Genomic DNA, 57,671 nt, shown 5'->3' on the forward strand with positions numbered 1-57,671 from the left:
ATTTCGAAAAGCAACACAATTTGTAGCTTAGATATTAATTTTGAAACATCAAAAAAGGAGTGGATTTCTCCACTCCTTAAAAGTCTAACTTTTAGGGGTCACTACATAATGGGCTTATACCACGGTCTTTTATTTATCTATTTTTTGATGATAAAACGTGAATGTGTTCCTTGACCTACGATGTCATCGTTATGCATAGCTTTAACAGCAAAAGTAATTTTTTTACGATCAATTTCAATGACTTTAGCTGTAATGATAGCTAAATCACCGATAACAATCCCTTTTTCATGACTTACATTCACATGAGTTCCAACAGAAGTTAAATCCTCAGAAATGTTATTTTTGATTAGATGATAACTAGCAGATTCCATCTCAGCAATCATATCAGGTGTTGAAAACACATCAGGTAAGTCAGCTTCAAATTTTGACGCTACATTGTCCTTTGTGACGTATACTTCTTTTGTAAAAGTTTGACCAATTTTAATTTCCAAGTTAATCTCTCCTTATAAATAAAAATGATAACGCTTTTATCATACCGTAAGAAATAAAGACAGACAACAAAATAGCTCTTAGGTTAATTGACAAATTCAATGTTGAGTCATTTCTTTTAGACGTGTATGATAGAACATAAAGAATCTAGTGAAGGGTGTGTCCGAAGTGTTAGATAATACAAAATTAATTCATGGTTATCCTGTTGTGGATCCACACACAGGAGCAGCTTCTATCCCAAAATATCAAACATCAACCTTTAATCAACAAGCTATATTTGAAAGTCAAGAATACAGTTATACCAGGTTTGGTAACCCAACAGTTGCAGCTCTTGAAGAAGGTATTGCAGCCTTAGAAGGTGCTAAGCATGGGTTTGCTTTTTCTTCTGGAATGGCAGCTATCTCAACTGTCTTAATGCTACTTGAGTCAGGTAACCATTTAGTTGTGCCTAAAGAAGTCTATGGCGGTACGTGTCAGTTTGTCAAAGACATTTTACCCAACTATCAAATTACATCTTCTTTTGTGGATTACAGTGACTTGGAAGAAGTGGAAAAGGCGATTACAAAAGATACGAGAGTGTTATACATTGAAACGCCTTCTAATCCCTTATTAAAAGTGGCAGACATTAAGTCTTTAGTGCAACTAGCTAAAAAATATGACGTGTTAACGGTTATGGATAATACCTTTATGACACCTCTGTATCAAAAGCCGCTTGCTCTAGGTGTGGATATTGTCATTGAAAGTGCAACTAAATTTTTAAACGGTCATAGCGATGTGGTGGCTGGTTTAGTAGCATTAAATGATGATCAGTTAGAAAAATCTTTGCGTTTACATCAAAAAGCTTTTGGGGCAATTTTAGGTGTAGAAGACGCTTGGTTAGTCTTAAGAGGTATGAAGACTATGGGAATTCGGATGGAAAAAAGTTGTCAAAATGCACAAATCATTGCGAAATTTTTAGCTGGCCATCCTAAAATACAAAATGTTTATTACCCAGGATTAACAAGTCATCCTTCTTATGAGGTTCATCGAGAACAAGCGACCTCAGGGGGAGCAGTCTTGTCTTTTGATTTGGGAAATGAAGAAAATGTAGCCACTATGACTGAACACTTACAATTACCTATTATTGCCGTTAGTCTAGGTGGTGTGGAATCAATTGTTTCTTACCCAAGAACTATGTCTCATGCCTGTTTAAGTGAAGAGGATCGTTTGGAACAAGGTGTCACTCCAGGTTTATTAAGACTGTCTTGTGGGATTGAAGATAGTGAGGATTTACTAAAAGACATTGAACAAGCCTTATCATTTATCTAATAAGATAAAGCGTATTCTTTTTTATTCTCTTATTCTACGGTTTCAGTGTATAATAGATTAAGGTAATTGGATAGATATGGGGTGAGTCGCAATGGAAAAGGACATTTTAAATTTATTAGATAGTCAAAATCAAATCATGCTAAATATGTTAGACTTGATTGCTGACAGTAATAGATGGTATTCCATCAATGAAATTAGTACAGAATTACTTGTTGTGGAGAGAACCGTACAACGTTACGTTCATCGTTTACAAGAATTAGTAGATAGCTATAATGAAGATCGAAATCACTTAATCACCATTAATTATGAGAAATACAAAGGGATTCAACTAGAAATAGATAGTGGCAGTAACTACATGGAGTTAAAAAGTTATATTTTAGAAAACGATGAAACTATGAAAATTTTTAAACTTATTATTTTTGAAGAGTTTCATTCTATTTCAAAATACGCAGCAGATAACTATGTGAGTGAGAGTTCTATCAGAAAATCCCTTAAAAAGATTAAGCAGTTTTTAAATAATTATCAACTAACTTTATCTCGAAGCCCTTTTAGTATCGAAGGTGAAGAAAAGCAGATTCGTTTGATTATTTATATAACGGCCTGGGTTATTTTTAAAGGAGTTACTTGGCCTTTTGATATCATTAGTGAAGACAAAGTTTATTTGTCAGTAGACCGCTTTTCCGAGGAACTTGATTTAGGGTTTTCAGTGATTCATCGGAAACAAATGGCTTACATGTTGGCAGTGAATATTTTAAGATTAAGAAAAAAACACATTATTTCCATGGAAGAAGAGTGGAAAAAATATGTGAATTTACCCAAATTAATTGAAAAAATTCCAATGTTGAATGCATTTATTTCAGATTACAATATTTATATTGAGTCTGAGCTTTATTTTTACGTGATTTTATTACAACTAAAAACCAAGTTTTATGAGACTGATAATTACCGAGAAAGTGTTTTAGCCTATCATAAAAAAATGTCTTCTAATATTTATCAGAGCACAGAATTATTTTTAGCTAAATTCAACGAAAGAATTAGTCCTATTCCTGATGAGTTATATGGACGTTTCTTTGTTACTAGTTTCTGTGTGCATTTGTTTAGTCAACTATTTACTAATATTCAAGTGGATATTGATGGACATATGATTTTTAGAAGTTTAGAGGATGATTACCCTAACTTAGCTCAAGAATTAAGAGAATTGATTCATGAGCTACACGAAGTAAGTGGTGAATCTTTATTTACAAAGGAAAGTTTCTTGCTCCAAAAATACATGACTTTGTTTTCATCAGTATTACCTTTGACCCATTATGAGGTGGAAATAAAACTATTTTTGGATTCAGATTTACCTTTTTATGTTAAGAATAATGTCAAAAACCAAATTGTGGATCGTTTCAAATATGATTTCAACGTGGGATTTGTTGAAGCTGACAATATGGAAGAGGCAGACTTAGTGCTAACGAACATTCCGAATTTACTGGAAGAAGAGTTGCGTTTTTCTAAGCAAGTCCATCTATTTGATTTTCCATTCACTCACCGAGACTTTATTGAAATTGAGAAAAAAATGAAAGCAATCACACGTGGTTTAACCGTTTAAGAAAAGCGTTAGGAGAGGATCTACCCTTTTCCTAACGCTTTTTTTAGTGATGTCCTCTTTGTTGTCTTTGATGAGAAGCCTGGGATTGATGTTGATTGTGACGTTTTTTCATTTGTTGATGTTGTGGCGTATGTTGTTCCTTGTTAGGAAAAGCTGCTCTTCTCTCAGCTCGAGTTGTGGCATTTTCCTCATAATAAGGACATGACTGGTAATGTTTTGTTCCTTGATTGTTACAAGGAGTAGCAACAAGGGTGTTGTTCGAAGGATTAAAACGACAACCGCTGTAAGTATTACTAGTTGTGTCAGACGAACTTCCTTGAGTAATCGCAAACGCAATAGAGCTTGAGCCAAAGGTCAGTAATAATAAACTTAAAAGACTTGTGATGAACATTTTCTTTTTCATATGAAACCCTCCATATATATTTGTTATAGTAAGTATAAGGGACAATTGTGGCAGAATTATGTCATAACTGATGAGGAGGTAAAAACATGAAGTTATTGCTAATTGAAGATAACAAAGAGTTAAGAGAAACAATGACTCGCTTTCTTAAAAATGAAGGATATAGTGTCTTAGAGAGTGAATCAGGTGAAGAAGGTCTAGCAACTTTTCAAGTGACTCCAGTTGATTTAGTCTTACTTGATATTATGTTGCCAGGAATAGACGGCTTTCAAGTGTGCCAGAGGATTAGAGAACAGTCTATGGTACCACTTATTATGATTACAGCTAAAAGTGAGGATCACGACAAAATATTGGGTTTAGATGTTGGGGCAGATGATTATTTGGTAAAACCTTTTTCTAATAAAGAACTAGCTGCACGAATTCGTGCCATTACAAGACGTTTAGCCATCGAGACAGAATATGAGTACCACGTTGAAGGCTTGTCTTTAGACAGTCGTAGGTATGAGGTGAAGCTAAAAGAGGAGCCGGTTCACTTAACTAAAAAAGAATTTGATTTACTGCATCATTTTATGGAACACCCAAATCAAATTTTTACTCGTGACCATTTATTAGATGTGGTATGGGGCATTGATTATTATGGAGACTTTCGAACAGTTGATAGCCATATTAAGCGCTTAAGAGAAAAACTTCAGACAGAAGAAGCACTTAATTGGCAAATCAAAACGGTTTGGGGGAAGGGCTATCTTTTTGAGGTGAACAACAAATGAAAAAACAAAAAATAGTGACTCGTTTGATACTTACCTATACGTTGATTCTAATTATTTTTGCAGGTGTTTTATTGAGTTTGTTTTTTGTGTTGTTTAAAAATCAAGCCTTAGGTATTCATAAAGAACAAATGAAAGATCAAGGCGATATGATTGCTGAAACACTGATGCTAGAAGGAATCTCTCAACAGGAAGAGGAAACAACTAGAGGCAGTGGTCATGGACGAATGATGGGCAATGGAAATCATGGCTCTAGGGATAATCATTATCTTCAGTTAATCAGTCGTTTGTCCTCAGATGATATTTATGTAGTTAAACCAAGCGGTGAGGCATTTATTTCAAGTCATAAAAATCAGGCAAAGCAATTGCCTAAAGAAGGAGAAGTGATCCTTCAAGAAGTACTTACACAAAAGGACTCGCTTTTTTTAGAAAGGGGTCTAAGAGGCGAGACCTATCATTTAGCTTATGGGGTTCCTCTATACGATGAGAAAAAAAGCATTATTGGTAGTGTTGTTGTTCTTTCAAAGAAAAATACCTTGAGTTTTGTTAAAGAAACCTCGTTTTTGATTTGGAGTACCCTAGTGGCTTTATTAATAACCATTATTGTATCTGTCATTATTGCCAAACGATTTGTTAAACCGATTCATGAGATGGTGACTTTTACAGAGAGGTTGATTCGAGAAGATTACGGTATAGAGTTAAATATACAAACAAAAGATGAATTAGCTAGATTAGGAGATACTCTATCGGTCCTAAGTCAAAGATTAGAAAAGGCAAAAAAAGCCCAACATAATAAAGAAAGTAGTCAAAAACTATTTTTATCTCAAATTTCTCATGAGTTGCGAACGCCAATTATGGTAATAACTAATTCGTTAGAGTCTCTTCAAGATGACTTTTTAAATGAAGAAGAAAAGCAACAATATATCACTCAGTTGCTACTAGAAACCAAACAATTGCAATTACTAGTGAATGATTTACTTGAGTTGAGTCGTCTTCAATCTACTGAGTTCTCTATATCAAAAGAAGAAGTGACTCTGGATTATGTCGTTGAAGATGCTATTAGAAGTTTTCGTTTGCCTCTTTTAGAAAAAGAACAACAGATTATCTTCCAAAGTGACTTTAAAGAAGATGATGTATTCTTAGGGGATTATCAGAGATTAGTTCAACTGGTTAAGGTTTTACTAGATAATGCTATTAAGTATAGCCCCAAAAAAAGTGATATTCATCTTAGTCTACTAAACCAACCAACACATTACCTGCTAGAAATAAGTAATCCTTCTTCAGTACCACTCACAAAAAGAGATGCTGTTCATTTATTTGATGCCTTTGAACGACAAAAAGGGACAACAGAAAAAGGTCATGGATTAGGATTAACGATTGCTAAACAAATTGTGAAAAGACATGAAGGAGAAACTGAGATAAGGGTAACAGAGAAAGGAAATGTCGTTGTACGTTGTTTCTTTAAAAAATAAAATGTCTTTTTAGATTATAAAAAAATCTTAATAAGTAGAAAAGAATGGTTCAAAGTCTTTAATTTGTTGGACTTTTAAAGTATACTTGTAAATTGATACGTTATATGTTTATAGAGCTGATAATAGCTTTTAATTTAAAGACAAGATGGAGGATTTTTAGAATGTGTGGATTTGTAGGATATATTAATCACCCAACTACTGCTGAAGAAACATTAAAAAAAATGACTGATAGAATTGTTCATAGAGGACCAGATGATGAAGGGTTCTACCAAGATGATAATATCGCTATGGGCTTTAGAAGATTATCAATTATCGACTTAAACCATGGTGCACAACCAATGAATAACCAAGATGATACAAAAGTATTAACGTTTAATGGTGAAATTTATAATTACTTAGAATTACGTGAAGAATTAATTGCTTTAGGTTACCACTTTAGAACAGATGTGGATTCTGAAGTCTTAATTCATGGATATGATGCTTGGGGAGAAGGGTTATTAGACCGTATCCGTGGTATGTATGCCTTTGTTATTTATGACAAAACAAATAATGAAGTCTTTGGTGCTCGTGACCATTTCGGGATTAAGCCATTATACTATTACAAAGATGATGAAAACTTTATGTGGGGATCAGAAATTAAATCATTTTTAGATCACCCAGGTTTTGTAAAAGAATTAAATGAAGAGTTACTACCTATTCATTTAAGTTTTGAGTACATTCCAAGTGCTGAAACAATGTTTAAAAATGTTTACAAAGTAAATCCAGGTAACTTCTTCCGTTTTAAAGATGGAAAATTATCTATTAAAGAATATTATCATTTTGAATTCAAAGAAGATAAATCTGTTGATATGGAAACAGCTAAAAAACAAATTGTTGAAACTGTTCAAGAATCTGTTGCGAAACATATGATTGCTGACGTTGAAGTTGGTAGTTTCTTATCAAGTGGGATTGACTCAAGCTACATTTTAAATGAAGCATCTAAAGAACGTGATATCACATCATTCTCTTTAGGATTTGATGATGAAAAAATTAGTGAATTACCATGGGCAGAACAATTTGCGGAAGAAATCAACCAAAAGAATATTCCAATCATGATTGATGATGAAGATTTCTTTAATATTATTCCAAAAGCAATGTATCACATGGATGAGCCTTTATCTAACCCGTCAGCATTACAACTCTACTTCCTTTCAAAAGAAACAAGTAAACACGTTAAAGTAGCATTATCAGGTGAAGGAGCAGATGAGTTCTTTGGTGGTTATAACACTTATTTAGAAGCTGGTTCATTTGAAAAGTACGAGAGATTTACAACAAAACCAATGAGAAAATTATTTGCTCAAACAGCTAAACGCCTACCTCATTTCCACGGACGTCGTTTCTTAATTCGTGGTGCTCAAGATATTAGCGAAAGATATTACCGTGTTAACTATGTCTTTAACCAATCTGAAAGAGATGAGTTATTAAGAGACAACCGTTACAACGGACCATCTTCTGCTTATGTAAAAGATATGTTCAACGAAGCAAAAGGCAAAGATTCGATTACACAAATGCAACATTTTGACATTCATGGTTGGTTAGCTTATGACATTTTACATAAAGCAGACCGTATGAGTATGGCGAACTCTTTAGAAGTTCGTACACCATTAGTAGATAAAGAAGTAGCAGCTATTGCTCAAAAAATGCCTTCAAACACACGTGTGAAAGATGGCGTGACAAAAGTTGCTTGGCGTCAGGCTTCTGAAAGCCAATTACCAGAAAGAATCGTAAACCGTGAAAAATTAGGTTTCCCTTCACCACTTGCAACTTGGTTAAAAGAAGATAAATATCAAGCAATGATTAAAGAATCATTTAATTCAGATATTGCTAAGAAATTCTTTAATACAGACTATTTAAATCGATTATTAGAAGAACAAAAACAAGGAATTGCAAATATGCAAAAAATATTTACAATTTATACCTTCATTGCGTGGTACAAGGTGTTCTTTATTGAGAACTAATTAGAAGAAGGAGAATATGTAATGACAACAACGAAAAAGGACTTTATTCCAGTATTATTAGGTGGCGATTTGAATCTGTATGGAATGGCTCGGTCTTTTTATGAGTTAACTGGAAAACCTGTGAGAACAATAGCGAGTGCAGAGATTGCACCAACTAAGTATTCTAAGATTTTAGACATTGAGTACATTAAAGATTTTGATACTGATCCTATCTTTATTAACAAAATGCGTGAGGTTATCAAAGAATATGAATCTAGTGATGTACCTTTGATTTTAATGGGAATGGGCGATTGGTATACTGAATTAATTTCTCGACATATTGAAGAATTATCAGCTCACTTTATCTGTCCGTACATTGATAAAGAGCTAGAAAAAGAATTGGAAAACAAAGAAAGTTTCTATGCTATTTGTGAGAAATACGATTTGCCTTATCCAAAAACTAAAGTAATCACACGAGCTATGGTTGAAGCTCAAGAAGAGTTACAACCCTTCGATTTTCCAGTTGCTTTAAAAGCTGTTAATAGTGTGACGTGGAATGATTTCACCTCACCTATTAAAGAAAAAGTGTATATCATTGATAACATCACTGAATTCAATCGTGTGATTCATGGTATTTACAAAGATGGCTATGAAGATAGCATGATTCTTCAAGAATTTGTTGTGGGAAATGACAGCCCGATGCGTGTGTTAAATGCTTATGTGGATAAAAATCATGAAGTTAAAATGATGTGTTTAGGAAATGCTGTTTTAGAAGATCCAACGCCTTTAGGGATTGGTAACTATTTAGGGATTATTCCAGATTACAATGAGGAAATCTTTAAACAAGTCAAATTCTTCTTAGAAGACATTAAATACACTGGTTTTGCTAACTTTGACTTGAAATATGATATCAAAGATAATACGTTTAAATACTTTGAAATTAACTTAAGACAAGGAAGAAGTAGTTTCTTCCTAACATTAAATGGTATTAATTTAGCTGAGTGGGTTGTCCGTGATTATGTCTACGATGATTTAAAAGATAAAGAGTTATTTATCGCTGATATTCCTGAGGATAAAGGAAAATTATGGTTGAATGCTCCTGTAGATGTATTTGAAAAATACACACCAGAGTCCCCTGCTAAAGAAGTTGCTAGAAAAATGATTACAGACAAACGTTTTGGTTACACGTTTTATTATGAAGGTGACAAGAGCATGAAACGTTGGGTACTACTTCAACGCATGTTCCGTTACTACCGTAAAGCATTTAAACAATATGGACATCGAGTAGGGAGGTAAGTCATGATGGATAATTTCTTTACCATTATTGGTGGAATGGGAACCATAGCAACAGAGTTATACATAAAACAAATTAATCAAAAAACACCCACAAAAAATGATCAAGATTACTTAGATTATTGTTTGGTTAATTATTCAACGATACCTGATAGAAGTTCTTATTTGATGAATAAGGAAGAGAATGAAAATCCATTACCTTATCTATTGAAAATCATTGAGTCATATGGTGCTTTAGAACCAAAATTCTTTGTTTTAACGTGTAATACAGCTCATTATTTCTTTAATGAACTAGAAAAAGCAAGTCCTGTCCCAATTTTACACATGCCCCGTTTAGCTGTTGAAGAAGCAACAAAACAGTATGAAAAAGGCACAAGAGTGGGTATCATTGGAACAGAAGGAACCATTAAAAATAAAATTTATGACGGCTTTATCTTAGAAGCTGGTTTTGAGTTAATTCATCCCACATTAGAAATTCAACAAATGGTGAGTACACTTATTTTTAATAAAATTAAACAAAATAATGAATTAGATGAAGTTCTATACAATCAAATATTAGCTAAAATGTTTGAAGAACTAAATTGTGAAGTCGTTATTTTAGGATGTACTGAGCTTTCATTAATGGAAGATTTGGCGAATTATCAAAATGAACATGTGATTGATCCACAAAATGTTTTAGCTGAAAAATCAGTTGAACTAGCACTGCGTTACCGTCAAGAGAAGTAGGAAATTTCCTACTTCTTTTTTTGTATCTTCATGTTAATAAGAGTATACTAAAGGGTATAAAAGTGAACAGGAGTGAGGACTATGTGTACAAGTATTGTGTATGAAAATGCAGTTCATGATTTTTTTCTAGCTAGAACAATGGACTTTTCGATTCCTTTAGAAGGCCAACCTATTTATATACCATCAGGCTATTCTTTTTATAAGAAAGAAGAGAGTAAAGGTTTTGAGAGTAGCTATTCGTTTGTAGGTGCAGGCCGTTTGTTTCAAGAGTATACATTTGCTGATGGTATTAATGAAGCAGGGTTAGGTATCGCCTCACTGTATTTTGCTGATGATGCTTACTATGAAGAAAACAGGGCAATAGAAGGATTATCTTTAGCTCCACATGATGTTGTGGCATTTGTTTTAGGAACTTGCCAATCAGTTGAGGACGTTAAGGAAAAGATACGAGGGATTAATATTGTCCCTGAAGATCACTCAGTCATAAATGGGGTACTACCGCTACACTGGATTGTGGCAGATAAAAGTGGCAGTTCAATTGTCATAGAACCAGTGAAAGAGGGGCTAAAAATTTATGATAACCCAGTTGGTGTGATGGCTAATAGTCCAAGATTTCCTTGGCATTTAACCAATTTAAATCAATATGCACACTTATCAAATACGAGTAAACAGACAGGTGTTTACCAAAAGTTTATTGCTAAAGGAAATGGAGCAGGAAGTGGGGCATTAGGCTTACCTGGTGATTACACATCGATTTCTCGTTTTGTTCATCTAGCTTTCATGAATCAATACACAGAAAAAGTCCAATCAACTGAAGCAAGTATTCAGACGATTTCGAGAATGTTGTCAGCTGTTTATATTCCTAAAGGAGTAAAAATTAAAGCAAATGGCGCAATTGATTATACGCAGTTTACAAGTTTTATGGATTTAAGTGGGGCTACTTATTACATCAATTTTTATGAGACCAATCGTTTTAACCAACTAAGTTTGAAAGATTTAGCTAAAAACAAAGAGCCTAAAGTATTTGAAGTGAATCAATCTATGGTTGTTACTAGCCTTGTTTAGAAGATAATCCCTTTTTCCTTTTCTTTTTACCAATACTTAGATACAATGATTAATAACAAAAAAATGAGGTGAAAAAATGGGAAAAATAACAATAGAGTCTTTGTTTGATTTAAAGAGTCTAGCTCAACCGGTACGTGTAGGTGATTTAGTTTTTTATATTGAAAACACAATCAATCAAGAAAAAAATAGATACGAATCAGAAATTGTGTCGTATCATTTAGTGACGAAAGAAAGAACAAGTTGGGGAAATCAGGGATATGCTGTGAACCAATTAGAACTTTCTCCTAACAAAAAATATCTTAGCTTCTTAACTACTAATGAAGATAAGAAACAACAAGTCATGTTAATGCCTGTGACAGGTGGACGCGCCTTTTACTTAACAAATGAAACAAATAGTGTGAGTCACTATAAGTGGGCGGCTAATAGTGCCACAATTTATTTTCAAACAACAGATATTCCAGAATCAGAAAATAAGAGTGATTGGCCGCAACCTCATTCATGGACAAAGCTCGTATATAAAGAAGATGGCTCAGGATTAATCGATGAAGCGACTAAGTATCAATTAAAAAAACAGAGTGTCTACTTAGAAGAAGCGAGCCAACTTATTTTGGAAGAAACAAATGCTTTTGGGTTAAATTATGTTGCACAAGATGAGTCATTTTTATTGTTATCAGAGGATTTAGATAAAGCAGATGAGTGGGTGTATGGCTCAACAGTTTATCATTATGACATTAAAACAAAAGAGAGATACTCCTTAACAAGAGAGATACCTAATGGTAGTTTTTCGTTTGCAGCTATGTATCAAGATAAACGATGTTTATTAGTGGGAAATAATGCTGAACATGGTTTTGTGACTCAAGAGAAGTTGTATGTTTATGACTTTACCGAAGAGACTCTGACTTGTCTAACTCAAGATGAGGATTTAGAAGTAGGGGATGCATTAATCAGCGATTTTCAACAAAAAAATCTAGGTGTGTCTATTCAGTGGCTAGATGACTCTACTTATCTTTTCCCTGTGACGCATCACGGCAAAATTGTTTTATATAAAGGTGATTTATCTGGCAAACTAGTTGAAGTATTTAATCAAGCCTTGCATTTAACAGATGGACAGTTAAGTGGGGCAGATGAGATGATTGTTGTGTATTCAACACCAACACAACCAAGTATCTTGGGAACTCTTCATCTTGATACAGGAAAATTAGAGCCAATATATAATCCAAATCAAGCGGTTTTAGCGAATCTTCAATTAAGTGAGCCTGATATGTTTTGGTTCAAAGGTGTGGATGATTGGCGTATTCAAGGTTGGTATTTACCTCCAGTCGAAGCTAAAAAGAACCACAAAGCTATTTTGTATATTCATGGAGGTCCTCAAGTAGCATACGGAGAAACTTTTTTCCACGAAATGCAAGTACATGCGGCAAATGGTTATGGTGTCATCATGCTGAATCCTCGCGGAGGTCAAGGCTATGGTCAAGATTTTGTGAAAGCAATATTAGGTGATTATGGTAACGAAGATTATCAAGATTTAATGCTAGGACTTGATGATGTCTTAACAGAATACACTGACATTGATAAAAATCAAGTCTATGTAGCAGGAGGTAGTTATGGTGGCTTTATGACTAACTGGATTGTTGGTCACACCAATCGTTTTAAAGCAGCTGTCACTCAACGTTCCATTTCAAATTGGATTAGTTTTTATGGAACTAGTGATGTAGGAGCCTTCTTTGTTAAGTATCAATTACAAAAAGACTTAACAGATGTTAAAGACCTTTGGGACATGTCACCGTTAGCTTATGCAGGACAAGCAACAACGCCATTACTTGTGCTTCATGGTGATGAAGATTTACGTTGTCCAAAAGAACAAGGTGAGCAAATGTTTACAGCCATGAAGAAAAACAAGATTCCAACTAAAATGGTGACTTTCCCAAGTTCGAGCCATGGATTATCCCGAACTGGTTTACCAAACTTACGAGTGGAAAGAATCAAAGAAATTGTTGAGTGGTTTGAAACTTACTAACTATCTAAAAACCGACCATCAAGGAGAAATTATTCTTGATGGTCGGTTTTTTATTTATTCTTATTAAAACGTTAGTTGTTTTTATTGTCATTTTTGCGTATGCTTTTATTTGTATGAATACCTAAGGAGGAGTTTCATGAGATTATTATTATTTTTATTCATTGGAGGAGTTGTAACTGGTTTAGACAGATTGTTATTTAAACCTCAAACAACTAAAGAAACGATTAAACATTTTTTAGTGTACACATTAGGAGTGAACACCTTATCTTTATTTATTATGAGATTTATGTTGAATAAACCATATGTTTTAAGTTTAGCCAATTATAAGACGATGTTTGTTGCAAAATATCTTTTGTTTGCATTATTAATAGGAGTCATTGTTTTATTTTTAAAAGGATTGGTTACTCAAAGTATCACGATTCAAAAGAACACAGAGCCATTAACGTTAACTAAAAAAATAATCATTGGTGTATCTGTTTGTTTAGGTATAATTGGTGCTTTTTTATGGATTGGTACCGTGTGGTTTATTGATTATTTTGGTAAACTAACGCCGGAACAATTTATTTTCAATTTTAAATCACCGATTACAGGAACAGCATCTGGTGTAACTGATGCAGTGATTAATGGTCCAGTCTTGTTGTTAGTAACAGTAAGTTTCTTTTTTGTATTAGGAATGGTCGTTAAATTTACATTTTCTTGGAAGAAACAAGTCAAGTTCACTGATAAAGCAATCAAAAGAACAGGTGTTGTATTAGGGATTGGTATGTTTCTTTTTGGTGTAACTTATAGCATTAAAGAACTGCAATTAAAAGCTGTTTATCATGCTTATTTTGATGATTCAAGTTACATCAAGGATAATTATCATTCGCCAACTGACACCAAATTAACTTTCCCGAAAGAAAAAAGAAATCTGGTTCATATCTATTTAGAATCTTATGAAAATTCTTATTTTGATACAACAAATGGTGGCTACATGGAGAAAAACCTAATGCCTGATCTTCAGAAATTATATGATGAAGGCATTTCTTTTTCTGACAACGATAAAATGGGTGGACCAGAGCAAACTTATGGATCTAGTTGGTCCGTAGCATCTATGGTTAATATGAGTATGGGCTTACCTCTAAAAGTACCTATGAATGGTAACTCCTATGGAAAATCAGGTTATTTTTTACCTGGAGCAGTAAGTATAGGAGATGTGTTGCATGATGAGGGGTACAATCAAACGATTATGTTTGGGGCAGATGCTGATTTTGGTGGGTTAACAGCCTTTTTCACTAATCATAAGGATTTTAATATTTATGATTGGAAACATGCGAAAAAAATCGGTAAGATTCCAGATGACTACAAAGTTTGGTGGGGATTTGAAGATAAAAAACTTTATCAATACGCTCAAGAAGAGTTATTAAGACTTGCAGCCGAAGATAAACCATTTAATTTTACAATGGAAAATGCAGATACTCATTTCCCAGATGGTTATATTGAAGAAGGCACACCAACACCTTTTGACAAACAATATTCTAATGTTATTTTTCATTCGCAAAAACAAGTTTATGATTTCGTTAAATGGATCGAAGCACAAGATTTCTATGATCAAACAACTATTGTTTTAACCGGTGATCATTTAAGTATGGACAAACATTACTTTGCTGGTTTTGATCCTAAGTATCACCGAACAACCACTAATTTAATTATTAATGGTGAGTTTGAAAATGATAAGATTGAAACGAAAAATAGAGAATTTGCACCATTTGATATGTACCCAACTATTTTATCCAGTATGGGTGTCAAAATAGAGGGACATAAATTAGGGTTAGGGACAGACTTGTCTTCAAATGAAAAAACACTAATTGAAAGAGATTCATTAAAAGTTGTTAATGAAGAACTTTCTAAAAACAGTCAATTCTACAACAATGAATTCGTATCTGAACGTAAAAAGAAATAAAGAATCCGGTAAGTATTGAAAGATGCTTACCGGTTTTTATGTTCCATAGTTTTTGTCTATTTTCCTGTGCTATAATAAAGAAAATTTAGAGAAGCAAAAGGTGGTTTTTTTTTGACAACAAAAGAGAAAGTTTTATCTTTTTTAGAGCAAAATAGAGGACAACATATATCTGGAGCTAAAATAGCAGAGGCTCTAGAGGTCTCACGAAATACTGTTTGGAAAAGTATCAAGCAGTTAGAAAAAGAAGGCTATGACATAGAAGCAATAACCAATAAAGGGTACTCCTTATCTGAATCAAGTAATCAAATGTCTGAAGTTGGTATCAGAGAGTGTTTAAGTGAATCTAGAAAGAAAGCTTCTATCTATTACTATGACTTGATTGATTCGACTAACAAAAGAGCAAAAGAATTAGCCATTGAAGGGGCTTCTCACGGAACTTTAGTAATTGCTAATGAGCAGTCAGCAGGAATTGGTCGCTATGGAAGACATTTTGAATCACCTAAAGACACTGGAATCTACATGAGTGTCATTTTAAAACCTGATGAGTTCACTTATAGTCACCCAACACTCATAACTTCTTATACAGCTGTTGTTGTAGCGAATGTGGTAAAAGAGTTAACAGGTAAAGAATTAGGTATTAAATGGGTCAATGACTTATTTTATGAAGGCAAAAAAGTCTGTGGTATTCTAACGGAAGCCATGACTGATTTTGAGAGTGGTGCCATGGCTTGGATGGTTTTAGGGATTGGTTTAAATGTGTCTACTGAAGAATCAACATTTTCGCCAGATGTGCAACAAAAAGCTGGGCGAGTTTTAAGTGATGAGGATATGTTAGTCAGTCGCAATCAATTAGTTGCAAGTATTTATGATACTCTTTTAAGCCTACATAAAGAATTAGATGAAGTCAGTATGATGGCTTCTTACAAAGAAAAATCAATGGTGATGAACAAAAAAGTCCTCATTCATCAAGGTAAAAATGAATTTTATGCGACTGTCAGAGACATCGATCAGTCAGGGCAATTGATAATCGAAACAACTGAAGGGAACCTTCAAACCTTTAATTCAGGTGAAATCAGAGTGGTTGTCAACTGATTGTCATCTATATATGAAAATAAGTTGACAATAAACTTCTTTCTTTTTATAATATGACAAAGAAAGGAGTTTTTTGATGAATCAATTTACCGTAAAACAAATTACTAGAATAGGGCTTTTTACAGCTTTAACTATAGTACTATCACAATTAAGTATACCAATGCCTTATGGGGTGCCCATGACCCTTCAAACATTTATTATCCCATTAGTTGCGTTATTACTGGGGAAAAAAGAGGGAACACTTGTGGCGACAATCTATATTTTATTAGGTTTAGTTGGTTTCCCTGTTTTTGCTGGTTTTTCTGGAGGAGCTAGTATTTTCTTTGGACCTACTGGTGGTTTCATTTTCTCATTTCCTTTGATGGCTTACTGTTCCGGTGTGGCTAAGGAAAAAAGTAGTAGTGTCCAAGTGATTACCTGGTTATTATTAGGTTCTATTGTTAATTATGTAGTAGGAATGTTTTACTTTTCATTTGTTACGTCAAGCTCATTAGTTGTTGCTTTTACAGCTTGTGTGCTACCGTTTATCCCAACAGCCATTATTAAAATATTACTAGTCTTTTTATTAGGAAAAAAATTACATCCGATTGTAGACAAACGAATAAGAGTATAGAAAAAGAGCGACCTCTCAGTCGCTCTTTTTTATTTGAATGTTTTGTTTAATACTTGTCTGCCATTTAAATCTTGAACTTCTCGGTAGTTATCTTTATGGAATAAACGTAAGTGAGAAAGTTGTCTTTCAGATAATGTCATTGGTGTCATTAAAACGTACCACTCTACATTTTCAGTTAATGGGGGAGTTGTTAATGAGCCTAAGTAATGATAGTAGTCAAGATTTTTAGGAACTAGATGAAGCAAGTTGATTTTATTGTCAAAATTTGTTTGGTTGACATGATTTAATAAGTCGTCAATTGTATCGTTTTCTTCGCCAACTTCAAACATCACTGCAATCACGGCTATTTTACCATTATCTGATTGATGGACTAAGTGAAGTTCTAAAGGAAATTGCTTACCATCAATGGTGTGTTCACCATGCGAATGAAAATGAAATTGTTGAAACGTAAACTTACGACTGTTAAGTGAAGCTACACCTTTCAAATAACCTTGTAAGCAGTAGCCCGTACTAACCATAGTATCGATTTTTTTTCGATACCTTAAAACTAATTCTCCATCGTCATTCATAGGTTTAGTATCACTATGGACAATGTTGATAGGAGATTGAAATTGATGATTTGGACATGTCCAAGATGCTTTGTCATCGTAATGCCAATCCACTGAATTCTTTGGTACTCTATTCATATTGAAATCTCCTTAAGTATCTATAGGTTGATTAAATTTTACTAGACTTTAGTATCTGGGACAAATGTTTTGATCTAAAATTTTAAAAAAATATTTCCTTTAGAATATTTTTTACTAAAAAATTTACTTAAAATTATTGAATACATATTTGTGTCTGTGCTATGCTTATGTCAGGAAAACGGATTCATTTTTGTTAGAAAGGCTGTGTTAGCAAGATGTTCAAAACGTATCAGTTAAAGACAGAAGCGCTTCAAATGATTGTCACCAATGCTGGAGCGTCAGTAGTTAGTTTAAAGGTTAAAGATAATAAGGACAATTGGCAAGATGTTGTTTTAGGGTATGAAGAAGTGGATACTTATGTCACAACTAACGATGCTTGTTTTGGTTCTGTTGTGGGTCGTCATGCGAATCGAATTAAATCAGGCCTCTTTGAATTAAATCAAAAGACCTATCAATTAGAGAAAAATAATGGAGGCAATAACCTACACAGTGGTTCTAAGGGGTTTCACCTAAGAGAGTGGCAGGTAGAGTCTGTCTCAGATAAAGCCATTACTTTCTTGATGATTAGTCCAGATGGAGATCAGGGATTTCCAGGAAACATGGAGATGAGAGTCACTTATGAACTTGAAGGTAATCAAGTAACAATCAATTACATTGGCTTATCAGATCAAACAACAGTATTTAATCCAACAAACCACAGCTACTTTAATTTAAGTGGTCACCAAGATGGCAACGTCTTGGATCATTTACTACAGTTACCTTGTCGCTATTTTATGCCAATTGGTGAAGATTCTGTTCCAACTGGAGAGAGAAGGAGTGTTTCAGGGACACCAATGGATTATCTTACTCCTAAGCCAATCGAAACACAATTTGATTTATCTAATGAACAACTTAGATTAGGCAATGGATTAGATCATCATTTTGTTCTTGCTCATGAAGAAAAAGCGATGGTATTAAGTTCGCCTAGAACTGGAATTACGCTAGAAGTCACAACTAATATGCCTGGTGTTCAAATTTATACAGCCAATTTTGTTAAAGACGTTAAGGGAAAAGAGGGCATTGTTTATCAAGAGCGCTCAGGTATTTGTTTAGAGACGCAACATTGTCCTAATAGTATCAATTTACCAGAAGAAAAATCACCTATTTTAGAGCCGAATCAAGAAATAAGCTACCAGACAAAGTGGCAGTTTACAACTAACTAAATGAAAAAGGAAAGCTTAACTGTCATTTTTAGACAATTAAGCTTTTTTGTATTGAAAAAATAAGATAAAAGTTTTATAATTAATTTACTAAATATTTACTAAGGAGTGTAAAAAGAAAATGACAATTATCGACACATTAGAAAAGAAATTTGAAACCGTATTCAACAAACAGAGTGAAGGTAACTATTTTTCACCAGGTAGAATCAACTTAATAGGGGAGCATACTGACTACAATGGTGGTAATGTGTTTCCTGCTTCTATCACAATTGGTACTTACGGTTTAGTTGCGAAGCGTGATGATCAAATATTTAGATTCTACTCTGATAATTTTCCTGAGAAGGGAATTATTTCGATTGATTTAAATGAACTTGACTATGATAAAGAAGATGATTGGACGAATTATCCTAAAGGCGTGATTAAGTTCTTAAAAGAATCAGGTCATGTGATTGAACAAGGATTAGATGTTTTCTTTTATGGAACGATTCCAAATGGAGCTGGCTTGTCCTCTTCTGCGTCGATTGAATTATTAATGGGATTGATTTTAACGGATGAATTTCATTTAGATGTTGCCATGCTTGATTTAGTGAAGCTTGGTAAAAAAGTGGAAAATGACTACATTGGTGTGAACTCAGGAATCATGGATCAATTTGCTATTGGTATGGGAAAAAAAGATCAAGCTATTTTATTAAATACGAATACATTAGAGTATGAATTAGTACCAGCTAACTTTTTAAACAATGTAATTGTGATTATGAATACCAACAAACGCCGTGAATTAGCTGATTCAAAATACAATGAACGTCGCGGTGAGTGTGAAGAAGCTTTACGGCGCTTACAAACAGAATTAGCCATTAAAGAGTTATGTGAATTAGATGTAGCAACTTTTGAAGCTCATCAAGAGTTAATTGCTGATCCAGTTCTAATCAAACGAGCTAAACATGCTATTTCTGAAAATGAACGAACACTCCTTGCTAAGCAAGCTTTAGTTGCAGGTGATTTAGAAGAATTTGGTTTACTACTTAATGCTTCTCATAACTCTCTAAAAGAGGATTATGAGGTAACAGGTATTGAGCTTGATACATTAGTTAAAGCGGCTCAAGAAGTCGAAGGTGTGTTAGGTGCTAGAATGACTGGTGCTGGTTTTGGCGGTTGTGGGATTGCTTTAGTACCAAAAGCGATTGTTGAAACGTTTAAAGAAAAAGTCAACGAAGTCTATGAAAAAGAAATTGGTTACTCAGCAGATTTTTATGAAGCGAGTATTGATAATGGAACAAGAAAATTAAGTTAAGTCTGTTAATAAGGGAGTCGTAAACATGAACCGTGAAACTGTCATTAGTGAATTTGTCACTTTTCTGATAGAAGAGGGAAACTGGGAAACATCAGATAGAATCTATTTAACCAATCGTTTGTTATTCTTAATTGGTGAAGCTGACTTTTTAGAAGAAAACGTATCAGAACATAAAACGGATTGTTCTCCAGTAGAATTAGTCGATGAATTAGTTAAAATAGGCCAAGAGAATAAACGTATTGATGAATCAGAATATGAAGTTGAAGCCTTAAGAGGTCAGTTAATGGACTTAGTCACACCGAGTCCTAGCCAAGTTAATCAAAGATTCAATGAACTTTATGAAGTAGATAAAGAAGAAGCCACACGTTACTTTTTTGAGTTGAGTCAAAAAAATGATTACATTAAAACAAGAGAAATTGCCAGAAATATTGAATTTCCTGTTGAAACAGAATTTGGGAATTTAGATATTACGATCAATTTGTCAAAACCAGAAAAAGACCCAAAACAAATAGCCTCTTCTTTAACAAAACAACAGAGTGATTACCCAAAATGTATGTTATGTCTAGAGAATGAAGGGTATGCAGGTCGCTCAGGCTATCCAAATCGATTTAATCATCGTGTCATCAGAACACAAATCGATGGCAATGAGTGGGGCTTCCAATATTCACCTTATGCTTATTATAATGAGCATAGTATCATTTTCTCAAAGAAACATGAGCCAATGGTGATTAATCGTCAAACTTTCCAATCTTTATTAGGTATTATTGATTGGCTACCTCATTATTTTGTTGGATCGAATGCAGATATTCCAATAGTGGGAGGCTCAATTTTATCTCATAATCATTATCAAGCAGGTCGTTTTACTTTTCCTCTAGAAAAATCAGAGATGCGTGAAACCTTTACGCTACCTGACTTTTCTTCCGTAGAAGCTGGAATTGTTAATTGGCCTATGTCTGTGATTCGTTTGAGAAGTGAGAACAAGGAAGAATTGATCGAAGTAGCTGATTTTATTTTATCTAAGTGGAGAAGTTACTCTGATGAAGACTTGTCCATTGTAGCGAAAACGTCTGATGGAGTGAATCATCATACCATCACACCAATTGCGAGAAAAAGAGCAGGTAAATTTGAATTTGATCTTGTTTTGAGAGATAATAATACGTCAGAAGAATTTCCAGATGGTATTTTCCATCCTCATCAAAATCTACATCATATTAAGAAAGAAAACATTGGCTTGATTGAAGTCATGGGACTAGCTATTCTCCCTCCAAGATTAAACCGTGAGATGATAGAAGTGAAGAGATTCTTACTAGATGAAGCTCATGAGATGGCAGAGTATCATGAAACGTGGGCAACAAGGATTAAAGAAACTCAGCAAATTTCTAGAGAAACCGTAGATGCCATTGTAAATAAGGAAATTGGACTAGTATTTTTACAAGTGTTAAAAGATGCTGGTGTGTATAAATTAGATGAACAAGGATTAGAAGGCTTTAAGCGATTCATCGCTTATTTAAAGTTTTAAGTGAGCAGTAAGTTAGATGTAAGGAGTGTCTGAATGGCAACAATTAAAGATATAGCAGATAAAGTAGGTGTTTCTTCAGCAGCAGTTTCAAGAGTTTTAAATCAAGATAAGAGTCTCTCGATTAATGAGGAGACGAGACAAAGAATTTTTGATACGGCTGAAGAAATGAATTACACAAAACATCATAAAAAAAGAGTGTCACAACAAAAGACGTTTAAGTTGATTCAGTGGCATAATGAACAAGAAGAATTAGAAGATTTATATTACTTAGCCATTCGATTAGGAATTGAAAAGCGAGCTGAAGAGCTAGGGATTATCCTGATAAAAGAAGAACTAGGTGAGTCTTCATCAGAAGAGATAGATGGGGTTATTGCTTTAGGTAAGTTTGATGAAACTGAAATTGAGCAATTGGGAACGATGTCTCCTTCTTTATTATTTGTTGATTATGATGCGAGTTTATTTGGTTATTCTTCGATTGTCGTTGATTTTAGACAAGCAATGAAGCAAGTTGCTATGTTGTTTTTAGAAGAAAATTATGACTCTATAGGTATCATGTCTGGGATTGAATACACGAAGAGTTTAGAAAAGCAAATTTTAGATCAACGCTTAGAGTATCTCACTTATGAATTAGCTACTTTAGCAGATAAAAGAATGACTTGCCAATTAGAGTCTCCTTTTACTGTTGATGATAGTTACCAAGTAATGAGTACTTACTTAGAACGTACTCAACCTGAAGAAAGGCCAAGTGTCTTCTTTGCGTCAAATGATGCCATTGCTGTAGGAGCTATGCGTGCTATTGTCGAAGCAGGGATTCGAATTCCTCAAGAGATGGCTATTGTTGGGTTCAATGATGTAAGTGTGGCTAAATATGTTATGCCACCACTGACAACTGTTAAGGTGTACACAGAGCAAATGGGTCGATTAGCTGTAGACACATTGAATACCTTATTAGAAGATAAGCCTGACGTTCCGATAAAAATTGAAGTAGCCACGACTTTAGAAAAAAGAAAATCACATTAAAAATAAAAAGTTGTGACAGAAACTATTTCTGCCACAACTTTTTTTAATTTGATGCCATTAATTCTGCTACATATTGAACTGTTTCTGGTTGTGTCGCTTCAATATGAGCAATGCTTTCTTTAAATTGTGGTAAATGATCTTTATGGGCAATTAATAACTCATCAAGAATCGTTTTAGCCATTGTTCCAGCAGGGATTAACGGGTTAACAGTGAAGGCATGTAACGCAGCGCCATAACTTCCAGTAATAGCTGCTTTGATAACTGTTTCTTCCATACCTTTCATATTTTGAATAATACCACGAGCTCCTGGTGGGAAGCTGCCCCAGTTGTATGGTTCATGACCATGAGAAGTCACAGGTCCGGATACTTCAACGATACAATCATATGGTAGATCTGTAATAGTACCATTATTTTGAGTTGAAACAACCATATCAGTTCGTTTGTCATTATAGATAGAAGCGATTAGTTCACAGGCTGCATCACTGTAATGAGTTCCCCCACGTTGTTCAAGCTCTTTAGGTTTGTAGTCTAATTGAGGATCTTTGTATAGCTCGAATAATTTAGCCTCTGTGCCTTTAACAACTTGGGCACGAGTTTCTCCACGCTTGAATTCTTCAATCGAATGTTTTAACATCTCATCTTCGATATAGTAGTAACGGTGATAACCACAAGGAAGCATACCTAAATCTTTTAGTTGTTCATAATGGAAAGGTGCGTCCCAAATATTTTTTAAGTGACTTTCTTGGTCGTTTTGTGGTCCGTAAATTAAGTCGATTAATTCATCAGTACGTTCATTACCCTCTTTATCCCAAACACGATGCCAGTGGAAGTGGTTAATTCCAGCAAATTTGAAGAATAAATCTTCTTCAGGAATACCTAATTTTTCAGCTGCTTGTTTTCTATGTCCGATTGGCACATTACATAAACCTGCTGTTTTTTTCCAACCACCATGTTTAATAGCAGCTTCTGTTACCATACCGGCAGGGTTTGTAAAGTTAACTAACCAAGCATCTGGACATAGTTTTTTCATGTCTTCAATAATATCTAGAATAACGGGAATGGTTCTTAAGGCTTTAAAAATACCGCCAGCTCCGTTTGTTTCTTGTCCTAAAACACCATGTGATAAAGGAATTCGCTCATCTTTAATACGAGCGTCTAAAAGACCAACTCTAAATTGTGTTGAGACAAAATCAGCGTCTTTAAGAGCTTCGCGACGATCAAGTGTTAAGTGAACTGTCCAATCAAGACCAGCCGCTTTTACCATACGTTTAGCCATTTCCCCAACAATGTTTAATTTTTCTTTACCTGCTTCAATATCAACTAACCAAATTTCTTTAATAGGTAGTTCATCTTTACGTTTAATATAACCTTCAATTAATTCTGGTGTATAACTAGAACCTCCACCAATAGTGACGATTTTTAATGCTTCTCTACTCATGTTATTCCTCCTAAATTAATAATTAATTCGCTTACAAATTAACCATACATTGTGGGAATGTTCCCATGTCAAGTCCTTTTTATGATAAACTAAAAAAGAAAGTGGGGGAGCTTATGGCAACGATTATCGATGTGGCAAAAAAAGCAGGCGTTTCTAAATCAACGGTTTCAAGGGTACTAACAAGTAATGGGTATGTCAGTGAAGTAAGTCGTCAAAAAGTTCTGTTAGCTATGGAAGAAATTGGATATATTCCTAATTTGTTGGCCAGACAGTTGCAATCTGGTGTCACTAAGACAATAGGTTTTATCGCCCCCAGTTACATGAGTGCATTGGGTAAGTTTCTCCAAGTGTTTATGGAAAATGCTAAAAATAATGGCTACTATGTTAACCTTTATTTAACAGGTGGAGATAAGCAAAAAGAAATAGAGGCCTTAAATCAACTAAAATACAAACAAGTTGATGGTATTTTTATTCTGACCAGGACCAATGATTGGGAAACCATCAAACCCTATAGTCAATATGGGCCACTTGCTACGTGGAATCGAATTGAGGAGCCATGGATTTATTCTTCTTATGTGGATCATTATGAAGGCTATTTGAAAGCTCTTAATTATTTATATGATCGGGGTTATCGAAAAATAGGTCACGTTTTAGGTAATATGGAAAATTTGAATACAAAAGCTCGGCTTAGGGCTTTAACAGAATTTCATGAGTTAAAACAAGTTCCTCTTAATGAGGAATGGCTTATAGAAGCTGCTTATAATAAAAATGGAGGAAGAGAAGTGGCAAAAAAATGGCTAGAAAGTTTGGATAAACCTGATGTTTTTGCTTTTTATTCAGACCAATCAGCTGCAGAGTTTATTTCAGAAATCGAATTAGTTGGGTTTAAGAGTCCTGAAGATATAGGAGTATTGGGATTTGATAACAATGAAGTTAGTGAGTTAATGCATATTTCTACAGTCGATTATTCCCTTGAAAAACAAGCGTCGAATTCTTTTGCTTATTTATACAATCAATTAAATGAAGATCAACTTCCTTTTGAACAACTAGTATTTGAATTGATGGAAAGAAAAACACTAAAATAAAAAAGCGGTCTAATGACAATTAGTTCATTAGTCCGCTTTTGGTATATTACAGCTTAGTCAGGTATTTTTTCATGATAGCTAGAGCTTCCTCAGGGTAATGCTCAGCTAATGTTCCCATAGCTGACAACATGTACGAAGCATCTAGATAAAGAGAAGAATCCACGGGTTTTAAATAGGAATCATTTTCTTTTCTAAGAGAAGCTTCCATCATACTTTTTGAGTGCTGGCTATTCACCAAAATACCACCGGTCCCGATAATGGTATGGAAAGTTTTTAAATCTTTACCAGACTGATAGAGAAGCACTCGAGTAGGCGTTGGTTCTCTACGGTATGTACCAGCGTGCCGGTTAAAGGCTGTTTCGATGGCAATTTTTCCCATAGCTTCATCAAATAGATGCTCTTCTTCAGTAGTGGCTACCATTTCAGGGTGATGGGCACGTTTATAACACTCTTGATAGATAGTGTCTTCTGAAAGATTAGGCAAATAATGAGTGAATGCTTGGTAAGTAGTCGACTCAAGTAAGCTTAAAGCAGAGTAGCGCATACCTAGATCTCCTTCGACAGTTCTTTTTTCAAAAGGCTCTTGTAACCCTTCCATTCGAATAGTAGGGTCAATAGGTTTTCCGTCTCCTACAGAATGTAAATCGGTCGTTGCCCCGCCAATGTCTACTATTAATAAATCACCTAGGCCACTAGTTGCAGTCGTTCCCTTTGAAAGAAGCTCTGCAGCTTGTAAGACAGCACTAGGAGTTGGGATTAAGGAGGTTCCTAGCTGTTCTTCGATGACGTCCATCCCTTTAGCCTCTACAATTTGTTCCATAAAAATCCGTCTTAAAATCTGTCTCGTTGGATCAGGATTAAGCACATTTACTTGTGGCATGACGTTTTCAGTCAGGTAGTAGGACATAGAATGTTTGTCAAAAATGTGACTAATCGAAGAATAAGCTTCCTCATTTCCTGCAACAACAATTGGGATAGATGAATTTAACTTGGTTAACTTGGTTAACTTGTTAGCGTCATTAATGATACCTACAGTGTTTCCACCGTTTGTTCCACCACTAACTAAAATAATATCGGGTTGAAGTTGATTGATTTCCTCGATGTCTTCATCCTTTAATCCATAGCTATAGACTTTCAAAATTCGTGTCCCAGCACCAAGAGCAACTCGTTTAGCTGCTTCAGCAGTTAAGGTTTTTGAAAGGCCAATGGCTACCATACGAAAGCCACCTTTAGCAGATGAACAGGCCCAGTTATGGTCAAAAGTATGATCACTACTATCTAATTGTGCCAATAATTTGTCCTTTGCATGATTAAATCCTTCTATAATATTTGTCTCTACAGTCGTTTTACTTTTAGCAGAACCTAAAATAGTTGCTGATTCTAAATGAACGGCAGTTAGTTTGGTAAAGGTACTTCCAAAATCAGTGAGTAAACAACGGGTCATAATAAGACTCCTTTCCTTCGTTAAATAACGAGCAAACATTAAAAACAGTTAAAGTAACAATAGTTTGGAATATGATAAAAAAATTTTAATGTTATTTAATTATTTTTTTGTCCTTTTTTATCGTCAAAAACTCGTCTAAGAACTTCTTGAAAAGTGAAAACGCTAACAAATAGTCCTTAGAAAAAATATTAGGTTAATTAAGTGATTATTTGGTTAAATGCTTTCTTTTTAATTGACGCTTCTTGATTCAATTAAAGAGGGTTCTAGAGAAAGCTTGTTAGAGTCATAATTCATAAAAATAAGTAGGAAATAATTTATATTATAACCTATTAAATTAAGTAAAAAAGGTGAGTGTCAAAAAAGTGTCAAAAATCAATCCTATTTTTTTGACGAAAAAAAAGGGTGGAAACTGAGTTAGGATGTCTAAGTTTTTTTAGGAAAAAAGAACAGCTAAAATCAAGGCTAGAGCTTTGTAATTTAAGACTTTAGCTTGGTTGACACGCTAAAAGGGCAATGTTATTCTTTGGGTGTCAATGAAAGCGTTATATAAATTTAGGTGAGTTAAACGATAACATATGGGAAGGGAGAATTTATTCAAATTTTTTCTATGTAAGTGGTTTTTGTGAATATTTTTTAATCAGTATAAGGTATAGTTAGGTTAGTAAGCAAAAAATATGTTTACTGTTAAAAACAATTATGAGAAAGGATGTTTTCGTCAATGGCAAAAATTATTGAATGTGTTCCAAATTTTAGTGAGGGTCAAAATGAATCAGTGATTAATGGGTTAGTTTCAGTAGCTAAAAGTGTTGGAGGAGTTACCCTTTTAGATCACTCATCAGACGCAAGTCATAACCGTAGTGTTTTTACATTAGTTGGAGATGAAGAAGGAATTCAAGAAGTAGCTTTTCAATTAGTTAAATACGCTAGTGAAAACATTGATATGACTAAACATCACGGGGAACATCCAAGAATGGGCGCAACGGACGTTGTACCATTTATTCCTATTAAAGACTCATCAGTTGAAGAATGTGTTGAGATTTCTAAAAAAGTAGCTAAACGCATAAATGATGAATTAAATATTCCTATCTTTTTATATGAAGATTCAGCTTCAAACCCAGGTCGTAAAAACCTTGCAAGAGTTCGTAAAGGTCAATTTGAAGGTATGCCAGAGAAATTATTAGAAGAAGAATGGGCACCAGATTTTGGTGAAAGAAAAATTCACCCAACAGCAGGTATCACAGCAGTTGGTGCGAGAATGCCTCTAGTAGCGTTTAACGTTAACTTAGATACTTCAGACATCACAATTGCTAACAAAATTGCTAAAATTATTCGTGCTTCAGGTGGCGGATTTAAATACGCTAAAGGAATCGGCGTTATGTTAGAAGATCGTAACATCGCTCAAGTTTCTATGAACATGGTTAACTTTGAAGGAACTCCTTTATACCGTACATTTGAAACAATCCGTATGGAAGCTAAACGTTATGGCGTTAACATTATTGGTAGTGAAATCATTGGTTTAACTCCAGCTAAAGCATTAATCGATTGTGCTGAGTACTATTTACAAGTTGAAGACTTTGACTATGGTAAACAAGTATTAGAAAACCATTTATTAGGATAAGAAGGAGAATAAAAGATGAAATTAGTTGAATTAACAGTTAAAGGTTTTGTTGATGTACTAGGATCAGACGCTCCAGCACCAGGTGGTGGCTCTGCGGCGGCATTAGCTGCAGCAATGGGTATTTCCTTAACTAAGATGGTGTGTGAGTTAACGATTGGTAAAAAGAAATATGCTGAATTTGAAGAAGACATGAAATTAGTCTTTGACGAATCAAAAGCTCTTCAAAAACATCTATTAGATGCTATTGATGAAGATACAGAAGCATTCAACGCAGTGTCAGCAGTTTTTGATATGCCAAAAGAAACTGACAATGAAAAAGCAGCTAGAAGAGCTGCGATGCAAACAGCTTTACAAGGTGCCGCAGAATCACCATTCCATATGATGAAATTAATGGTGAATGCTTTAGAAATTACAAAACGTGCTATTGGTAAATCCAATACAAACGCAGCAAGTGATTTAGGTGTAGCTGCACTTAACTTAAAAGCTGGCTTACAAGGCGCTTGGTTAAACGTATTAATTAACCTATCAAGCATTAAAGATGCAGAGTTTGTAGCACAACATAGAGAAGAAGGAGAAACATTATTAGCTAAAGGCTGTGCATTAGCTGATGAGATTTATGAAGAGATTTTAAAAGTGGTTTAATCAAAATAGATTTTTTCTACAAAAGAAAGGATGAACGTTTACTTATGTCACATTTATCAGATATCGAAATCGCAAATCAGGTTGAAATGAAACCAATTAAAGAAGTGGTAAAACCTTTAGGAATTGAGGAAGAACAACTAACTTTATATGGTAACTACAAAGCAAAATTAAGTGCTCATGAATTAGAGCATTTAAAAGACAAAAAAGATGGTAAATTAATTCTTGTAACAGCTATTACGCCAACTCCAGCAGGAGAAGGTAAAACAACAACTTCAGTTGGTTTAGCAGATGGTTTTGCTAAATTAGGTAAAAAAGCAATGATCGCTTTAAGAGAACCTTCTTTAGGACCAGTTTTTGGTGTTAAAGGTGGAGCAGCTGGTGGGGGACATGCTCAAGTTGTTCCTATGGAAGATATTAACTTACACTTTACTGGTGACTTCCATGCTATTGGAGCAGCGAACAACTTACTTGCAGCTTTAATCGATAACCATATCCATCATGGAAATGCGTTAGGAATTGATAGTCGTAACATCACATGGAAACGTGTAGTGGATATGAATGACCGTCAATTACGTCATATCGTGAATGGTCTTCAAGGTCGTGTGAATGGTGTACCTCGTGAAGATGGTTATGATATTACAGTAGCATCAGAAATTATGGCTGTTTTATGTCTAGCTAATGATCCAGATGATTTAAAAGTTAAATTAAAACGCATGATTATTGGTTATAACTTTGAAGGACAACCTGTTACTGCAGGTGACTTAAAAGCTGAAGGAGCTTTAGCAGCATTACTTAAAGATGCTATTCACCCTAACTTAGTGCAAACACTAGAACACACACCAGCAATTATTCATGGTGGTCCATTCGCTAACATCGCGCATGGCTGTAACAGTGTGATTGCAACAAAACTTGCTTTGAAATATGCTGACTATGCGATTACAGAAGCTGGATTTGGAGCTGACTTAGGAGCAGAAAAATTCATCGATATTAAATGCCGTTTAGGTAACTTAAAACCAGATGCAGTTGTATTAGTAGCAACTATTCGTGCTCTAAAAATGCACGGTGGCGTGCCTAAAAAAGAATTAGAACCTGAAAATGTAGATGCAGTTATTGCAGGCTTAACTAACCTTGATAAACACATTCAAAACGTGCAAGAAGTTTATGGTATGCCAGTAGTTGTTGCTATTAACAAATTCCCATTAGACACAGATGCTGAGTTAGAAGCAGTTGAAACAGCGTGTAAAGAACGTGGTGTAGAAGTTGTTCTTTCAGATGTTTGGGCAAATGGTGGAGAAGGTGGAAAAGATTTAGCTGAAAAAGTAATTGAGTTAGCTGATCGTCCAAATAACTTCAAATTTGTGTATGACTTAGAAGATAGTATTGAAGAAAAATTAAACAAAATTGTGCAAAAAGTTTATGGTGGTAAAGGGGTAGAAATCGTTCCTGCAGCACGTAAACAATTGCAAAAATTAGAAGAATTAGGATTTGGTAATATGCCAATTTGTATGGCTAAAACACAATACTCATTCTCTGATGATCAAACAAAAATTGGTGCACCAAAAGATTTTACCGTTACAATTCGTAACTTAAAAGTATCAGCTGGAGCAGGATTCATTGTTGCTTTAACTGGAGCTGTTATGACGATGCCTGGTTTACCAAAATCACCAGCATCAGAAAGAATTGATATTGATTCAGACGGAAACATTACTGGTCTATTCTAAAAGTGGTGAATAGAGATGAAAAAACAACTTATCTCACCAACTGACTATAAAACCTCAAATTGGAGTGGTGGAGAAACAACTGAATTGTTTCTCTACCCACCAAATGGGGATTATGGAACTAGACAATTTGATTACCGAGTATCAACAGCTAAAGTGAATTTAGCCCAAAGTGATTTTACAAGCTTAGATGGATTTGAGCGATTGATCATGTCTTTAGACAATCCCTTAGAACTCCACCATACTAATGAATTTGGCCTTAGAAAAGTAGTGCTACAGCCTTTTGAGGTCAATCGATTTAGAGGTAGTGAGAAAACCAAAAGTTTTGGGACATGCCAAGATTTTAATTTGATTTTTTCTGATGATCTTGAAGGAGATATGGTAGTTAAATACACAGAAAGTGTCACCCGGACTCAGAGTGGTGTGACCTATATTTATTATGCTCTAAAACCATTGAAATTAGAGTTGTTGGGGCAAGAAACAAGAGAAGTTATTTCCCTAAAATCAGATGAAATGGTTATTTTATCTGAATTAGAGGCTAAAGAACGCATTGCATTTACATCAGAAGTACCCAGCAATGACCCAATTGTCATTGAGGTCATTGTCCATTGACAAATGATGAAGTAAAGAGAAAATCAAAATTTGCCAAAAATGTCATGACTAAACTTGAAATAGAACGAAAGTGAACCGTCCGTTTCGTCATAAATTTGATTTGGATAGGAAGTCTTTTTGATAATCTCTTCTTAATAAACAGATTAGATCTAAAAGAACCAAAATTAAATGATTGACCGATTAGAAAGGGGAAACACCATGAGTTCAGAAAAAGAAAATGCAAAATTTAGTCTAGGAGGAGCCACGCTGTACGGTATTAATGCCGTAGTTGGATCGGGAATTTTCTTGTTACCTGCGACTATCTATAAAGACTTAGGACCAGCTTCACTTTTAGCAATGATTTTTGATGCAGTTTTAGTTTTACTATTAGCAGTTTGTTTTGCCGAAGTATCTTGTTATTTTGACAAGAACGGAGGAGCTTTCCAGTATTCCAAATCAGCATTTGGTGATTTCGTAGGATTTATTGTAGGTTTACTTGGTTGGTTTGTAACAATTATCGCTTGGTCAGCAATGGCTGCAGGTTTTGCTAAACTTCTAATTATGGCATTCCCAGCATTAACAGGAATGAACACATTTATTAGTATCGCCCTTGTTGTGTTGCTATCTATTATTAATAGTACAGGTTTAAAATCATCAAAAATATTTACTATAACAGTAACTATTGCTAAATTAATTCCTATTATTGTTTTTGTATGCGTATCAATCTTCTTTATCAAAGGCGGATTTGATAATGGTAACTTTACTCCTTTCTTACAGTTAAAAGAAGGTATGACTTTATCTAAAGCGCTCGGATCGACTTCTATGACTATTTTCTACGCATTCATCGGATTTGAAGCATTACCAGTTGTAGCTGGTGAGATTCGTGATGCTAAGAAAAACATGCCACGAGCTATTTTAGGATCAATTAGTGTCGTTTCAATTCTTTATTTTATGATTATTGCAGGAACAATCGCTATGCTAGGTGTTGGGATTTTAGAAAGTGGTGCACCTGTTCAAGATGCTTTTGGTATGATGGTAGGACCTTGGGGTAAATGGTTGATCTCAGTTGGGGCATTAATTTCTATCTTAGGGCTTAACGTTGGGGATTCAATGATGATTCCTCGTTACGGGGCTTCAATTGCAGATGAAGGTTTATTACCTAAAGTTGTTTCTAAGAAAAATTCAAAAGAAGCACCTTATATTGCTATTATTATTTCTTGTGTGTTGACAAGTTTATTATTACTTTCAGGTAGTTTTGAACAATTAGCTGAATTAAGCGTTGTATTCCGTTTCATTCAATACATTCCAACTGCATTAGCTGTTATTTTCTTACGTAAGAAAAATCCTGGAGTTAAAACAGCCTTTAGATTACCGTTTGGACCTGTGATTCCATTTTTAGCAATTGCTGTCAGTGTTTGGATGTTATCTATGGGAGCAGACGCTAAGAGCTTGATTGCAGGTGGTATCGGAATTGTTGTAGCTGCAATTTTCTACTTTATTTTAAATGGAAATAAAAAGCAAGCTAATTCGTAAATTTGACAAATTTTAGATAACATTGGTTATAATTAATAGTATCAAACGTATTAAAAATTTAATCAGATGGCTCTAGAGAAACTAGAACCCATAGGAGGAAAAATAAAAATGAGCGAAACAATTATTTTAAATGGCCGTGACTTAACTTTAGAACAAGTGATTGAAGTATCACGTTTTGGAGCGAAAGTTGATTTATCTCAAGAAGCAATCGAAGCTGTTAATGCTTCAAGAAAAATCATTGATGACATTGTAGAAAGTAAACGTACTGTTTATGGTGTTAATACTGGGTTTGGTTCTTTAGTTAAAGTAAGTATTCCTCAAGAAGAAACACGCCAATTACAAGAAAACTTAATTCGTACTCACTCAAGTGGCTTCGGAGATCCATTAAAAGAAGACGAAGTTCGTGCGATTATGTTAATCCGTGTTAACTCATTATTAAAAGGTTATTCAGGTATTCGTTTGAGCACAATTGAAACATTAATGGCTATGTTAAACAATGGTGTGGTTCCTCATATTCCAGAAAAAGGTTCATTAGGAGCTTCAGGAGATTTAGCACCATTATCTCATATGGTATTACCAATGCTTGGTTTAGGACGTGCGTTCTTTAACGGTGAATTAATGACTGGTAAAGAAGCAATGGAAAAAGCAGGTGTTCCAGTTATTCATTTAGAAGCTAAAGAAGGTTTAGCTTTAATTAACGGTACAACAGTATTAACAGGAATCGGAGCTTTGGCTACTTATGATTCTATTCAATTACTAAAACTTTCTGATATCGCTGGTGCTTTATCATTAGAAGTTCATAACGGTATTGTGAATGCTTTTGACGAAGAATTACACATTATTCGTCCACAAAGTGGTCAATTATCAACTGCGAAAAACATTCGTGGATTAATCGCTGGAAGTACATTAACAACTCCAGCAACTTCTGAACGCGTACAAGATCCATATACACTACGTTGTATGCCTCAAATTCACGGAGCAAGTAAAGATACAGTTGCTTATGTGAAAACAAAAGTTGAAATTGAAATTAACTCAGTAACAGATAACCCAATCATTACTCGTAGTGGAGATGTCATCTCAGGTGGTAACTTCCACGGTGAACCAATGGCACAACCATTTGACTATTTAGGAATTGGTGCAGCTGAAATTGGTAACGTATCTGAACGTCGTGTAGAACGTTTAGTTAATACTAATCTAAGTGGTTTACCATCATTCTTAGTGAAACACCCAGGTGTTAACTCAGGATTTATGATTACTCAATATGCATGTGCGTCATTAGCTTCAGAAAACAAAATCTTAGCTCATCCAGCTAGTGTGGATTCAATCACTTCATGTGAAAACCAAGAAGACTTTGTAAGTATGGGGACAACAGCAGCTCGTACTGCTCGTGACATTATCAACAACTCTCGTCGTATTGTAGCAACTGAAATCATGGCAGCTTGTCAAGCTATCGAATTTGTTTCTGACCGTGGTACTATGGGTAAAGGAACTCAAGTAGCTTATGATACATTTAGAAAATATGTTAACTTTATTGATTATGATAAAGATATTGAAATCTATGATGAGTTAGAAAAAGCAACAGAAGTCTTAACAAGCGGTGTGTTATTAAAAGCAGTTGAAGACGTTGTAGATTTAGAAATCGAATTTGATTTCAAATAAAAAATGAATGAAAAAGGGGGTTACTCTTGTGTAGCGCCCTTTTTTTTTGTACTATAAGCATAATGATATGTAGAGGAAGTGGTTGATAAAATGGGCTATCAAAAACCAAAAGGCACCATGGATATATTACCTGGTGAAGTAGAAAAATGGCAATTTGTAGAAACAGTTGCTAGAAATGTTTTTAAAAAATATGATTTACACGAAGTTAGAACACCAATGTTTGAACATTTAGAAGTTATAATTCGTGGAGTTGGTGATACAACAGATATCGTTACCAAAGAAATGTATGATTTTGAAGATAAAGGTGGACGTCATATTACATTACGTCCAGAAGGGACAGCCCCTTTAGTTAGATCATATGTTGAAAACAAGTTATTTGGACCTGAGCACCAAAATCCATATAAAGTGTTTTACATTGGACCGATGTTTCGCTACGAACGTCCTCAAGCAGGTCGTTTACGCCAGTTCCACCAAATCGGAGTAGAAATCATTGGAAGCAGTAATCCAGCAGTAGATGTTGAAGGTATTTTATCTGCTTTAGATTTTTATAAAGAATTGGGAGTAGAACATACAAAACTAGTTATTAACTCTCTGGGAACAAGAGAATGTCGTATGAAGTACCGTCAAGCTTTGATTGATTATTTAGAGCCTAAATTTGATGAGTTAAGTAAAGATTCACAACGTCGTTTACATGACAATCCTTTACGTGTTCTAGATAGTAAAGATGAAAAAGATAAAGTAATTGTTGAAAATGCGCCATCTATTTTAGAGTATTTAGATGAGTACTCAGCTAACTTCTTTAATGAAGTTAAAACATTATTAGATAGTTTAGGTATTGAATACGAAATTGATCACCGTATGGTACGTGGTTTAGACTATTACAACCACACTGTATTTGAGATTATGAGTAATGCACCAGGATTTAATGGAGCGATTACAACTATTTGTGCTGGTGGTCGTTATGATGGTTTAGTGAAAGAATTTAATGGTCCAGAAACTCATGATGCCGCATTTGGATATGCTTTAGGTTTAGAGCGCGCTATTATTACAATGGAAGCAGAAGGTGTGGAAATTCCAACAGCAACTGATGTGGATGTTTATGTAGTTGGTTTAGGTGATACAACTAACATTGAAAGCCTAAAACTAGTTCAAGCATCACGTCAGGCAGGTTTCATTAGTGAGCGTGATTATTTAAATCGTAAAGCAAAAGCACAATTTAAATCAGCTAACAAAATGAATGCGAAAGTTGTTTTAACCATTGGTGAAGATGAGTTAGAAAACAACATTGTTCGTGTTAAAGATATGAACAAAGGAACAGAAGAAAGCATCTCTCTAACAGAGATATATGCTAATTTCAGTGATATTGTTGGTCAAATAATCGAAGGTTAGTCAGTTTAAAAAGGAGTTTTAAGTCGTGCATCCGCAATTAAAAGAAAGAGAAGGAACTTTTTCAGAATATACTCATAAATTGACAGTTGTCTTTTTATACGCGTTACTTTATGCTATTGCCCTAAATTTTTTCTGGCGTCCAGCTAATATATATACAGGTGGAATTACAGGATTTTCTCAAATTTTTACAACTCTTTTTGAGAAATTAACAGGTTTTGAACCTTCTATTTCATTAGTTTACTATGTGTTAAATATTCCTTTCTTGATATACGGCTGGTTCAAGATGAATAAAAAATTAGTGGTGTTCACTTTAATCAGTGTGACATTTGCTACTGTTGCTATTGAATTAGTCCCAAGAGTAGTGTTGACTGAAGATCCAATTATTTGTGCTCTCTTTGGTGGTGCTATTGGTGGCTGTTCTTTGGGTCTTGCGTTAAAAAATGGTATTGCAACTGGAGGCTTAGATATAGGCATCATAGCAATTCGCCGCAAAACAGGTAAGAGTATTGGCTATATTTCAGTAATTATTAACACGATTATTGTTATTGCTGCAGGATTTCTATTTGGATTTCCTTATGCTTTCTACAGTGTGATTTCTATTTTTGTTAGTGGAAAAGTGACAGATTTTGTCTATACGAAACAACAAAAAATGCAAGTGTTAATTATTACAAAAGAGCCGGAAAAAGTAATTGCTGCACTTAAAAAGCGATTGTTACGTGGGATTACTGTTCTAAATAATGAAGCAGAAGGCGCTTATGATCATCGAAAAAAATCAGTGCTCTTAACAGTAATTACTCGTTTTGAAATGAATGAATTAGAAGAGGCGATTGAAGAGGCTGATCCAGAAAGTTTTGTTAGTATCTCAGAAAATGTTCATACTATTGGTAAGTTTGATGACTTTGGTTTGTAAATCATTCTAAAGGAGAATTTATGATCGATATTAAAACTTATTTATTTCATGATTTAGAAGATAGTGAGTTAAAAGAATTAACGGCTCTTTACAACCGTATTCGAAAAGAAACGTCTACTTGGAAAGATAAAGGTGCAGTTAGTGTCACTGAGTTTTCGGACTTGATTGAAGTTGAAACAATTTATATCATGTATGATAATGATGACATGGTTGGCTTTTTAACTTATTATGTACCAGACAATTTTATTCATTTGTTTTTCTTAGAGGCAACTAGGCAAGGCTCTGGCTTAGGGAGTCTCTTACTTGAAAAAGTCTTAGTAGATTTTGAGGGTGAGACGATACAATTGAAGTGTTTGGTTCATAATAAAAAAGCTATTGCTTTTTATCAGCATAAACAGTTTGTTATTACTGAAACACAAGTTTTAGAAGACGATAAAGGGTATCATTTGATGACACGCTATCCGTCATAAACATGATACAAAAAAGAGTCTGACTAGTTATAGTCAGGCTCTTTTTGATTAGGTTAGATTAATTGTTGGTTTTTAACAACTACTTCACCTTTTTTATAAACATCTTGTACAAGGTTAGTAGCGAAGAAGTAAAGTGGATAATCAACATTTGGTGCATCCCAAATGGCGATGTCTGCTTGTTTACCAACTTTGAAACTACCAATTGTTTCTCCAAGACCTACTGAGTAAGCAGCGTTAATCGTTACAGCGTTGAATACTTGGATAGGTGTTAATTTCATTTTGAAACAACCTAGTTGCATGATGAATTGTAAGTTTGAAGTAGGACAACTTCCTGGGTTGTTATCTGTTGAAAGTGTAATCGCCATGCCGGCATCTAACATTTTTTTAGCAGGAGCGTAAGTATCAGCCATTAAGCTGAAAGTTGTTCCTGGTAAAAGGTTACCAATCACGTTACTTTCACTCATTTTTTTGATTCCTTCATCAGTTGCGGCCATTAAATGTTCAGCACTTACAGAGTGAAGTTCAGCGGCCACATCAACTCCGCCAATTGAATCGATTTCATCGGCATGAATACGTAGTTTAAAGCCTAACTCTTTAGCTGCTGTTAACAAACGGTGAGATTGCTTAGCATTGAAAACTCCTGTCTCACAGAAGATATCACAAAATTCTGCTAGATTATCTTCTTTAACTTTAGGCAGCATTTCCTCAATAATTAATTCGATGAAGGCATCTCCATCTCCATTAAATTCAGGTGGAATAGCATGTGCTGCCATGAATGTCGATACTAAATCAACTGAATGAGTGTGATTTAATTCTCTTACGACTTCTAATTGACGTTTTTCAGTCTCCCAATCAAGACCGTAACCACTTTTAGCTTCAACAGTTGTCACACCATGAGCTAGCATTTGATTAAGTAGTCGTTTTGATTTGTTGTAAAGAGTGTCAAAAGACGCTGCTTTAGTTGAGCGAACGGTACTTAAAATACCGCCACCTTCTTTAAGAATATCTAAATAACTAACACCGTTTAGTTTTTTGGCAAATTCATTTTCACGGCTACCACCATAAACTAAGTGTGTATGGCAATCAATTAAACCAGGAGACGCCATTTTACCACTGTAGTCAATTAGTTTTGTTTGACTACCAATTAGTTCTTTCTCAGGAGTACCAGAGCCAATGGCTAAGATTAAACCATCTTTAATAGCGATGTACCCGTCTTCAATAATAGTGGCTTCATTCATTTCTGTTCCCTTTAAGGCGCGTCCTAAATCTGTTGGACAAAAAATTTGACTGAAGTTTGTTAAAATTTTATCAGCGATCATGTTGTTTTTTTCCTCCTTTGATTTACAATACTATTATAACAAGATTTATTCGTAATTACTTTACTCTTTTGCCATCTAATTTTTGTCAAATTTTAGAAACCGCTTTTTTGACGGTTTTTAAAATAAAAAAAATAACAAAAGACGCATGGATAGACTTTAAATTGACTAAGGTAATTTATAGTGTAGGCATAACCTAAAGAAATGATTACTTATCTAAAAGAATCATAACGTATCATATTTGTTGACTTTTTATCAAAACATTTAAGGAGGAAGTAAAATGATTAGCAACAAAACTATTAGTGAGGCAATGACAATTAAACTACCTGAAGTGTTACCAGATATGCCTGTATTCCAAGAGGGAATTAGACGGGCTCCAGATAGAGGATTTAGACTTTCTGAGTCACAAACAAAATTAGCCTTAAAAAATGCTTTAAGATATGTACCTGAAAAATTCCATGACCAAGTGATTCCGGAATTCTTAGAAGAATTAAAAACTCGTGGACGTATTTATGGTTATCGTTGGTATCCAAAAACTCGTGTTTATGGAAAACCAATTGATGAGTATAAAGGTAAATGTGTAGCAGCTAAAGCAATGCAAGTTATGATTGATAATAACTTAGATTTTGATATTGCTCTTTATCCATATGAATTAGTAACTTACGGAGAAACTGGTCAAGTTTGTTCTAACTGGATGCAATATCAATTGATTATGCGCTACTTAGAAGAAATGACTGATGAGCAAACATTAGTAGTAGAATCAGGACATCCATTAGGCTTATTTGCTTCTAAAAAAGATGCACCTCGCGTTATTATTACAAACGGTTTATTAGTAGGTGAGTATGACAATATTCATGACTGGGAAATCGGAGAACAAATGGGTGTGACTAACTACGGTCAAATGACTGCTGGTGGTTGGATGTACATTGGACCTCAAGGGATTGTTCACGGAACATTTAATACATTATTAAATGCAGGTCGTTTGAAATTAGGTATTCCTGATGACGGTGATTTAAGAGGTAAATTATTCATTACATCTGGTTTAGGTGGCATGAGTGGTGCTCAAGGTAAAGCTGGAGAAATCGCTAAAGCTGTAGCAATTGTTGCAGAAGTTGACCGTTCTCGTATCGATACTCGTTTAGAACAAGGTTGGATTTCTCACGTAACAGAAACACCTGAAGCAACTATGGCATTAGCTAAAGAATACATGGATAAAGAAGAAACAACTTCTATTGCTTACCATGGTAATATTGTTGACTTACTTGAATACATTGACCAAAATGATATTCACGTTCACTTATTATCTGACCAAACATCTTGTCATAACGTGTACGAAGGTGGTTATTGTCCAGCAGGTATTACCTTTGAAGAAAGAACTCGTTTACTAGGTGAAGACCAAGAAACATTCCATAAATTAATTGATGAAACGCTTAAACGTCACTTTGAAGTGATTAAATCATTAACATCTAAAGGAACTTATTTCTTTGACTACGGTAACTCATTTATGAAAGCTATTTATGACACTGGTATTAAAGAAATTTCTAAAAACGGTATCGATGATAAAGATGGCTTTATCTGGCCTTCATATGTAGAAGACATCATGGGACCTATGTTATTTGACTATGGTTATGGACCATTCCGTTGGGCTTGTTTAAGTCGTAAACACGAAGACTTAATGGCAACTGACAAAGCTGCTATGGAAGTAATTGATCCAAATCGTCGTTATCAAGATCGTGATAACTATAACTGGATTCGTGACGCTGAAGATAACAAATTAGTTGTAGGTACAGAAGCACGTATTCTTTATCAAGATGCTATGGGTCGTGTTAATATTGCCCTTAAATTTAACGAAATGGTAAGAGAAGGAAAAATTGGACCTGTCATGATTGGTCGTGACCACCATGACGTATCAGGAACTGACTCTCCATTCCGTGAAACATCAAACATCAAAGATGGAAGTAATATTACAGCAGATATGGCGACACAATGTTACGCTGGTAACGCTGCTCGCGGTATGAGTTTAGTAGCTCTTCACAATGGTGGTGGTGTTGGTATTGGTAAATCAATCAACGGCGGATTTGGTTTAGTGCTAGACGGATCTGAATTAACAGATGAAATCATTAAATCAGCTATTTCATGGGATACTATGGGTGGAGTTGCACGTCGTAGTTGGGCAAGAAATGAAAATGCCATTACAACATCTATTGAATACAATGAAATGCGTAAAGGAACAGATCATATCACAATTCCTTACATTGCTGATGAAGACAAAGTTGAAGCAGCAATCAAAGGTTTGTTTAAATAAAAATGATGTGATCTTCCTATCCAAATCATAATAGAAAAACATCCCAATGATCTTAGGAAGTTAGAGGTAACTCTTTCTTTCTAGGATCATTTTTTTATAGCACCACTATTCAAACAAAAAGGAAAGGAATGAAGGAGATGAAACTTGAGACAATTGATGGGATTCAGAACTTGCAACTGGATATGATAGCAACTTTGGCACTGGCAGGAGTATTATTGATGCTCGGTTATTTTATTAGAAACAAGGTTAAGTTACTAGACCGATTATGTATACCGGCACCAGTTATTGGAGGCTTACTTTTTTCATTAATCGTATGGGGTTTTAGAAGTTCGGAAGTTCTGATTATTAACATGGATACTACGTTACAGTTGCCATTTATGTTAACTTTTTTCACTTGTGTTGGTTTTGGGGGAAGTTTTAAGCTATTAAAAAGCGGAGGTAAGTTATTAGTCTTGTTCTTGGTAGCTTGCTGGATTTTAGCTATTATTCAAAACGTGGTTGGAGTTAGTTTAGCGTCAGTATTAGGACTGAATCCTGTTTTAGGTGTTATGGCAGGAACGGTATCTTTAGTAGGCGGTCACGGCAATGCAGCAGCTTTTGGTCCTGTGGCTGAAAATTTAGGTGTTACTGGTGCCACAACGGTAGCTGTTGCTTCGGCTACATTTGGGTTAATTACAGGTAGTTTGATTGGTGGTCCTGTAGGTAACTGGTTGATTAAGAAAAACAAGTTAGAAATCAAAACAGATGAGTCTGTTGAAGAAAAATCTGAAGAAGACGTTATTTCAGAAAATGATTTTAAAGTAAAATCATTTTTAAGCCATTTGACACTCATTTTTATCTTTATGTTTGGTGGTATTGTTATTTCAGATTTAGTTAGTAAACTAGGTATTCAAAATTTTGCCTTACCTAACTATGTAGGGGCAATGTTCTTAGCGATTATTTTTAGAAATCTCAATGACAAAAAAAATATTTTTGATTTAAATTTTAAAGAAATCAATATCATTATGGAAGTCGGTTTATCTTTCTTCTTAACCATGGCAACAATGACTCTTAAAATATGGGAGCTCGCCGACTTAGCGGGACCATTACTAATTCTATTAGTTGTTCAAATGATTATCGTTATTTTATTTTCATTATTTATTGTCTTTCCAATGCTTGGGAAAACCTATGATAGTGCTGTTATGACAGGAGGTTATGCTGGTTGGGGACTAGGCATATCGGCGACTGCTGTTGTGTGTATGAGTGCTATTTGTGAAAAATATAATCTCCGCTCGACAAAAGCCTTTTTAATCGTACCTTTATGTGGAGCTGTATTTGTTGACATTGTGGCTGTGCCAATCATTATCTTTTTCATAACAAAATTTGCCTAGTAATAAAAAAACTATCTTAATTATACACTTTGTTTATTTTTTAACATAATAAAGGTATAATAAGAGGTGATATATTGATCTAAAATTATCTATTATAAGGGAAATAGTTGTTTTATTGTGAAAGGGGAAGTTGCTTTGTCAAAATTAAGTTGTCGGTTATTTGGAAACCCAGAAATTAGAATGAATGAAGAGTTAATGTTATTTTCTTTCTCTAAAATTGATGCCCTGCTCTATTATTTACTAGTAACGAAATCCGCAAGTCGAGATGAAGTGGCTGGTCTTTTTTGGCCTGATAAAAATGAGCAGAATGCTAAGAAAAATCTTCGTAACGCTATTTATCAAGCCAATAAATTATTTGGATTAGAGGTTATAAAATCTCCTAATAAAGCACTTTTGACGTTATCTGAAGAGATTGAAATTGATTTAGATGTGGATGATTTCATGTCAGACACACAAAATCATTTATCCTTATATAGAGACTCTTTTTTGAAAGGCTTTTTTCTGAAAGACTGTGAAGGTTTTGAGTTTTGGATGATCAAGATGAGAAACTTCTATGAAAAGATTTTTCTACAAGAATGCTTTAAAAAAATTGAAAACGACATTGAGATGGGCCGTTTTGGAGATGTAGAGAAAAATATTCAACGCTTAATCAATATTGATGAATTTGACGAATCAAATTATCAACTATTAATGCGTTTTTATCAAATGAATAATCGAGATGAGAAAGTTGTTGAAACTTACTATAGTCTGTCTAATATTCTAAAAATGGAGTTAGGGATTACACCAAACAAACAAAGTAAGGATATTTACGAACATTCATTAAAGCGCTTAAATGATGAACAGAATAAAGGTAAGCAACGGTTTAATACTCTGTTTTTTGGGCGGTTTAAAGAGCTTAAGCAAATTGAAACAACCATTAATTCTTTTAAAAATGACCTACCACACAAATCAATTTTGGTTAGTGGGGAAGCAGGAGTTGGGAAAAGTGCTCTGACTAATGTGGTTCTTGATAACGTGTCTGATGGGTTTAATGTATTAGAAACTCAGTGTTATCAAGTAGAAGAAAAGTATGATTTCAGACCATGGAAAGGAATTGTGAGTGGTTTATCAGGACTCATTAAAGAAGCTGGTCTAATTGAACTTGATATGTGGGAAGAGGTTGTTGATATCTTTTTCCCAACTATTGAAGATTATTTACCGAAATCAAAAGGTTACTCAAGTGATGATGTTTCCTTAACTTCCATGACTGAGGTTTTGACGGAAACACTTAATTTATTAAGTGAAACTAAAAAAATGCTGATTATTTTTGAAGACATTCATTGGATGGACCAAGCAAGTATGGATTTATTGTCTAGTGTCTTGTTAAACGTATCTAATAATGTGTTGTTTATGATGACTGCTAGAAATGAAAAAAATATTCAACTAGAACAGTTTAGTAATAGTTTGATTCAGTCTGGTCTTCTGACAGATGTCAGGTTAACGCCGTTTTCTTTTGATGAAACTGAAAACTTTATCCATAAGAAATTGCCTAATCAACAAGTAAGTTCTCAAGCAGTTAGTAATGTGTTTGAGCACACAGAAGGAAATGCTTTTTTCTTACAGGAATATATTTCTCTTCTTCAAAGTAATGCTAATTTAAATACGATGACTGTTAAAATGAAAGATGCTTTAAAAAATAGATTCTTGTATTTATCTGAAAAAGAACAGGCTATTGTTAATCTAGTGTCTTACTTTTATGATTATGCCTATATCAGCGATTTGGTATCGATTTTAGAGATTGATGAGATCGAGATGGTTGATTTACTTGAAGACTTAGTAGGTAAAAACATTTTAAGAGAAATTAATGTAGGAAGTGAAATTGCAGCGACCTTTACCCATATTAAATTGCGGGAATTTGTTTATATGAATCAATCTAATGGTAAAAAGAGACTTTATCATAAAAAGATTGCGGATTGTTTAGAAGGTAAACTTGCCCAATATCCAAATGATTATCTGCTCTACGATAATTTGGCTTACCATTACCGAAAGGCTCGTGAGGATTTAAAATCATTAACCTATAAGTTAATGTATTTGGAAAAACATTTAGGGTTTGTTCATGAATTATTCCCAGTAGAAGTGAAAGGGAAAAATCTTGGTTTAGATAGTTTAGTTTTTAATCAAGAAAATGTATTAAAAGACTTTAAAACCATAAAAAATGTGTTTGAGCAATTAGAAGATAAGTACGGCGATTTAGATGAATACAAAGAGTTATACTGTCAATATCTCTACCTAGAAGGCCGATTCTTCATCAAATATGGTGAGTATGAAACAGGTGTAGCTAACATTCTTCAAGTAATCAGTCAGTCAAAAGAGTTAAAGGACAAGCATTATTTATTACCAGGCTACAAGCAAATGATTTATTATTACATTCAAATTGATGAGCCTGAAAAAATGATTGAGTACATTGAGCTTGCTTTGGAATTATCGATTAAGCAAAATAATCATCAATCAATAGGTATTTTACTGAGACTAAAAGGTCTTTATGAGATGATGAGTGGCAATAATATACTAGCTGAAAAATTATTAAAAGAATCTATTAATACATTTATGCTAACGGATTCGATTGCTAAAAAGTATGCGGTTAATATTGCAGCAGCTAATAATTATCTAGGTGAGATTAAATTTAATGAATGTCAATTTGAAGAGGCCTATCATTTCTTTTTAGAGGCTATTAATTTGTGTGCCAATAAGAGACCTTTATCTAGTTTATCGGTTTTTTATACAAATGCAGGAGCAGCACTTTTTGCTCAGGAAAAATATGAGTTAGCAGAGGATTTCTTATTGAGTTCTTTGGCAATCTACCAAGAGTTAAATACATACTGGAAACGTCCAAGATTAGATGCTTATTTGTCTCTTGTTTACTTAGAGAAAAAAGATTTCAAACAAGTTAAACACTTTTTAGATAAAGGACAAACCTTTGCAGAAACCATGAAAAATGATCGGGATATTGGAATTGTGGCTTTTTCGAAAGCAATCGTAGCTTCAAGTTTAGAGGAGTCAGTCGACACTGCTTTTTGGCAAGAGACTCTAACAAAAGATGCTGAAGTCTATGCAAAAGAAGCGTTGGACAATTTAAATGCCTTTCAAGATTTATATGAAATCAAGTGGCTAAAGAAACGCTTTTCTTAATTGGCGTTTAACGACCAAAATAAAGAGAATCTAACATAAAAAAGGATTATGTTGGATTCTCTTTTAAATTTCTAAAGCCAAGTATACCAATAAATGTTACACTAATTTTAGTTACAAAAAAAATTAATGAGAGGAACAAGATTATGTTAAGTTGGCTTATTGGCATTATTATTGTAATTATTATTCTCCTTGTGATTGGATGTGCTTATGCAGGTAGTTTCTTTATCAATGCTGCGTTGTATAAAAATTCACCCTGGTATGTTAATACTGGGCATAAATTGCTCAATCCAGATAATTTTAACAAGGAACGAACTGTTTATACAGATATAGAAGACCGTCAAAATGAAGTAGGTCATCAGTTTTATGAGGAAGAGATGACTTCAGAATGGCAAATTAAACTAGATGGAGAAACTTTAGTAGCTAGAGAATATCGTAACTCTGTAGAAACCCATCAATGGGTAATTGCAGTTCATGGCTATCGCTCATCAGGAAAAAGAGATATGAGCTTTCCTGCCTTGAAGTTTTCTGAAGCAGGCTATAACGTGTTAGTGATTGATTTAAGAGCTCACGGAAGCAGTACAGGTGAGAAGATTGGTATGGGGTGGCTTGAAAAAGAAGATGTGAAGGCTTGGATTAATGAAGTTATACGTCGCGACGATCAAGCTGAGATTGTCTTATTTGGAGGTTCCATGGGAGCAGCGACTATCATGATGGCAAGTGGCGATAAGTTACCAGACCAAGTAAAACTATTAGTAGCAGATTGTGGTTATTCTTCAGTTTATAGTGAGTTTTCAGACATGTTGACATCTGCTTTGAAATTACCAGCAACACCTATTCTATTTTTTGCTAACATCTTTAGTCAAAAACGTTTAGGCTTTTCTCTAAAAGAAGCATCATGTGTGACTCAATTGGCAAAAAATGAACGACCATTATTGTTAATTCATGGAACGAAGGATAAATTTGTCCCTCAAGAAGCAATGGCAGTGAATTTAGCAGCAACAAAAGGCGTTAAAGAGAGTCTGTTAGTGAAAGATGCACCTCATCTATCTTCTTGGATTTATGAAGAAGATCGTTATTTTGAAACAGTGTTTGCTTTTGTTCAGAAGCACTTGGAAGGAGTTAGTTAAATGGAAACAAAGAAAAATATGAAACTTGCTATGATGTTGATTTTATCTGCTGCAACTATGAGCAGTTTGGGGCAATTGGCATGGAAATTTGGAGCAGATGCTACTAGTAGAGGCTCAGCCTACTTACTTTATTTTGTTGGCTTTGTATTAGCTGGATTAGGAATGGTTTTATTAATGGTTGCCTTTAGATTTGGTGAAGTTTCTATCCTACAACCAATGATGAGTATCGGTTTTGCGATGTCGATTTTATTTGGAGCCTTGTTTTTAAATGAGCCTATTACCATGACTAAGATTTTTGGAACCTTCTTTATTATTGCGGGTTCTGCGTTACTTGGCTATGAAGGAGGTAAGGCAGATGAGTAATATTGTGATGATTGTCGTGATTTTGTTAGTAACAACGATTTCAGGTAGCTTAGGAGCTTTAGGGCTTAAACAAGGAATGAACGAAGTAACTGATTTAACAGTAGTAAATGCTATCAAAAATAAGTGGCTATTATTAGGAAGTTTTCTTTATATTGTTAGTGCTGTGACCAATATTGCTTTATTCAAATACTTGGATTATTCAATTGCTTTTCCTATGACAAGCTTAACTTATGTCTGGACTGTATTTATTTCTTACTTTACTTTCAAAGAAAAAATTACTCCGTTAAAACTTGTTTCAATTGGGTTAATTATTATTGGTGTTATTATCATAAGTCGTTAAAATAAATAGGTTGGAAGAGGATTAAAAATTATTCTCTTTCAATCTTTTTTTTATGGACATGGAAATAATCATGATAAACTATAAGCAATAAAAAATTAAGGGTGAGACGATTAAATGCTTCAATTAACGATAGATGTTGGAACAACACAAATTAAGTGTAACCTGTTTGAAGAAACAGTCATGATTAAAGAAGAAAAAATCAAAGTGATGACTTATTATGAGCCAGGTGGAAGAGTCTATCAAAAGCCAGTAGAAATAATAGAGAGTATTAAACAAGGAATTCAGTTGTTTTTGTCAGAAGGATATCAATTTGATCAACTGTTATTTAGTACAGCAATGCATAGTGTTATGCCAGTCTTTCATGAAAAAGAATATGGAGATTTATTGATTTGGTTAGATCAAAGACCAAGCAAGTGGATTAAGAAGTTTAAAGAAGACAAAGAGTTAGCTGCAAGCTTTTATCAAAGTACGGGGACACCAATTCATGAAATGTCTCCATTTGCTAAAATAGGCTATTTCAAAAAAGAAACTTGGTTTGATTCCGTTGAGATGTGGCAAGATATAAAAACATGTCTAATGGAAAAGTTTGTTGGTAAGACTGTTTTAGATTACTCCGTTGCCTCTGCGACAGGTCTTTTTAATAGCTTAGACAACAAGTGGGATAAAGACGTACTTGAGTATCTAGGCATATCTACTAAACAATTACCTCAATTAGTTGATACGGATTGGTCTGAGGAAATGGCAGAAGAGATGAAAAGCGCCTTAGGTATTACTTGGCCAGTTAAGGTGTTTGTTGGTGGTAGTGATGGTTGTTTAGTTAGTTTAGGTAGTTACTTGGCCCATGGCACGTCAAGCACAGTAACCCTTGGAACAAGTGGAGCTGTTAGAAAAATTACTAAAGAACGTCAGCTAGACCCTGAAGGAAAAACATTTTGTTATTACATAACCAAAGAATACTGGGTGATTGGTGGGGCGACAAACAATGGTGGAAAAGTATTGGAGTGGGCAGGAGAGATGTTTTATGAGAATACTTCTATTTATAGTAAGTTAGCTCATATTTTAGAAACGTCTCCCATTGGTAGCAGAGGTATTACTTTTTTACCTTATATATCTGGAGAACGAGCACCCCTTTGGTCGAGTGAGGTAAGTGGTGAATTAATTGGGTTAAAGCTAGGTCATCAAAAAGAAGATATGCTACGTAGTGTCATTGAAGGTATCTTGTTAAATACGAAATGGTTAGTTGATATTATAGAGTTAGATTACCGTTTGATTGCGCTAAGTGGAGGATTTTTCAAAGAAGACTTTATGGTTGAGTTAACAGCTGATGTTTTAGGTAGAAATTGTTTAAGATCAGACTATTCTGAACCAAGCTACGGGCTTATTGGTTTAGCAAGTCCTAATAAGCTAAGGCGAGTGACGAATGGTCAAAGTGTTTTTGTTAATAAAAACAATCAAAATGAGTATGAAAAAGTTTATAAGTTATTTTCAGAGCAGGTAAATACGAACTATAATAAATAATATTGGTTTAAAATTCGTTATAAGGTTGACCCTGATTTTTATCCTTGTTAGAATATAGAAAAAGAGAGGGGTTCATAAATAATGGCAGATGTAGCAGTAATTATGGGAAGTATCTCTGATTGGGAGACGATGAAAGAGGCCTGTGTGGTCTTAGAAGAGTTTGGTGTGTCTTATGAGAAGCATATTGTATCAGCTCATAGAACACCTGATTTGATGTTTCGTTTTGCAGAAGAAGCTAAAGCTAATGGTATTAAAGTGATTATTGCAGGAGCAGGAGGAGCAGCTCATTTACCAGGTATGGTCGCAGCTAAAACGACTTTACCAGTGATTGGTGTACCTGTTCAATCAAAAGCCTTAAATGGCCTAGACTCATTGTTATCAATTGTTCAGATGCCAGGAGGTATTCCTGTAGCCACAACAGCAATCGGAACAGCAGGCGCTAAAAATAGCGGTCTTTTGGCTGTTCAGATACTGGCTATTTCAAGTGAAGCTTTAACACTGTCACTAGAAAGCTACCGCCAAAAAATGACTCAAAGTGTGTTAGAAAGCGAGGCTCATTTTGACTAATTTATTGAAACCGGGAAAAACAATCGGCATTATTGGTGGTGGTCAATTAGGCCAAATGATGGCAATGAGTGCAAAAGAAATGGGATTTGTTGTGGGTGTACTTGATCCAACACCAAACTGTCCAGCGTCTCAAGTAGCAGATTGGACTATTGTTGCTGCTTATGATGATGCTGAAAAAATAGCAGAGTTAGAAAATAAATCAGATTGTCTGACTTATGAATTTGAAAATGTTAATTCTCAGGTATTAGCTGAAAAAGTTCCTTTGTCTAAGTTGCCTCAAGGGCTAGAGTTATTAAAAATCAGTCAACACAGAGGTAGAGAAAAAACTTTTTTTGAGACACTGGGTCTTCCAATGGCGTCCTTTAGCCTTGTTGAAACAAAGGAAGAATTAGTAAATGGTTTAAAAAAAATAGGCACACCAGCTGTTTTAAAAACGTGTTCTGGTGGGTATGATGGTAAAGGACAAGTTGTAATCCATCATGAAGAAGAAATTGATGAAGCTCTTTTATTAGTAGCTCAAGGTGAATGTATTCTTGAAGAATGGCTTGAATTTTCGAAGGAAGTCTCTGTTATTGTGTCTGGTACGACAGGTGGAACTTACGAAGTTTTTCCAATTGCTGAAAATGAACATCGACACAATGTTCTTTATCAAACAATTGTTCCAGCAAGAATTTCTCAAGGGTGTGAAGAACAGGCAAAAGAGATTGGCCTTAAAATCGCTAAAGAGCTTCAAGTTAGTGGCACTATGACAGTTGAATTGTTTGTGACTGAAGATGAGAGATTACTAGTCAATGAAATGGCGCCAAGACCTCATAACTCAGGGCATTATTCCATTGAAGCATGTAATATTAGTCAGTTTGATGGGCACATAAGAGGAATTTGTGGGTGGCCTTTACCAAAAATATATCTACATCAGCCTTCAATTATGGTAAATTTATTAGGTGATGAAATGACTCGTTCAGAAGAGTTGATTAGTGAGAAGCCAAATTGGTTTTTCCACTACTATGGAAAAGAAGCAGTCAAGCCCGGAAGAAAGATGGGACACATCACGATGTTAACGGAAGATGTTTCTCAAACAGAAGCCGAAATAAAAGCAACTAAAATATGGAATCAGAGAGGATAAGACAATGTTAGAACGTTATACACGAGAAGAAATGGGACGTATTTGGACAGACGAAAATCGCTATCAAGCATGGTTAGAAGTTGAAATTTTAGCCGATGAAGCTTGGGCAGAGTTAGGTGAGATCCCTAAAGAAGATGTGGTTAAAATTCGTGAAAATGCTAGTTTTGATGTTGAACGTATTCTAGAAATTGAAGCAGAAACAAGACATGATGTGGTGGCCTTTACACGTGCCGTATCTGAAAGTTTAGGTGAAGAGCGTAAGTGGGTTCATTACGGTTTAACAAGTACAGACGTAGTGGATACAGCTTATGGCTATCTATTGAAGCAAGCAAATGATATTTTACGCCAAGACTTAGAAAACTTTAAAAATATTCTAGCCAAAAAAGCAGTTGAGCATAAATACACTGTTATGATGGGAAGAACTCATGGTGTTCATGCTGAACCGACAACATTTGGTTTGAAATTAGCTCTTTGGTATTCTGAAATGAAACGCAACATTGAGCGTTTTGAACATGCAGCTAAAGGCGTTGAAGCTGGTAAAGTAAGTGGAGCAGTAGGAACATTTGCTAACACACCACCTTTTGTTGAAGAATATGTGTGTAAGCAACTAGGTATTAGAGCACAAGAAGTATCAACTCAAGTGTTACCAAGAGACTTGCATGCTGAATACTTATCTTCAATTGCCTTGATTGCAACAAGTATTGAAAAATTTGCAACAGAAATCAGAGGATTACAAAAATCAGAAACACGCGAAGTAGAAGAATTTTTTGCAAAAGGTCAAAAAGGTTCTTCAGCAATGCCTCATAAACGTAACCCAATTGGCTCAGAAAACATGACTGGTTTAGCACGTGTGATTCGTGGACATATGCTAACAGCTTATGAAAACGTGTCATTATGGCATGAAAGAGATATCTCTCATTCATCTGCAGAACGTATCATTATTCCTGATTCAACTATTTTACTTAACTACATGTTAAACCGTTTTGGCACAATTGTTGAGAATTTAACAGTTTTCCCTGAAAACATGAAGCGTAACATGGATGCTACTTTTGGCTTAATCTATAGTCAACGTGTGCTATTAAAATTAATTGATAAAGGTATGTCTCGTGAAGAATCATATGACTTAGTCCAACCTAAAACAGCATTTGCTTGGGATAACCAAGTTCAATTTAAACCTCTTTTAGAAGAAGATGAAACGATTACTTCTGTATTAAGCCAAGAAGAAATTGATGATGCTTTCGATTATAACTATCATTTGAAAAATGTAGATGTCATTTTTGAGCGTGTTGGCTTATAATTATTTCATGGGGAAATAATTATAAAGGAGAAAGTCATGAAAAAAATTTGGAGCCTATTCTTAGTAGTTACCATGGTTGTGATTTTTGGTGCCTGTGGTCAGAAAGAAGAAACTGCAGTTTACCACAAAGAAGTGTCACCAGGAGTTAGCTTGAAAGTAACGTATCACTATAAAGGTGATGAAGTAACAAAGCTTTCGACTGTCAATAAAATTGAATACGAAAAAGTAGGTATTCAAGATAAAGAAGAAGCAAAAGAAGTCTTCGAACCAATGAGCGAGCAATTTAAAGAAATAAATGGCATTGAACACACGATTAAGTTTGGTGCAAAAGAAATGACTGAAAACTTAACAATCGATTACACAAAGCTTGATTACGAAAAGGCAAAACTTATCCCAGGTATTGTAGAAGAATCTGAAGATGGTAAAGGCTTAAGCTTTAAGAAGAGTCAAGAGATGTTAGAAAGTGAAGGATTCAAAAAACAATAGACAGTAAAAAGCAAATGGATTGATGCCATTTGCTTTTTTTGTACTTAGTTATAAAAAACGATATTGTTTTTTACAAAACTTGATTTAAACGTGTTTAGACACTTTTTGAGTGAATTAAGGAGTTGGTTTAAGCATCATTGCTCCTCTTTTTTTCCTTTTTCGATACACTAGGTAAGGAGAAAAAAGGAGAGTGTTTATGAGTAGATTAAAAAAAGTTTTACTTGGAATAATTGTTGGAATTAGTTGGTTCCAAGTTGGCTCAGCGACAAGTTTTGGAGAAGAGACCCAAAGTCAATTACCAACAAGAGAAGAAATTTTATCACACTATGAGACTTATTCAGCAAAGGAATTAGCTGATAGTGTTCGACATAATATTGTCACAAGTGAAGATTTAGTTAATAAGGCTTTAGAAAAAGTGAAGGAAGAAAATCCATCACTAAACGCAGTCATTGGTTTACGAGAAACAGAAGCTTTAAATGAGGCGAAAGCTATTCAAGATAACGGTCAACCCTTTTTAGGTGTTCCTATTTTAGTTAAAGGATTAGGACATACAGTTAAAGGAATGCCAAATTCTAATGGATTTCCATTTGCTAAAGATCAATTAGCCGGCTCTAATGGTTCAGTAGTCAAGGAACTCCAAGGACTAGGTTTTATCGTTATTGGACAAACAAATTTCCCGGAAATGGGCTGGCGAAATATTACTGATTCAGCTCTTTATGGACCAACAGGAAGTCCGTGGAATCCTAATTATCAAGCAGGTGGATCTTCTGGTGGAGCAGCATCAAGTGTTGCTTCAGGAATGAATCCAGTTGCATCTGGTAGTGATGCAGGCGGATCAATTAGAATTCCAGCTTCATGGAATGGAGTAGTTGGTTTAAAACCTTCTCGAGGTATCTTAAAAGCTAATAGTGCTTCTCCGAAAGGCCAAGTTGTTCACTTTGCTAATACGAAATCCATGGAAGACACAAATTTGTTGTTTGAAAGTTTGAGAAATCCTAAAAGCCCGATTTCTGATGATATTTTATCAAAAGAGATGAAAATAGCTTATTCTACTGAGTCACCAGTAGGGACACCAGTTAGTGAAGATTCCAAGTTAGCAGTAAAAGAAGCCGTTGACTTTTTGAAACAAGAAGGTTTTCAAGTTGAAGAGGTAACGCCAGACATTGATGGCATAAAGCTGATGGAAGGTTATTATACAATCGCCGCAGGCTCAGCTGGAATGGCTGAGTATTTAGGAAGTCAAATCTTGAAACGTCCTATTACAATTGATGATGTGGATATCTTGACATGGGCACTTTATCAAACGGGTAAGGTAACAACTAAAGAAGAAGTAGACGAAGCTTGGCGTTTTAATCAAGAAGCTCAAGAAAAAATGACTGCTTTTCATGAAGCCTATCCCATTTATTTAACACCAACTACAGCATCAACAGCACCTATGATAGGGGATCCATTAATAACGTCAAATAATTTGGAGAAAATGAAACAGATTGAGACAGTGGACGCACCAAGTCGTAAAAAACTAATTTATGATCAATGGTTAGATGCCCTAACATATTCACCTTACACGCAATTATCTAATCTAACAGGTGAGCCAGCAATTAGTTTACCGACATATGTTTCAAAAGAAGGGTTACCCTTAGGCATTCAGTTTAATGCAAGAACAGGAGAGGACCGTTTATTACTTGAAATGGGTGATCTATTTGAAAAAAATAATAAATTTAAGTTGTGGTTAAACAAAGAAGATCAGCCGACAGAACCAAGTACAAGTAGTTCAAGCGAAAGTGAGACAACAGAATCAAGTGCAAGCAGTTCAAGCGAAAGTGAAACAACAGAATCAAGTGCAAGCAGTTCAAGCGAAAGTGAAACAACAGAGTCAAGTATAACTAGTTCAAGTGAGAACGAAACAACAGAGTCAAGTACAACTAGTTCAAGTGAAAGTGAGACAATCGAATCAAGTACAAGCAGCTCAAGTGAGATAGCAGAACCAAGTGCAAGTAGTACGAGTGAAAGCGAAACAACAGAACCGAGTGCAAGTAGTACGAGTGAAAGTAAGACAACAGAACCGAGCACAAGCAGTTCAAGTGAAAGCGAGTCTAAAAAAGAAAATCTCATATTAGGTAGCAAGAAGAATGATAATGATTCTTCGAAACCAAAATCATCAAACGGTCAAAACGTAGTAGATAAAGTGTTACCTAAAACAGGTTCACTAGATTCAAGTAAATTGGTTGTTATAGGTCTTGTTCTAATAATAGTTTTTGTCTTATGGATCAGAATAAAGAATAAACAAAAAACAGAATTCTAATTAGAGTTCTGTTTTTTTTATTAGGTTAAAGGTTTATTTAAATCTTTAAACACGAACAATATATTCATAAAAGATTAAAATAGTTAATAATTATTTGACTATGCTTGTATGAGTTGATACACTCTAGTTAAGTTAACGAACGTATATACTTTTTGTTTTGAAAATGATCATTAATAGGAGATGAAATAAGAGTGGATTCAACTGTTTTATATCAAGGTAAAGCTAAAAACGTACATTCAACAGAAAATGAGCAAGAGTTAAGATTAGAGTATCTAGATCAAGCAACAGCGCTAAATGGTAAAAAGAAAGATCATATTATTGGAAAAGGAAGTTTAAACAATCAAATCACTTCTTTGATTTTTTCTTACTTAACAGAGAAAAAAATCCCTCATCACTGGATTAAGCAATTATCAAGTAATGAGCAACTAGTCAAAAGAGTAGAGATTATTCCTTTAGAAGTAGTTCTAAGAAACATTGCTACAGGTAGTTTTACTAAAAGACTAGGTGTGGAAGAAGGAACGAAGCTACCGTTTCCAATCATTGAATTTTACTATAAAGACGATAGTTTAGATGATCCGTTTATCAATGAGGATCACATTGAATTTTTACAATTAGCAAGTAAAGAAGAAGTAATAGAGTTAAAAGAAAATGCCTTAAAGATTAATCAACTGCTTCAAACCTTATTTGAAGAAATTGGTGTGACACTAGTTGATTTTAAATTAGAGTTTGGAAAAGACTACGAAGGTCAGATTATTTTATCTGATGAGATTACCCCTGATACATGTCGTTTATGGGATAAAGAAACAGGAGAGTCCCTTGATAAAGATATTTACCGCAAAGACTTAGGCGAAATTGTCCCGATTTATGAAGAAATATTAACTAGACTAAAAGGAAGAGGAGCATAAAATATGTTTAAAATCAGAGTATACGTTGGGTATAAAGAATCAGTATTGGACCCTCAAGCAGAAGTGATTCAAGGAGCGATTAATCGTTTAGGTCATGGAGAGGTATCAGACGTTAAAATTGGTAAGTTTTTTGATTTTAAGGTGTCTGCAACAAGCAAGGAAGATGCTATTCAAATAGCAGAAAAAATTAGTGATCAATTATTAGCAAATGTTAACATGGAGAGCTTTAAAGTAGAAATATTGGAGGAATTATAACATGAAGTTTGGTGTAATTGTTTTTCCCGGTTCTAATTGTGACATTGATTTATATTTAGCGATTAAAGACATCATCAAAGAAGAAGTGGTTTATATCCCTCATACAGCAGATGATTTATCAGATATTGATGCTGTCCTAATTCCTGGTGGGTTCTCATATGGAGACTACTTACGTTGTGGTGCCATTGCCCGTTTTTCAACAGTTATGGAAGCTGTGATTCAATTTGCAGCAGAAGGTAAACCAGTATTTGGTACATGTAATGGATTCCAGATTTTAACAGAGGCAGGTCTTTTGCCAGGTGTATTATTAAAAAATGATTCTCTTAAATTTGTTTGTAACACACAGGACGTTAAAGTGGTAAACAATCAAACACTATTTACTTCAAGTTATCAACAAGATGAAGTACTCAGATTGCCGATTGCTCACGGTGAAGGGAATTATTATTGTGATGAAGAAACTTTAGCATCATTAAAAGAAAATGATCAAATTATTTTTACATATGAAACAACAAATCCTAATGGTAGTTTGGAAAATATTGCAGGGATTACAAATAAAGAAGGAAATGTCTTAGGTATGATGCCACATCCAGAGCGCGCTATGGAGGATTTACTAGGTAGTGATTCTGGACGAAGAATGTTTGAATCAGTTGTTGATTATTTGAGAAAGGTTGGGAAATAAGGCATGACATTAATACATGAACCAACACCACAAGAAGTTAAAGAGACAAAACTTTATCAAGAGTGGGGACTAACAAACGAAGAATACCGTCTGATTAGTGAAGATATTCTAGGTCGTTTACCTAATTACACAGAAACAGGTCTTTTCTCTGTAATGTGGAGTGAGCATTGTTCTTATAAAAATAGTAAACCTGTTTTAAGAAAATTCCCAACCAGTGGTCCACAAGTGTTACAAGGTCCTGGAGAAGGAGCGGGGATTGTTGATATTGGTGATAATTTAGCTGTTGTGTTTAAAGCAGAAAGTCATAATCATCCTTCAGCAGTGGAGCCTTATGAAGGTGCAGCTACTGGTGTTGGTGGGATTATTCGTGATATTTTCAGCATGGGAGCTCGTCCTATTGCGATGTTAAATTCTCTTCGTTTTGGTGAGTTAACGAATGAACGTACTAAATTTTTACTAGAGCAAGTAGTAGCTGGTATTGGTGGTTATGGTAATTGTATTGGGATTCCAACTGTTGGTGGAGAAGTAGGATTTGATCCTTGTTATGAAGGTAATCCATTAGTTAACGCTATGTGTGTGGGCTTGATTGACCATAAAGATATTCAAAAAGGGCAAGCTAAAGGTGTTGATAACACTATTATGTATGTTGGAGCAAAAACAGGACGCGACGGCATTCATGGAGCGACTTTTGCTTCTGAGGAGTTTACAGAAGGAGAAGAACAACAACGTTCAGCTGTTCAAGTGGGGGATCCTTTCATGGAGAAACTCTTAATGGAAGCTTGCTTAGATTTAATTTTAAATCACTCTGATATTTTAGTTGGGATTCAAGATATGGGAGCAGCAGGTTTAGTATCATCAAGTAGTGAAATGGCTTCAAAAGCCGGTTCTGGTTTAGAACTGTATTTAGATGATGTGCCTCAACGAGAAACTAATATGACACCTTACGAGATGATGTTGTCTGAGTCTCAAGAGCGTATGTTGTTATGTATTCAAAAGGGTTCTGAAGAGCAAGTGGTGGAGTTATTTGAATCATACGGACTAGATGCTGTTAACATTGGTAAAGTGACAGATGACAAACACTACCGATTATTCCATAAAGGTATTCAAGTAGCGGATTTACCAGTAGATGCTTTAGCAGAAGAAGCACCAGAATACCAAAAGCCGCAACAAGAACCAGCGAGAATAGCTCAATTTAAAGAGATGGCTCCGTATCAACCGGTTATTGAAGATGGATCAGATACTTTAGTTCGTTTATTACAACAACCAACAATCGCTTCTAAAAAAGATATTTTTGAAACCTATGATTCACGAGTTAGAACTAATACAGTGGTTGGTCCAGGAAGTGACGCAGCTGTCTTGCGTGTTCGTGGGACGAATAAAGCTTTAGCTATGACGACTGATTGTAATAGTCGCTACTTGTACTTAAATCCAGAAATTGGTGGAAAAATGGCAGTTGCTGAAGCAGCTCGAAATATTGTGGCTAGTGGTGGTAAACCCTTAGCTATTACAGATTGTTTAAACTTTGGTTCACCAGACAAGCCAGAAGGTTTCTGGGAGCTAAGCACATCTGCTGATGGGATTGCTGAG

Annotated in this window: 48 protein-coding genes (1 of these 48 running past the window's edge); 42 read left to right on the plus strand and 6 right to left on the minus strand. The window is 34.7% G+C overall.

The window, feature by feature from the left end; translation table 11 throughout:
• Window positions 1–137 precede the first annotated feature (137 nt).
• Window positions 138–491, minus strand: coding sequence for a thioesterase family protein (locus tag DOK76_RS10180; RefSeq protein WP_206967420.1), 354 nt, complete (start codon window positions 489–491; stop codon window positions 138–140).
• Between the two features lie 166 nt (window positions 492–657).
• On the opposite strand from DOK76_RS10180, the gene DOK76_RS10185 reads away from it, so the two are divergent.
• Together DOK76_RS10185 and DOK76_RS10190 are read left to right on the plus strand one after the other, a co-directional pair.
• Window positions 658–1,797, plus strand: a complete 1,140-nt coding sequence (locus tag DOK76_RS10185) for a trans-sulfuration enzyme family protein (protein ID WP_206967423.1) — start codon at window positions 658–660, stop codon at window positions 1,795–1,797.
• Between the two features lie 91 nt (window positions 1,798–1,888).
• The gene (locus DOK76_RS10190; protein ID WP_206967425.1) at window positions 1,889–3,391 is read left to right on the plus strand and encodes an AcpB/EbpR/MafR family transcriptional regulator; all 1,503 of its coding nucleotides are present in this window, start codon (window positions 1,889–1,891) and stop codon (window positions 3,389–3,391) included.
• A gap of 43 nt (window positions 3,392–3,434) precedes the next feature.
• Here DOK76_RS10190 and DOK76_RS10195 read toward each other — a convergent pair whose 3' ends face one another.
• Window positions 3,435–3,794, minus strand: a complete 360-nt coding sequence (locus tag DOK76_RS10195; protein ID WP_206967426.1) for a hypothetical protein — start codon at window positions 3,792–3,794, stop codon at window positions 3,435–3,437.
• Window positions 3,795–3,880: 86 nt separating this feature from the next.
• Here DOK76_RS10195 and DOK76_RS10200 point away from each other — a divergent pair, with 86 nt between their 5' ends.
• The 10 genes from DOK76_RS10200 (at window position 3,881) to DOK76_RS10245 (ending at window position 16,751) form a co-directional block, all read left to right on the plus strand.
• Window positions 3,881–4,558, plus strand: coding sequence for a response regulator transcription factor (locus tag DOK76_RS10200; protein ID WP_206967428.1), 678 nt, complete (start codon window positions 3,881–3,883; stop codon window positions 4,556–4,558).
• Window positions 4,555–6,027 (plus strand): sensor histidine kinase, encoded by a 1,473-nt coding sequence (locus tag DOK76_RS10205; RefSeq protein WP_206967430.1) that lies wholly within the window; start codon window positions 4,555–4,557, stop codon window positions 6,025–6,027. Before DOK76_RS10200 ends, DOK76_RS10205 begins: the two co-directional genes overlap by 4 nt.
• Window positions 6,028–6,188: 161 nt before the next feature.
• Window positions 6,189–8,024, plus strand: coding sequence for an asparagine synthase (glutamine-hydrolyzing) (asnB, locus tag DOK76_RS10210; protein ID WP_206967433.1), 1,836 nt, complete (start codon window positions 6,189–6,191; stop codon window positions 8,022–8,024).
• Window positions 8,025–8,045: 21 nt separating this feature from the next.
• The gene (locus DOK76_RS10215; protein WP_206967435.1) at window positions 8,046–9,299 is read left to right on the plus strand and encodes a carboxylate--amine ligase; all 1,254 of its coding nucleotides are present in this window, start codon (window positions 8,046–8,048) and stop codon (window positions 9,297–9,299) included.
• 3 nt (window positions 9,300–9,302) lie between these two features.
• Entirely contained in the window at window positions 9,303–10,022 is a 720-nt protein-coding gene (locus tag DOK76_RS10220) for an aspartate/glutamate racemase family protein (protein WP_242542285.1), read from the plus strand.
• An 81-nt stretch (window positions 10,023–10,103) separates the two neighbouring features.
• Entirely contained in the window at window positions 10,104–11,087 is a 984-nt protein-coding gene (locus DOK76_RS10225; RefSeq protein WP_206967437.1) for a choloylglycine hydrolase family protein, read from the plus strand.
• A gap of 76 nt (window positions 11,088–11,163) precedes the next feature.
• Window positions 11,164–13,104, plus strand: a complete 1,941-nt coding sequence (locus DOK76_RS10230) for an alpha/beta hydrolase family protein (protein ID WP_206967439.1) — start codon at window positions 11,164–11,166, stop codon at window positions 13,102–13,104.
• 136 nt (window positions 13,105–13,240) lie between these two features.
• Window positions 13,241–15,046 carry an LTA synthase family protein gene (locus DOK76_RS10235; RefSeq protein WP_206967441.1) on the plus strand — a complete coding sequence of 602 codons (1,806 nt, stop codon included), beginning with the start codon at window positions 13,241–13,243 and terminating at the stop codon, window positions 15,044–15,046.
• Window positions 15,047–15,157: 111 nt separating this feature from the next.
• Window positions 15,158–16,138: a biotin--[acetyl-CoA-carboxylase] ligase gene (locus tag DOK76_RS10240; RefSeq protein WP_206967443.1), complete on the plus strand. Its 981-nt coding sequence runs from the start codon at window positions 15,158–15,160 to the stop codon at window positions 16,136–16,138.
• 76 nt (window positions 16,139–16,214) lie between these two features.
• Window positions 16,215–16,751 carry a biotin transporter BioY gene (locus DOK76_RS10245; RefSeq protein ID WP_206967445.1) on the plus strand — a complete coding sequence of 179 codons (537 nt, stop codon included), beginning with the start codon at window positions 16,215–16,217 and terminating at the stop codon, window positions 16,749–16,751.
• A 29-nt stretch (window positions 16,752–16,780) separates the two neighbouring features.
• On the opposite strand, the gene DOK76_RS10250 is transcribed toward DOK76_RS10245, so the two are convergent.
• Entirely contained in the window at window positions 16,781–17,437 is a 657-nt protein-coding gene (locus tag DOK76_RS10250; protein ID WP_206967447.1) for a carbonic anhydrase family protein, read from the minus strand.
• 215 nt (window positions 17,438–17,652) lie between these two features.
• On the opposite strand from DOK76_RS10250, the gene DOK76_RS10255 reads away from it, so the two are divergent.
• From DOK76_RS10255 to DOK76_RS10270, 4 genes are all read left to right on the plus strand, one after another.
• Window positions 17,653–18,639 (plus strand): aldose epimerase family protein, encoded by a 987-nt coding sequence (locus tag DOK76_RS10255; RefSeq protein WP_206967449.1) that lies wholly within the window; start codon window positions 17,653–17,655, stop codon window positions 18,637–18,639.
• Between the two features lie 118 nt (window positions 18,640–18,757).
• Entirely contained in the window at window positions 18,758–19,927 is a 1,170-nt protein-coding gene (locus DOK76_RS10260) for a galactokinase (protein WP_206967451.1), read from the plus strand.
• A gap of 25 nt (window positions 19,928–19,952) precedes the next feature.
• Window positions 19,953–21,446, plus strand: coding sequence for a UDP-glucose--hexose-1-phosphate uridylyltransferase (galT, locus tag DOK76_RS10265; protein WP_206967453.1), 1,494 nt, complete (start codon window positions 19,953–19,955; stop codon window positions 21,444–21,446).
• A gap of 33 nt (window positions 21,447–21,479) precedes the next feature.
• Entirely contained in the window at window positions 21,480–22,466 is a 987-nt protein-coding gene (locus DOK76_RS10270) for a LacI family DNA-binding transcriptional regulator (protein WP_206967455.1), read from the plus strand.
• A 43-nt stretch (window positions 22,467–22,509) separates the two neighbouring features.
• On the opposite strand, the gene DOK76_RS10275 is transcribed toward DOK76_RS10270, so the two are convergent.
• The gene (locus DOK76_RS10275) at window positions 22,510–23,904 is read right to left on the minus strand and encodes a 6-phospho-beta-glucosidase (protein WP_206967458.1); all 1,395 of its coding nucleotides are present in this window, start codon (window positions 23,902–23,904) and stop codon (window positions 22,510–22,512) included.
• Between the two features lie 113 nt (window positions 23,905–24,017).
• Here DOK76_RS10275 and DOK76_RS10280 point away from each other — a divergent pair, with 113 nt between their 5' ends.
• Window positions 24,018–24,989: a LacI family DNA-binding transcriptional regulator gene (locus DOK76_RS10280; RefSeq protein ID WP_206967460.1), complete on the plus strand. Its 972-nt coding sequence runs from the start codon at window positions 24,018–24,020 to the stop codon at window positions 24,987–24,989.
• Between the two features lie 46 nt (window positions 24,990–25,035).
• Here DOK76_RS10280 and glmL read toward each other — a convergent pair whose 3' ends face one another.
• On the minus strand, window positions 25,036–26,433 hold the full coding sequence (gene glmL, locus DOK76_RS10285) for a methylaspartate mutase accessory protein GlmL (RefSeq protein WP_206967462.1): 1,398 nt from the start codon (window positions 26,431–26,433) through the stop codon (window positions 25,036–25,038).
• Between the two features lie 718 nt (window positions 26,434–27,151).
• Between glmL and ftcD the strand changes: the two genes are divergently transcribed.
• From ftcD to DOK76_RS10330, 9 genes are all read left to right on the plus strand, one after another.
• Window positions 27,152–28,051, plus strand: coding sequence for a glutamate formimidoyltransferase (gene ftcD, locus DOK76_RS10290; protein ID WP_206967464.1), 900 nt, complete (start codon window positions 27,152–27,154; stop codon window positions 28,049–28,051).
• Window positions 28,052–28,066: 15 nt separating this feature from the next.
• A complete protein-coding gene (locus tag DOK76_RS10295) occupies window positions 28,067–28,693 on the plus strand; it encodes a cyclodeaminase/cyclohydrolase family protein (RefSeq protein WP_206967466.1) in 627 nt (208 codons plus the stop codon).
• Between the two features lie 44 nt (window positions 28,694–28,737).
• On the plus strand, window positions 28,738–30,414 hold the full coding sequence (locus tag DOK76_RS10300) for a formate--tetrahydrofolate ligase (RefSeq protein WP_206967468.1): 1,677 nt from the start codon (window positions 28,738–28,740) through the stop codon (window positions 30,412–30,414).
• A gap of 15 nt (window positions 30,415–30,429) precedes the next feature.
• Window positions 30,430–31,023: a HutD family protein gene (locus DOK76_RS10305; RefSeq protein ID WP_206967470.1), complete on the plus strand. Its 594-nt coding sequence runs from the start codon at window positions 30,430–30,432 to the stop codon at window positions 31,021–31,023.
• Window positions 31,024–31,221: 198 nt separating this feature from the next.
• On the plus strand, window positions 31,222–32,535 hold the full coding sequence (locus DOK76_RS10310; RefSeq protein WP_206967471.1) for an APC family permease: 1,314 nt from the start codon (window positions 31,222–31,224) through the stop codon (window positions 32,533–32,535).
• A gap of 108 nt (window positions 32,536–32,643) precedes the next feature.
• On the plus strand, window positions 32,644–34,194 hold the full coding sequence (gene hutH, locus DOK76_RS10315) for a histidine ammonia-lyase (protein ID WP_206967473.1): 1,551 nt from the start codon (window positions 32,644–32,646) through the stop codon (window positions 34,192–34,194).
• A 90-nt stretch (window positions 34,195–34,284) separates the two neighbouring features.
• A complete protein-coding gene (gene hisS, locus DOK76_RS10320; protein WP_206967475.1) occupies window positions 34,285–35,583 on the plus strand; it encodes a histidine--tRNA ligase in 1,299 nt (432 codons plus the stop codon).
• A gap of 25 nt (window positions 35,584–35,608) precedes the next feature.
• Window positions 35,609–36,493 (plus strand): YitT family protein, encoded by an 885-nt coding sequence (locus DOK76_RS10325; RefSeq protein WP_206967478.1) that lies wholly within the window; start codon window positions 35,609–35,611, stop codon window positions 36,491–36,493.
• A 20-nt stretch (window positions 36,494–36,513) separates the two neighbouring features.
• Entirely contained in the window at window positions 36,514–36,963 is a 450-nt protein-coding gene (locus DOK76_RS10330) for a GNAT family N-acetyltransferase (RefSeq protein ID WP_206967480.1), read from the plus strand.
• A 53-nt stretch (window positions 36,964–37,016) separates the two neighbouring features.
• On the opposite strand, the gene hutI is transcribed toward DOK76_RS10330, so the two are convergent.
• Entirely contained in the window at window positions 37,017–38,282 is a 1,266-nt protein-coding gene (gene hutI / locus DOK76_RS10335) for an imidazolonepropionase (RefSeq protein WP_206967481.1), read from the minus strand.
• Between the two features lie 277 nt (window positions 38,283–38,559).
• Between hutI and hutU the strand changes: the two genes are divergently transcribed.
• The 16 genes from hutU to purL form a co-directional block, all read left to right on the plus strand.
• Window positions 38,560–40,584, plus strand: a complete 2,025-nt coding sequence (gene hutU, locus DOK76_RS10340) for a urocanate hydratase (protein ID WP_206967483.1) — start codon at window positions 38,560–38,562, stop codon at window positions 40,582–40,584.
• A 137-nt stretch (window positions 40,585–40,721) separates the two neighbouring features.
• Window positions 40,722–41,954, plus strand: coding sequence for a sodium/glutamate symporter (gene gltS / locus DOK76_RS10345; RefSeq protein ID WP_206967486.1), 1,233 nt, complete (start codon window positions 40,722–40,724; stop codon window positions 41,952–41,954).
• A gap of 135 nt (window positions 41,955–42,089) precedes the next feature.
• The gene (locus tag DOK76_RS10350; protein ID WP_206967488.1) at window positions 42,090–45,122 is read left to right on the plus strand and encodes an AAA family ATPase; all 3,033 of its coding nucleotides are present in this window, start codon (window positions 42,090–42,092) and stop codon (window positions 45,120–45,122) included.
• Between the two features lie 143 nt (window positions 45,123–45,265).
• The gene (locus tag DOK76_RS10355) at window positions 45,266–46,249 is read left to right on the plus strand and encodes an alpha/beta hydrolase (protein ID WP_206967490.1); all 984 of its coding nucleotides are present in this window, start codon (window positions 45,266–45,268) and stop codon (window positions 46,247–46,249) included.
• Window positions 46,250–46,612, plus strand: a complete 363-nt coding sequence (locus tag DOK76_RS10360; RefSeq protein ID WP_206967492.1) for an EamA family transporter — start codon at window positions 46,250–46,252, stop codon at window positions 46,610–46,612.
• Window positions 46,605–46,952 (plus strand): EamA family transporter, encoded by a 348-nt coding sequence (locus tag DOK76_RS10365; RefSeq protein ID WP_206967495.1) that lies wholly within the window; start codon window positions 46,605–46,607, stop codon window positions 46,950–46,952. Before DOK76_RS10360 ends, DOK76_RS10365 begins: the two co-directional genes overlap by 8 nt.
• 114 nt (window positions 46,953–47,066) lie before the next feature.
• Window positions 47,067–48,470 carry a gluconokinase gene (locus tag DOK76_RS10370; protein WP_206967496.1) on the plus strand — a complete coding sequence of 468 codons (1,404 nt, stop codon included), beginning with the start codon at window positions 47,067–47,069 and terminating at the stop codon, window positions 48,468–48,470.
• An 81-nt stretch (window positions 48,471–48,551) separates the two neighbouring features.
• Window positions 48,552–49,037, plus strand: a complete 486-nt coding sequence (gene purE / locus DOK76_RS10375; RefSeq protein ID WP_242542286.1) for a 5-(carboxyamino)imidazole ribonucleotide mutase — start codon at window positions 48,552–48,554, stop codon at window positions 49,035–49,037.
• On the plus strand, window positions 49,030–50,160 hold the full coding sequence (gene purK / locus DOK76_RS10380; protein WP_206967498.1) for a 5-(carboxyamino)imidazole ribonucleotide synthase: 1,131 nt from the start codon (window positions 49,030–49,032) through the stop codon (window positions 50,158–50,160). The genes purE and purK overlap by 8 nt, the downstream gene beginning before the upstream one ends.
• A 4-nt stretch (window positions 50,161–50,164) precedes the next feature.
• A complete protein-coding gene (gene purB, locus DOK76_RS10385) occupies window positions 50,165–51,457 on the plus strand; it encodes an adenylosuccinate lyase (RefSeq protein WP_206967500.1) in 1,293 nt (430 codons plus the stop codon).
• Between the two features lie 36 nt (window positions 51,458–51,493).
• Window positions 51,494–51,943: a YehR family lipoprotein gene (locus DOK76_RS10390; protein WP_206967502.1), complete on the plus strand. Its 450-nt coding sequence runs from the start codon at window positions 51,494–51,496 to the stop codon at window positions 51,941–51,943.
• A gap of 196 nt (window positions 51,944–52,139) precedes the next feature.
• Window positions 52,140–54,245 carry an amidase family protein gene (locus DOK76_RS10395; RefSeq protein ID WP_206967579.1) on the plus strand — a complete coding sequence of 702 codons (2,106 nt, stop codon included), beginning with the start codon at window positions 52,140–52,142 and terminating at the stop codon, window positions 54,243–54,245.
• Between the two features lie 191 nt (window positions 54,246–54,436).
• A complete protein-coding gene (purC, locus tag DOK76_RS10400) occupies window positions 54,437–55,150 on the plus strand; it encodes a phosphoribosylaminoimidazolesuccinocarboxamide synthase (RefSeq protein ID WP_206967504.1) in 714 nt (237 codons plus the stop codon).
• A 3-nt stretch (window positions 55,151–55,153) separates the two neighbouring features.
• Entirely contained in the window at window positions 55,154–55,405 is a 252-nt protein-coding gene (gene purS / locus DOK76_RS10405; protein WP_206967506.1) for a phosphoribosylformylglycinamidine synthase subunit PurS, read from the plus strand.
• Between the two features lies 1 nt (window position 55,406).
• Window positions 55,407–56,084 carry a phosphoribosylformylglycinamidine synthase subunit PurQ gene (gene purQ, locus DOK76_RS10410; protein ID WP_206967508.1) on the plus strand — a complete coding sequence of 226 codons (678 nt, stop codon included), beginning with the start codon at window positions 55,407–55,409 and terminating at the stop codon, window positions 56,082–56,084.
• Window positions 56,085–56,087: 3 nt separating this feature from the next.
• Window positions 56,088–57,671 carry the 5' portion of a phosphoribosylformylglycinamidine synthase subunit PurL gene (gene purL / locus DOK76_RS10415; RefSeq protein ID WP_206967510.1) on the plus strand. It continues 639 nt past the right edge of the window, so the window shows 1,584 of its 2,223 coding nt (coding positions 1–1,584); it begins with the start codon at window positions 56,088–56,090; its stop codon lies off the right edge, out of view.

This window comes from Candidatus Vagococcus giribetii (assembly GCF_017316185.1).
Classification (GTDB): Bacteria; Bacillota; Bacilli; order Lactobacillales; family Vagococcaceae; genus Vagococcus; species Vagococcus giribetii.

What these genes read in the sequence shown, in the direction of transcription:
- DOK76_RS10190 (WP_206967425.1), top strand. Translation starts at nt 1,889, where the DNA reads ATGGAAAAGGACATTTTAAATTTATTAGATAGTCAAAATCAAATCATG.
- DOK76_RS10195 (WP_206967426.1), bottom strand. Translation starts at nt 3,794, where the DNA reads ATGAAAAAGAAAATGTTCATCACAAGTCTTTTAAGTTTATTATTACTG.
- DOK76_RS10200 (WP_206967428.1), top strand. Translation starts at nt 3,881, where the DNA reads ATGAAGTTATTGCTAATTGAAGATAACAAAGAGTTAAGAGAAACAATG.
- DOK76_RS10205 (WP_206967430.1), top strand. Translation starts at nt 4,555, where the DNA reads ATGAAAAAACAAAAAATAGTGACTCGTTTGATACTTACCTATACGTTG.
- asnB (WP_206967433.1), top strand. Translation starts at nt 6,189, where the DNA reads ATGTGTGGATTTGTAGGATATATTAATCACCCAACTACTGCTGAAGAA.
- DOK76_RS10215 (WP_206967435.1), top strand. Translation starts at nt 8,046, where the DNA reads ATGACAACAACGAAAAAGGACTTTATTCCAGTATTATTAGGTGGCGAT.
- DOK76_RS10220 (WP_242542285.1), top strand. Translation starts at nt 9,303, where the DNA reads ATGATGGATAATTTCTTTACCATTATTGGTGGAATGGGAACCATAGCA.
- DOK76_RS10225 (WP_206967437.1), top strand. Translation starts at nt 10,104, where the DNA reads ATGTGTACAAGTATTGTGTATGAAAATGCAGTTCATGATTTTTTTCTA.
- DOK76_RS10230 (WP_206967439.1), top strand. Translation starts at nt 11,164, where the DNA reads ATGGGAAAAATAACAATAGAGTCTTTGTTTGATTTAAAGAGTCTAGCT.
- DOK76_RS10235 (WP_206967441.1), top strand. Translation starts at nt 13,241, where the DNA reads ATGAGATTATTATTATTTTTATTCATTGGAGGAGTTGTAACTGGTTTA.
- DOK76_RS10245 (WP_206967445.1), top strand. Translation starts at nt 16,215, where the DNA reads ATGAATCAATTTACCGTAAAACAAATTACTAGAATAGGGCTTTTTACA.
- DOK76_RS10250 (WP_206967447.1), bottom strand. Translation starts at nt 17,437, where the DNA reads ATGAATAGAGTACCAAAGAATTCAGTGGATTGGCATTACGATGACAAA.
- DOK76_RS10255 (WP_206967449.1), top strand. Translation starts at nt 17,653, where the DNA reads ATGTTCAAAACGTATCAGTTAAAGACAGAAGCGCTTCAAATGATTGTC.
- DOK76_RS10260 (WP_206967451.1), top strand. Translation starts at nt 18,758, where the DNA reads ATGACAATTATCGACACATTAGAAAAGAAATTTGAAACCGTATTCAAC.
- galT (WP_206967453.1), top strand. Translation starts at nt 19,953, where the DNA reads ATGAACCGTGAAACTGTCATTAGTGAATTTGTCACTTTTCTGATAGAA.
- DOK76_RS10270 (WP_206967455.1), top strand. Translation starts at nt 21,480, where the DNA reads ATGGCAACAATTAAAGATATAGCAGATAAAGTAGGTGTTTCTTCAGCA.
- DOK76_RS10275 (WP_206967458.1), bottom strand. Translation starts at nt 23,904, where the DNA reads ATGAGTAGAGAAGCATTAAAAATCGTCACTATTGGTGGAGGTTCTAGT.
- DOK76_RS10280 (WP_206967460.1), top strand. Translation starts at nt 24,018, where the DNA reads ATGGCAACGATTATCGATGTGGCAAAAAAAGCAGGCGTTTCTAAATCA.
- glmL (WP_206967462.1), bottom strand. Translation starts at nt 26,433, where the DNA reads ATGACCCGTTGTTTACTCACTGATTTTGGAAGTACCTTTACCAAACTA.
- ftcD (WP_206967464.1), top strand. Translation starts at nt 27,152, where the DNA reads ATGGCAAAAATTATTGAATGTGTTCCAAATTTTAGTGAGGGTCAAAAT.
- DOK76_RS10295 (WP_206967466.1), top strand. Translation starts at nt 28,067, where the DNA reads ATGAAATTAGTTGAATTAACAGTTAAAGGTTTTGTTGATGTACTAGGA.
- DOK76_RS10300 (WP_206967468.1), top strand. Translation starts at nt 28,738, where the DNA reads ATGTCACATTTATCAGATATCGAAATCGCAAATCAGGTTGAAATGAAA.
- DOK76_RS10305 (WP_206967470.1), top strand. Translation starts at nt 30,430, where the DNA reads ATGAAAAAACAACTTATCTCACCAACTGACTATAAAACCTCAAATTGG.
- DOK76_RS10310 (WP_206967471.1), top strand. Translation starts at nt 31,222, where the DNA reads ATGAGTTCAGAAAAAGAAAATGCAAAATTTAGTCTAGGAGGAGCCACG.
- hutH (WP_206967473.1), top strand. Translation starts at nt 32,644, where the DNA reads ATGAGCGAAACAATTATTTTAAATGGCCGTGACTTAACTTTAGAACAA.
- hisS (WP_206967475.1), top strand. Translation starts at nt 34,285, where the DNA reads ATGGGCTATCAAAAACCAAAAGGCACCATGGATATATTACCTGGTGAA.
- DOK76_RS10330 (WP_206967480.1), top strand. Translation starts at nt 36,514, where the DNA reads ATGATCGATATTAAAACTTATTTATTTCATGATTTAGAAGATAGTGAG.
- hutI (WP_206967481.1), bottom strand. Translation starts at nt 38,282, where the DNA reads ATGATCGCTGATAAAATTTTAACAAACTTCAGTCAAATTTTTTGTCCA.
- hutU (WP_206967483.1), top strand. Translation starts at nt 38,560, where the DNA reads ATGATTAGCAACAAAACTATTAGTGAGGCAATGACAATTAAACTACCT.
- gltS (WP_206967486.1), top strand. Translation starts at nt 40,722, where the DNA reads ATGAAACTTGAGACAATTGATGGGATTCAGAACTTGCAACTGGATATG.
- DOK76_RS10355 (WP_206967490.1), top strand. Translation starts at nt 45,266, where the DNA reads ATGTTAAGTTGGCTTATTGGCATTATTATTGTAATTATTATTCTCCTT.
- DOK76_RS10360 (WP_206967492.1), top strand. Translation starts at nt 46,250, where the DNA reads ATGGAAACAAAGAAAAATATGAAACTTGCTATGATGTTGATTTTATCT.
- DOK76_RS10365 (WP_206967495.1), top strand. Translation starts at nt 46,605, where the DNA reads ATGAGTAATATTGTGATGATTGTCGTGATTTTGTTAGTAACAACGATT.
- DOK76_RS10370 (WP_206967496.1), top strand. Translation starts at nt 47,067, where the DNA reads ATGCTTCAATTAACGATAGATGTTGGAACAACACAAATTAAGTGTAAC.
- purE (WP_242542286.1), top strand. Translation starts at nt 48,552, where the DNA reads ATGGCAGATGTAGCAGTAATTATGGGAAGTATCTCTGATTGGGAGACG.
- purB (WP_206967500.1), top strand. Translation starts at nt 50,165, where the DNA reads ATGTTAGAACGTTATACACGAGAAGAAATGGGACGTATTTGGACAGAC.
- DOK76_RS10390 (WP_206967502.1), top strand. Translation starts at nt 51,494, where the DNA reads ATGAAAAAAATTTGGAGCCTATTCTTAGTAGTTACCATGGTTGTGATT.
- DOK76_RS10395 (WP_206967579.1), top strand. Translation starts at nt 52,140, where the DNA reads ATGAGTAGATTAAAAAAAGTTTTACTTGGAATAATTGTTGGAATTAGT.
- purS (WP_206967506.1), top strand. Translation starts at nt 55,154, where the DNA reads ATGTTTAAAATCAGAGTATACGTTGGGTATAAAGAATCAGTATTGGAC.
- purQ (WP_206967508.1), top strand. Translation starts at nt 55,407, where the DNA reads ATGAAGTTTGGTGTAATTGTTTTTCCCGGTTCTAATTGTGACATTGAT.